Origin of the sequence: Pseudomonas sp. BN411 (assembly GCF_029871235.1) — a bacterium.
Classification (GTDB): Bacteria; Pseudomonadota; Gammaproteobacteria; order Pseudomonadales; family Pseudomonadaceae; genus Metapseudomonas.
On record NZ_SSOM01000085.1, the window covers coordinates 100,537 to 158,207 of the forward strand.

47 protein-coding genes (2 of these 47 only partly in view) are annotated in these 57,671 nt (G+C 65.6%); 22 read left to right on the plus strand and 25 right to left on the minus strand.

What is annotated here, in order from left to right:
- On the minus strand, positions 1-658 hold the 5' portion of the coding sequence (gene pfkB, locus E8F06_RS27515; protein WP_280372334.1) for a 1-phosphofructokinase. It extends 299 nt beyond the left edge of the window; 658 of the gene's 957 nt are visible here — the first part of the coding sequence; the start codon lies at positions 656-658; its stop codon lies beyond the left edge, outside the window.
- Positions 658-3,519: a phosphoenolpyruvate--protein phosphotransferase gene (gene ptsP / locus E8F06_RS27520; protein WP_280372335.1), complete on the minus strand. Its 2,862-nt coding sequence runs from the start codon at positions 3,517-3,519 to the stop codon at positions 658-660. The genes pfkB and ptsP overlap by 1 nt, the downstream gene beginning before the upstream one ends.
- A gap of 203 nt (positions 3,520-3,722) precedes the next feature.
- On the opposite strand from ptsP, the gene cra reads away from it, so the two are divergent.
- Entirely contained in the window at positions 3,723-4,703 is a 981-nt protein-coding gene (gene cra, locus E8F06_RS27525; RefSeq protein WP_280372336.1) for a catabolite repressor/activator, read from the plus strand.
- A 605-nt stretch (positions 4,704-5,308) separates the two neighbouring features.
- Here the strand turns inward: cra and E8F06_RS27530 are convergent.
- The 5 genes from E8F06_RS27530 to E8F06_RS27550 all read right to left on the minus strand — a co-directional run bounded on the left by E8F06_RS27530 (position 5,309) and on the right by E8F06_RS27550 (position 10,919).
- Positions 5,309-6,085, minus strand: a complete 777-nt coding sequence (locus E8F06_RS27530) for an SDR family oxidoreductase (RefSeq protein ID WP_280372337.1) — start codon at positions 6,083-6,085, stop codon at positions 5,309-5,311.
- Positions 6,086-6,155: 70 nt separating this feature from the next.
- Positions 6,156-7,106, minus strand: coding sequence for a transcriptional regulator FeaR (gene feaR / locus E8F06_RS27535; RefSeq protein WP_280372338.1), 951 nt, complete (start codon positions 7,104-7,106; stop codon positions 6,156-6,158).
- A 140-nt stretch (positions 7,107-7,246) separates the two neighbouring features.
- Positions 7,247-7,825, minus strand: a complete 579-nt coding sequence (locus tag E8F06_RS27540; RefSeq protein ID WP_280372339.1) for a DUF3156 family protein — start codon at positions 7,823-7,825, stop codon at positions 7,247-7,249.
- Complete coding sequence (locus E8F06_RS27545; RefSeq protein ID WP_280372340.1) at positions 7,806-9,305, minus strand: APC family permease; 1,500 nt, start codon at positions 9,303-9,305, stop codon at positions 7,806-7,808. Before E8F06_RS27545 ends, E8F06_RS27540 begins: the two co-directional genes overlap by 20 nt.
- Before the next feature lie 126 nt (positions 9,306-9,431).
- Positions 9,432-10,919: an aldehyde dehydrogenase family protein gene (locus E8F06_RS27550; RefSeq protein WP_280372341.1), complete on the minus strand. Its 1,488-nt coding sequence runs from the start codon at positions 10,917-10,919 to the stop codon at positions 9,432-9,434.
- Between the two features lie 239 nt (positions 10,920-11,158).
- Between E8F06_RS27550 and E8F06_RS27555 the strand changes: the two genes are divergently transcribed.
- From E8F06_RS27555 to E8F06_RS27595, 9 genes are all read left to right on the plus strand, one after another.
- Positions 11,159-12,502, plus strand: coding sequence for an aspartate aminotransferase family protein (locus tag E8F06_RS27555; protein ID WP_280372342.1), 1,344 nt, complete (start codon positions 11,159-11,161; stop codon positions 12,500-12,502).
- A gap of 51 nt (positions 12,503-12,553) precedes the next feature.
- Entirely contained in the window at positions 12,554-13,210 is a 657-nt protein-coding gene (locus E8F06_RS27560) for a helix-turn-helix transcriptional regulator (protein WP_280372343.1), read from the plus strand.
- A gap of 179 nt (positions 13,211-13,389) precedes the next feature.
- Positions 13,390-14,205 (plus strand): molybdenum cofactor biosynthesis F family protein, encoded by an 816-nt coding sequence (locus tag E8F06_RS27565; protein ID WP_280372344.1) that lies wholly within the window; start codon positions 13,390-13,392, stop codon positions 14,203-14,205.
- Entirely contained in the window at positions 14,202-14,984 is a 783-nt protein-coding gene (locus tag E8F06_RS27570) for an SDR family oxidoreductase (protein WP_280372345.1), read from the plus strand. Before E8F06_RS27565 ends, E8F06_RS27570 begins: the two co-directional genes overlap by 4 nt.
- A 198-nt stretch (positions 14,985-15,182) precedes the next feature.
- Positions 15,183-16,430, plus strand: a complete 1,248-nt coding sequence (locus E8F06_RS27575; RefSeq protein WP_280372346.1) for an MFS transporter — start codon at positions 15,183-15,185, stop codon at positions 16,428-16,430.
- Between the two features lie 139 nt (positions 16,431-16,569).
- Positions 16,570-17,553, plus strand: a complete 984-nt coding sequence (locus tag E8F06_RS27580) for a LuxR C-terminal-related transcriptional regulator (protein ID WP_280372347.1) — start codon at positions 16,570-16,572, stop codon at positions 17,551-17,553.
- A 105-nt stretch (positions 17,554-17,658) separates the two neighbouring features.
- On the plus strand, positions 17,659-18,531 hold the full coding sequence (locus tag E8F06_RS27585; protein WP_280372348.1) for a transporter: 873 nt from the start codon (positions 17,659-17,661) through the stop codon (positions 18,529-18,531).
- Positions 18,532-18,547: 16 nt separating this feature from the next.
- Positions 18,548-19,705: an MFS transporter gene (locus tag E8F06_RS27590; RefSeq protein ID WP_280372349.1), complete on the plus strand. Its 1,158-nt coding sequence runs from the start codon at positions 18,548-18,550 to the stop codon at positions 19,703-19,705.
- Between the two features lie 18 nt (positions 19,706-19,723).
- A complete protein-coding gene (locus E8F06_RS27595; RefSeq protein WP_280372350.1) occupies positions 19,724-20,842 on the plus strand; it encodes a class II histone deacetylase in 1,119 nt (372 codons plus the stop codon).
- Between the two features lie 671 nt (positions 20,843-21,513).
- Here E8F06_RS27595 and E8F06_RS27600 read toward each other — a convergent pair.
- From E8F06_RS27600 to E8F06_RS27615, 4 genes are read right to left on the minus strand one after another with little or no spacing between them, the layout of a single operon-like run.
- A complete protein-coding gene (locus tag E8F06_RS27600; protein WP_280372351.1) occupies positions 21,514-22,725 on the minus strand; it encodes a Bcr/CflA family multidrug efflux MFS transporter in 1,212 nt (403 codons plus the stop codon).
- 53 nt (positions 22,726-22,778) lie between these two features.
- Positions 22,779-24,101 (minus strand): TRAP transporter large permease, encoded by a 1,323-nt coding sequence (locus tag E8F06_RS27605; protein ID WP_280372352.1) that lies wholly within the window; start codon positions 24,099-24,101, stop codon positions 22,779-22,781.
- Positions 24,098-24,628, minus strand: coding sequence for a TRAP transporter small permease (locus E8F06_RS27610; RefSeq protein WP_280372353.1), 531 nt, complete (start codon positions 24,626-24,628; stop codon positions 24,098-24,100). Before E8F06_RS27610 ends, E8F06_RS27605 begins: the two co-directional genes overlap by 4 nt.
- A gap of 6 nt (positions 24,629-24,634) precedes the next feature.
- Positions 24,635-25,657, minus strand: a complete 1,023-nt coding sequence (locus E8F06_RS27615; RefSeq protein ID WP_280372354.1) for a TRAP transporter substrate-binding protein — start codon at positions 25,655-25,657, stop codon at positions 24,635-24,637.
- A gap of 367 nt (positions 25,658-26,024) precedes the next feature.
- Here E8F06_RS27615 and E8F06_RS27620 point away from each other — a divergent pair, with 367 nt between their 5' ends.
- Positions 26,025-27,272: an OprD family porin gene (locus E8F06_RS27620; RefSeq protein WP_280372355.1), complete on the plus strand. Its 1,248-nt coding sequence runs from the start codon at positions 26,025-26,027 to the stop codon at positions 27,270-27,272.
- Between the two features lie 274 nt (positions 27,273-27,546).
- Here E8F06_RS27620 and hpaA read toward each other — a convergent pair whose 3' ends face one another.
- Positions 27,547-28,464 carry a 4-hydroxyphenylacetate catabolism regulatory protein HpaA gene (gene hpaA / locus E8F06_RS27625; protein ID WP_280372356.1) on the minus strand — a complete coding sequence of 306 codons (918 nt, stop codon included), beginning with the start codon at positions 28,462-28,464 and terminating at the stop codon, positions 27,547-27,549.
- Positions 28,465-28,633: 169 nt separating this feature from the next.
- Here hpaA and E8F06_RS27630 point away from each other — a divergent pair, with 169 nt between their 5' ends.
- The 8 genes from E8F06_RS27630 (at position 28,634) to hpaI (ending at position 36,020) form a co-directional block, all read left to right on the plus strand.
- Entirely contained in the window at positions 28,634-29,293 is a 660-nt protein-coding gene (locus tag E8F06_RS27630) for a fumarylacetoacetate hydrolase family protein (RefSeq protein WP_280372357.1), read from the plus strand.
- A 10-nt stretch (positions 29,294-29,303) separates the two neighbouring features.
- Positions 29,304-30,074, plus strand: a complete 771-nt coding sequence (locus tag E8F06_RS27635; RefSeq protein WP_280372358.1) for a fumarylacetoacetate hydrolase family protein — start codon at positions 29,304-29,306, stop codon at positions 30,072-30,074.
- Positions 30,075-30,079: 5 nt separating this feature from the next.
- The gene (gene hpaE, locus E8F06_RS27640; protein ID WP_280372359.1) at positions 30,080-31,540 is read left to right on the plus strand and encodes a 5-carboxymethyl-2-hydroxymuconate semialdehyde dehydrogenase; all 1,461 of its coding nucleotides are present in this window, start codon (positions 30,080-30,082) and stop codon (positions 31,538-31,540) included.
- A gap of 89 nt (positions 31,541-31,629) precedes the next feature.
- A complete protein-coding gene (gene hpaD / locus E8F06_RS27645) occupies positions 31,630-32,553 on the plus strand; it encodes a 3,4-dihydroxyphenylacetate 2,3-dioxygenase (RefSeq protein WP_280372360.1) in 924 nt (307 codons plus the stop codon).
- A gap of 11 nt (positions 32,554-32,564) precedes the next feature.
- Positions 32,565-32,957: a 5-carboxymethyl-2-hydroxymuconate Delta-isomerase gene (locus E8F06_RS27650; protein ID WP_280372361.1), complete on the plus strand. Its 393-nt coding sequence runs from the start codon at positions 32,565-32,567 to the stop codon at positions 32,955-32,957.
- Between the two features lie 47 nt (positions 32,958-33,004).
- A complete protein-coding gene (locus E8F06_RS27655; protein WP_280372362.1) occupies positions 33,005-34,315 on the plus strand; it encodes an MFS transporter in 1,311 nt (436 codons plus the stop codon).
- Between the two features lie 11 nt (positions 34,316-34,326).
- Positions 34,327-35,130 (plus strand): 2-oxo-hept-4-ene-1,7-dioate hydratase, encoded by an 804-nt coding sequence (gene hpaH / locus E8F06_RS27660; RefSeq protein WP_280372363.1) that lies wholly within the window; start codon positions 34,327-34,329, stop codon positions 35,128-35,130.
- Positions 35,131-35,216: 86 nt separating this feature from the next.
- Positions 35,217-36,020, plus strand: a complete 804-nt coding sequence (hpaI, locus tag E8F06_RS27665; RefSeq protein WP_280372364.1) for a 4-hydroxy-2-oxoheptanedioate aldolase — start codon at positions 35,217-35,219, stop codon at positions 36,018-36,020.
- A 262-nt stretch (positions 36,021-36,282) separates the two neighbouring features.
- Here the strand turns inward: hpaI and E8F06_RS27670 are convergent, their stop codons facing one another.
- The 9 genes from E8F06_RS27670 to E8F06_RS27710 all read right to left on the minus strand — a co-directional run bounded on the left by E8F06_RS27670 (position 36,283) and on the right by E8F06_RS27710 (position 46,164).
- On the minus strand, positions 36,283-37,221 hold the full coding sequence (locus E8F06_RS27670; protein ID WP_280372365.1) for a p-hydroxyphenylacetate 3-hydroxylase reductase component: 939 nt from the start codon (positions 37,219-37,221) through the stop codon (positions 36,283-36,285).
- Between the two features lie 103 nt (positions 37,222-37,324).
- Positions 37,325-38,494 carry a p-hydroxyphenylacetate 3-hydroxylase oxygenase component gene (locus tag E8F06_RS27675; RefSeq protein WP_280372366.1) on the minus strand — a complete coding sequence of 390 codons (1,170 nt, stop codon included), beginning with the start codon at positions 38,492-38,494 and terminating at the stop codon, positions 37,325-37,327.
- 246 nt (positions 38,495-38,740) lie between these two features.
- Complete coding sequence (hpaR, locus tag E8F06_RS27680) at positions 38,741-39,163, minus strand: homoprotocatechuate degradation operon regulator HpaR (RefSeq protein WP_044870693.1); 423 nt, start codon at positions 39,161-39,163, stop codon at positions 38,741-38,743.
- A gap of 122 nt (positions 39,164-39,285) precedes the next feature.
- Positions 39,286-40,524 carry a tyrosine--tRNA ligase gene (gene tyrS, locus E8F06_RS27685; RefSeq protein WP_280372367.1) on the minus strand — a complete coding sequence of 413 codons (1,239 nt, stop codon included), beginning with the start codon at positions 40,522-40,524 and terminating at the stop codon, positions 39,286-39,288.
- A gap of 332 nt (positions 40,525-40,856) precedes the next feature.
- On the minus strand, positions 40,857-41,120 hold the full coding sequence (locus tag E8F06_RS27690; protein ID WP_280372368.1) for a DUF2790 domain-containing protein: 264 nt from the start codon (positions 41,118-41,120) through the stop codon (positions 40,857-40,859).
- A 179-nt stretch (positions 41,121-41,299) separates the two neighbouring features.
- Positions 41,300-42,211, minus strand: a complete 912-nt coding sequence (locus E8F06_RS27695; RefSeq protein WP_280372369.1) for an efflux RND transporter periplasmic adaptor subunit — start codon at positions 42,209-42,211, stop codon at positions 41,300-41,302.
- A 7-nt stretch (positions 42,212-42,218) separates the two neighbouring features.
- Positions 42,219-42,419 (minus strand): DUF1656 domain-containing protein, encoded by a 201-nt coding sequence (locus E8F06_RS27700; protein ID WP_280372370.1) that lies wholly within the window; start codon positions 42,417-42,419, stop codon positions 42,219-42,221.
- Positions 42,409-44,646: an FUSC family protein gene (locus E8F06_RS27705; RefSeq protein WP_280372371.1), complete on the minus strand. Its 2,238-nt coding sequence runs from the start codon at positions 44,644-44,646 to the stop codon at positions 42,409-42,411. Before E8F06_RS27705 ends, E8F06_RS27700 begins: the two co-directional genes overlap by 11 nt.
- 9 nt (positions 44,647-44,655) lie before the next feature.
- The gene (locus E8F06_RS27710) at positions 44,656-46,164 is read right to left on the minus strand and encodes an efflux transporter outer membrane subunit (protein WP_280372372.1); all 1,509 of its coding nucleotides are present in this window, start codon (positions 46,162-46,164) and stop codon (positions 44,656-44,658) included.
- Positions 46,165-46,342: 178 nt separating this feature from the next.
- On the opposite strand from E8F06_RS27710, the gene E8F06_RS27715 reads away from it, so the two are divergent.
- The gene (locus E8F06_RS27715; RefSeq protein WP_151135844.1) at positions 46,343-47,293 is read left to right on the plus strand and encodes a LysR family transcriptional regulator; all 951 of its coding nucleotides are present in this window, start codon (positions 46,343-46,345) and stop codon (positions 47,291-47,293) included.
- Between the two features lie 237 nt (positions 47,294-47,530).
- Here the strand turns inward: E8F06_RS27715 and E8F06_RS27720 are convergent, their stop codons facing one another.
- The 4 genes from E8F06_RS27720 to fadD2 form a co-directional block, all read right to left on the minus strand.
- A complete protein-coding gene (locus E8F06_RS27720; RefSeq protein WP_280372373.1) occupies positions 47,531-48,067 on the minus strand; it encodes a DUF3087 domain-containing protein in 537 nt (178 codons plus the stop codon).
- Positions 48,067-52,137 (minus strand): ATP-dependent RNA helicase HrpA, encoded by a 4,071-nt coding sequence (hrpA, locus tag E8F06_RS27725; RefSeq protein WP_280372374.1) that lies wholly within the window; start codon positions 52,135-52,137, stop codon positions 48,067-48,069. Before hrpA ends, E8F06_RS27720 begins: the two co-directional genes overlap by 1 nt.
- A gap of 268 nt (positions 52,138-52,405) precedes the next feature.
- Positions 52,406-54,112 carry a long-chain-fatty-acid--CoA ligase FadD1 gene (gene fadD1 / locus E8F06_RS27730; protein ID WP_280372375.1) on the minus strand — a complete coding sequence of 569 codons (1,707 nt, stop codon included), beginning with the start codon at positions 54,110-54,112 and terminating at the stop codon, positions 52,406-52,408.
- A gap of 356 nt (positions 54,113-54,468) precedes the next feature.
- Positions 54,469-56,157, minus strand: a complete 1,689-nt coding sequence (gene fadD2 / locus E8F06_RS27735) for a long-chain-fatty-acid--CoA ligase FadD2 (protein ID WP_280372376.1) — start codon at positions 56,155-56,157, stop codon at positions 54,469-54,471.
- Positions 56,158-56,342: 185 nt separating this feature from the next.
- On the opposite strand from fadD2, the gene E8F06_RS27740 reads away from it, so the two are divergent.
- The gene (locus E8F06_RS27740) at positions 56,343-57,080 is read left to right on the plus strand and encodes a transporter substrate-binding domain-containing protein (RefSeq protein ID WP_280372377.1); all 738 of its coding nucleotides are present in this window, start codon (positions 56,343-56,345) and stop codon (positions 57,078-57,080) included.
- Between the two features lie 64 nt (positions 57,081-57,144).
- A protein-coding gene (locus tag E8F06_RS27745; RefSeq protein WP_280372378.1) for an alpha/beta hydrolase crosses the window boundary here: on the plus strand, positions 57,145-57,671 show its 5' portion. 433 nt of this gene lie beyond the right edge of the window; only the first 527 of its 960 coding nucleotides appear in the window; its start codon is at positions 57,145-57,147; its stop codon lies off the right edge, out of view.

A 57,671-nucleotide genomic window follows, 5' to 3' on the forward strand; every position in this document is an offset into this window, starting at 1 on the left:
CGATCTGCTCGATCCCTTGCGCCTGGAGCCGGTGGGCCTCTTCGCGCTGGGAGGCAATGTCATGCACAGCCCGGCCACGGAGTTCGCCCAGCTCATCGGTGTTCGGCTTGATCAGCCAGGGCGCGGCGAGCAGGCCGGCGCGCAGCGCCTCGCCGCTGGTGTCCAGCGCCACCTTCAGGCCGAGGCGCTTGAGCCGGGTGATCAGTTCGGCGAGATAGCCCGGCGCAACGCCACGGGGCAGGCTGCCGGCCACCACCGCCAGGTCATGGCCCGGCGCAACGCTGTCCAGCCGAGCCATCAGCTCATTCTGGGCAGCGGTATCGATCACTGGGCCGGGGCCGTTGATATCGGTGATGCGCCCATCCGCTTCCGCCAGCTTGATATTGCTGCGGGTTTCGCCCGGCACACGGACGAAGGCATCGACGAAGCCGCGCCGGGCGAACAGCGTTTCGAAGGCTTCGGCGTTGTCCGCGCCCAGGAAGCCCGAGACGCTGAGGCTGTGGCCAAGGTCCGCCAGCACCTGGGCGACGTTCACGCCCTTGCCGGCGGCATGGCTGACCTGGGCCAGGCTGCGGTTGACCTGGCCTGGCTCCAGGCGGTCGAGGCGCAGAGTCAGGTCCAGGGCGGGGTTCAGGGTAAGGGTGAGAATGCGAGCCATCAGAAGCGCTCCGCCAGTTCGCGCACGGCAGCCGCGCTTTCCAGGGTCAGGGCGTCCTGGGCCAGCTCGCGGGCGGCGCTGAGGCTGAACTCACGCACCCGTGCCTTGACCTCGGCAATGCCACCGGCAGACAGGCTCAATTCGTCCACCCCCAGGCCCACCAGCAGCGGCACCGCCAGCGGGTCGCCGGCCAGTTCGCCGCAGACGCCCACCCATTTGCCCTGGGCATGGGCCGCGCGCACGGTGAGGTCGATCAGCTGCAGCACCGCCGGATGCAGGCCATCGGCCTGGGCGGACAGCGTCGGGTGGCCACGGTCGATGGCCATGCAGTACTGGGTCAGGTCGTTGGTGCCGATGCTGAAGAAGTCCACTTCGCGGGCCAGTACGGGGGCGATCAGCGCGGCGGACGGCACCTCGACCATGATCCCCAGCTGCAGGTCCGCCTGGGGAATTTCGCCTGCCACCTTCAATGCCATGTCGCGCGCCTGGCGCCACTCGTCGACCGTGCCGACCATGGGGAACATGATGCGCAGCGGCCGGCCCTGGCTGGCCTGCATCAGCGCGCGCAACTGGGTTTCCATCAGGTGTGGGCGCTGCAGGGTCAGGCGCACGCCGCGTACGCCGAGGAAGGGGTTTTCCTCTTCCGCGACCGGCCAGTAGGGCAAGGGTTTGTCGCCGCCGACGTCCAGGGTGCGGGCCACCAGTGGGCGGCCGTCCAGGGCGTCGAACACGCGCCGGTACTCGGTCTCCTGGGTGGCCAGGTCCGGCGCCTGCGGGAGAGACATGAAGATGAACTCGGTACGCAGCAGGCCCACGCCTTCAGCTCCCTGGGCCACCGCCTTGGCCGCACCCGCGCTGTCGCCCAGGTTGGCGCAGATCTCCACCCGATGACCGTCACGGGTCAGGGCCGGTTCCAGCTTGTGGGTATCGGCCAGTTGCAGCCGGCGCTGCCGGCTTTCCTGCTCCTGGTGGGCACGTTGCAGTTGCCCTTCATCCGGGCAGACGACCAGGCGACCACGCTGGCCGTCCAGCAGCAGCGGCGTGCGCGCTTCCAGCAGCAGCACGCCGGCCCCGGCCCCCACCAGCGCGGGAATGCCCAGGGCGCGGGCGACGATGGCGCTGTGGGAGGTAGCCCCGCCACGGGCGGTGAGGATGCCGGCGACGCGGTTGCGATCCAGGCGTGCTACGTCCGAGGGCGCCATTTCGTCCATCACCAGGATGTAGGGCTCGTCCGGTTCGGGAGCCTCTTCCACGCCGCAGAGCTGGGCCAGCACACGACGGCCGATATCCCGCAGGTCGGCGGCGCGCTCGGCCAGCAGGGCGTCGTGCAGGCCTTCCTGCTGGGTGGCGGCGCTCTCCACCACCGCCATCCAGGCGGCGGCCGCGCTTTCGCCCTGTTTCAGGCGGGCGTCCACTTCGTCGCCCAGTTCCGGGTCGGCGAGCATTTCCAGGTGGGTGATGAAGATGTCGCGAATGGCTTTTGCCTCGCTGCGCAGCACCAGGCCCTCGATGTCGACGCGCACATGGCCGATGGCCTGTTGCAGGCGCTCACGCTCGAAACCGGGGGACTCGCCACGCAGCGGATAGTCGAATTCCTTGCGCAGGTGGATATGCGCCGGCCCCACCGCGATGCCGGGTGCCGCGGGCACCGCCTGGAGCTGGCTGCCGGCGGCTGGCGCGGTGGGGGCCGGGGTTTCGCACAACTCTTGCGACACAGCCGCATCGGCAGTCGGCAAGGGTTCGACCTCCTCGCCCAACCCCTGCTCGATGGCGGCCTTGAGCGCCGGCAACGCGGCATCGGCGATGGCCGGCTCGGCGAGCAGTTCGATCACCTGGCCACGACGAACACCCAGGCCCAGCAGCTTGCTCAGGCTCTTGGCGGACACGGCAGCGACAGCGCTGTCCGCCACCCGCAGGCGGATCTCGCCGTCGAAGGTCTTGGCCAGTTGCACCAGTTCCTTGGCCGGACGCGCGTGCAGGCCATGGGCATTGGCCAGCACCAGGCGCAGGCTGGGCCAGTCGGGCTGGACCTCGCCGCCGAGGGCTTCGAGCACCGCGCGACGCTGCGTGGCGCGGGCCAGCTCACGGCCACGGCCCTCGATCAGCAAGGCGCACAGGCGCTCCAGCAGGGCCAGGTGGGCATCGCCCAGGCTGGCCAGGCAGAACAGGCCGTTGAGGGGCTGGTCGAGGTAGCGCAGGGGCTTTTCCGGGGTCAGGTAGGCAAGGCCGGGGCGTTGCACCGCCTGGTCGCTGTGCAGCCACCAGAGGCCATCGCCCAGCGGCAGCGGCTCGCCCTGCAGCAGGGCGGCGGCAAAGCTGCCCCCCACGCATTCGGCACGGCGCAGCAGGCGGCCGCCCTGCAGAACCAGCTCGTCGTAGTCCTCCACCGGTACACCGAGGCCGATCAACTGGTCGTCCAGCGCCAACTCCTGAGGGGCGCTCTGCAGCAGCTTGAGGATGTCATCCGGGGTTTCGGCGCGGCGCAGTTCGCTGCCGAGGTCTGCCTCACCCAGGGCACGGGTGAGGACCTGCAACAGGCGCAGGTGTTCGTCGGACCGGGCGGCGATACCGATGGCGAGGTAGACGATCTGCTCGCCGCCCCAGTCCACACCGTCTGGGAACTGCATCAGGCGCACGCCGGTGGTGATCACCAGGTCGCGGGTCTGCGGCGTGCCGTGGGGAATGGCAATGCCCTGGCCGAGGAAGGTGCTGCCCTGGGCTTCGCGTGCTTCAAGGCCGGCGAGGTAACCCGGCGTTACCAGGCCGTCACCCTCCAGCAGCTCCGCCAGCAGGCGCAACGCGGACGCCTTGTCCGCCGCCACCAGGCCCATGGAAATCTGCCCTGCGGTCAGTTCGAGCATCGCATCACCTCTCCGGGCCTTGCGCCCTTCTTATCGTTGTCACCTGCCATCAGCAGCGTTTCCAATCGTCGTCCCGATTGGCAAAAGCGTAGACAGAACGCTTGCTGAATCGTTTCACTAAACTGAGCAAGCACGTTACTCGATAATCTTCGATTCTTGAAGCCCGCCCGATGAAACACATACGCATAACAGGAGTCGTCAACTTGAAGCTCAGCGATATCGCCCGCCTGGCCGGTGTTTCGGTGACCACCGCCAGCTACGTGATCAACGGCAAGGCCGAGCAGAAACGCATCAGCCCGGCGACCGTGGAGCGCGTACAGGCGGTGGTCGACGAGCATGGTTTCAAGCCCAACCCGCAGGCCGCCGGCCTGCGCAGCCGGCAGACACGCACCCTGGGCTTCATCCTTCCGGACCTGGAAAACCCCAGCTATGCCCGTCTGGCCAAACTGCTGGAACAGGGCGCGCGGGCGCGGGGCTACCAGTTGCTGATCGCCAGCTCCGACGACGAGCCGGACAGCGAGCGGCAATTGCTCAAGCTGTTCCGTGCGCGCCGCTGCGACGCGTTGATCGTCGCCAGCTGCCTTCCGCCGGAGGACGACAGCCTGGAACAACTGCTGGACGAAGGCCTGCCGGTGATCGCCGTCGACCGGGTGCGCAATCCGCAACGCTTCTGCACGGTGGTCAGCGATGACCGCCAGGCCAGCCAGCAACTCACCCGCAGCCTGCTGGAACCCAGGCCGCGTCGCGTCGCCCTGCTCGGCGCGCGTCCAGACCTGCCCATCAGCGCCGAGCGCAGCGCGGGCTTTCACGACGCCCTGCAAGGACTCGGGTGCGAGGCGCTGGAACTCCAGGGCGAAGAGTTCAGCCGCGAGTGCGGCCGGCGCCTGATGGGCGACCTGCTGCAACGAGGTGAGCTGCCGGATGTGCTGATCACCACCGCCTACGTGCTGCTGGCCGGCGTGCTCGACGCCCTGCGCGAGCACGGCGACTGGCCTCTGCGGATGCGCGTGGGCACTTTCGGCGACACGCAGTTGCTGGACTTCCTGCCCCTGCCGGTGAATTCCATGTACCAGCAGCATGAGCTGATCGCCGAACAGGTGCTGGGGCTGGCCCTGGCAGCGGTGGAACAGGCGCGCTACGAACCCGGCGTGCGCGGTGTGGCGCGCCGGCTAAAGGAGCGCTGAAGGCTTTGGCTATTTCTGTGTGGAGTGTTGCAAGAAAGTCCTGAGCCAGGCTGCTTGCCGAGTTCTGCGGATGTTTCTGGTTTCGCCTTCCCAGGCGAGTCCCTTTCTCAAACGCCAGAAAGGAACCAAAGGGCTTGCCCCTGCATCCGGGTCCGGCTTCGCCGGACTTCCCTCCCTCCATCGTTGCGCCGGGGGCACGGCGAGAGGGGCCATCCATGGCCCCACACGCCTCTCGCGGCATCCATGCCGCTCGTCGCCCTCTGCAACGATTCCGCTCGGCCTCCTGAAGGGGCGGAGTCGCTGCCCCACCTCGGTTGCTCAGTTTCAGGCCGCAAGCTGCTTCAGGATTGTTTGGACCTCGCCGGCGCGAGTCACCCCTCTCCTCTTCAGGGGTGAAGAGGCACGCTTTCGGAAGCACCGCTTCCGGTGCCGATGAACGCCTGAGCGCGAAGCGATCAGGCCGGGGCGCAGAGCGGGGGCGGGGGTGAGGGCTATACCAGGCTGGCGCGGAGTCGGGGAAAACCCTCGCTAGAAAGATCGCTTCAACATTGCAACAGCCGACGCCAGAGGAGCCAATGCGTTGACACCACGCCCTGCCTCCATCCTCAAACCGACGAAAAACAGTTATCCACAAAGAGGTGCGCCCCGCTGACAAAGGACGCCTCGTCCGACGCCAGGAACAGCGCGGCACGCGCCACTTCCTCCGGCTCGCACAAGCGCCCCTGCTGCGCAGCAATGGCAGCCTCGCTGGCATCCACACCCATCGCCTGCAGTTCCTTCATCTCGCGAATGCCGTGGGCCGTGCGGATGAAGCCCGGCGCGACGGCGTTGCAACGGATGCCACGATCCCGGAACTCGACGGCGATGGCCCTGGCGAACATCTGGCAGGCGCCTTTGGTGGCGTTGTAGACCACCTCGCCGGGCGTGGCGTACTCCGCCGAGATGGACGAGGTGCAGATGATGCTGCCCTTACCCTTGGCCAGCATCTGCGGGAGTACGGCGCGGGTCATCAGGTACATGCTCTTGACGTTGACCGCCATCAGCCAGTCCCACTCGTCCTCCTCGACATCAAGAAAGGGTTTCACGATCAGCGTGCCGGCGTGATTGAACAGCACATCCGCGCCACCGAACGCGGCCTCCCCCGCCGCCACCGCCGACCGCACCTGGTCGGCACGGGAAACATCGGCCCCCACGCCAATCGCCTCTCCGCCATCTGCCTTGATCTGCCTGACCACTTCCATGGCGGCATCGGCATTACGGTCGACTATCACCACCCTGGCGCCCTCGGCGGCGAACAGCCGGCTGGCGGCTTCGCCACAACCACCCGCACCGCCGCTGATGATGGCGACCTTGTTGAGCAGGCGCTGACCTTGAGCGTGCATGGCGTACACCTCGCGACGATGGGGGCTGTCAAACCAGCCTAGCCCACAACCGCAGCGGTTACGGGCAGCGTCAGCCCGCGAACGCGCTGGCTCGGTAATCCCGCGGCGACTGCTCGAAATGCTTCTTGAAGGTGCGGCTGAAATGCGCCGAATCGGTAAAGCCCCAGCGGAAGGCGATGTCGGTGATGGACTCGTTGCGCAGGCGCGGGTTGGCCAGGTCGGCGGCGCTGCGCTTGAGGCGGGCGCGCTGGATGAAACGGCAGACGCTGTCGCCCTGGTCCTCGAACAGTCGGTAGAGCTGGCGTACGGAGATGTTCAGTTGCCTGGCCAAGGCCAACGGCGTCAGGCCGGGCTCCGAAAGCGACTGGTCGATCAGTTGCTGGGCCAGGCTGCGCATGCCGGCATTGTGGGAGCCGTCGAGTTCGCTGGTGGTCTGCCCGGCCCGTTGCCGCAGGGTCGGCGCCAGCAGGGCGATCAGCGCTTCCTGAAGGGCATCACCCTCCTCCAGGCCGGCGCAATGATCCAGCTCGCCGCCACAGATCTGTTCCACCAGGGTGCGCAGGACACGGCCGCTGGCGCAGTGCTGGGAGAGCTTGCCGAACGTCGGCCGCCCCTCCGGCATATGGCGGCAGACGTCTTCGCGGGACAGGTGGAAAGAGGCGTGCTCGATCAGGCCATGGGGGAGAATTTCGCAGGCGCGGGCCGAATCCATCAGGGCCATTTCGCCGGGGCCGAGCTCGACGCTTTCACCGTTCTGGCGCAATTCGGCACGGCCGCTGCGCTGGACGATGAGGAAGCAGTGACGGTCGTCATCCTGGTCGATGGACGTGCGCTGGCGGCTGATCGACCCCGCATTGGTGCGGATCTGCGCCACTTCCAGGCCAGAGAGGTCCTGGCGGGCAATCTCGCCGATGAACAGGCCGTGACCCAATGCAGGGCGCGACTCGAATCGGCCGCAGACGCCCCGCAATGAACGGAGCCAGGAATCGAAATCAGGGGAGCGGACAGCTTGTGCAACCATCGGAAACCTCCGGATCGGGCTGACGCCACATTGTTTTTATGGCGACATTATTAACATGTTATCTATTTGCCCGACAAGGAAGCTGCCAGGCCCGAATAGATCGTTAATGCCTTAGCCAGAGGTACGTCCAATCGACGCCTTCAGTGACTGCCGAGAATCGCCTTGAGCACGTGCAACGCCTGCAGCAGATGCTCGCGCTGCTCGGGATTCAGGCGTATGTAGCGGCGGAAGCCGGGCATCCGGTTCACCACTTCGCTGGCGCCCATGTGTTCCAGGCGAACCGTCCACCGCCCGCCTTCGCGCTCAATCGACAGTCGCTTGAAGTCCAGTGGCATCAGTGCCGCCAGAAGCGCCGCGTCTCCCTGCAGGCGGGTGGTCAGCCCGCCCAGGGCCTTGGCATCGCCAGCACGAATCCGGCAGGCGATGCCCTGGCGATGAATCGCCCCACGATGATTCAGATCGATACGTACATGGCCCGCGCCTACCGAGGGCACCTGCAGGACGAATTCGGTCAGCACCAGGTGCATGAGGAATTGCGCCTCGACCACCTCCCTGGCGTCGAACGCCAACTCGCCGTCTGCGCTGGTGAAACGCATCGACGTCGCTCCCTCCGGCTCGGCGCCCAGGAATGGCAGGTCGCGTGCCACCCGCGCCAGCGTTGCCCCCGGCCGGTAGCCGGAGGGCGGTCGCCGCCAGTATTCAGACAGCCTTGGAAACATGGCCGAAATGCTCCACGGAGTGAACGCCGGGTTCGCTGCTGAACTCCTTCTCCAGCACCTCTTCCACCGGCACCGGCCGGAACGGATTGACCTTCTGCACCACCAGCGTCCAGAACAGCGCATAGGCGGCGGTCATCGCCAGCATCACGCCGAAGGGAACGTACACATCGCGCGGGTTCATGCCCGGCGGGGTGATGAACCAGAGGCCGATGAGGATGCCGACGCTGGAGACGATCTGCGGCAACGGGAACCAGGGCGAGCGATAGGCGCGCGGCAGGTCCGGACGGCGAATGCGCAGGATCACCACCGACAGGGTCACCAGCAGGTATGCGGTGCTCCAGGCACAGACCGCAGCCAGCACCAGGTTGAAGATGCCGTCGGTGTTGCCGCCCAGCCACCAGGCGTGCAGGCAGGGAATCGCCACCGCCACGGCGATGCACAGCAGGGGTGTCTTGAAGCGCGGGTGCAGGTAGGTAAAGGCCTTCGGCAGTGCGCCATCCACCGCCATCCCGTACATGATGCGCGGCAGGCCGGCCATCAGGGTGTTGATGGTGGCGGCGCCGGCGAAGAGAAAACCGATACCCAACCAGATCGGGCCGATGTCGCCCATTACCGCCTGGGCGAACTGAGGAATCGCCATCGGGGTATCCAGCAGGTGCACGCCAGTGGCTTCGTCGAGCAGCACGTTCTCCACCTGGCGCTTCATCGCCGCGCCGTAGATGAACATGCAGGACGCCACGCCCAGCAGCCCCAGGGCCATGGCGCGCGGCAAGGTCCAGGCGGAGCGGCGCACCTCAGGAGCCAGCGGGGTGACGAACTCGCAACCGACGAACATGAACATCGCCATCCCCACCAGAGACAGGATGGTGGTCAGGTCGGCACCGATCAGCGAGGCGCCGAACCAGCCGTCCAGCTCCACCCCGGGCGCGGCGAACAGCCCCGCCAGGCCGAAGATCATCAGGGTGGTCCACATGCCGAAGGTGAGGATCACCTCGGCCTTGCTGAACACGCTGATGCCGAATGCATTGAGGATGCCGAAGGTGATCACGAAGCCGACGCCCAGCAACCAGGAGCCGCCAGCGGACTCGGCCAGCGTGTTGAGATGCTCGAAGTTCACCAGGGCCATGACGCCGGCGAGGATCGTCTCGGCGGTGCCGGCGAACACATGCACGATCAGGTAGGCCGAAATGGTGCCGGTAATGGCGAAGAAGCGCCCCATGCCGCAGGAGATGTAGTCGTACACCGAACCGCTGGTGGGCAGGATCGATGCCGCCTCGGCGAAGGTAGTGGATTGCGCCAGCATCATCACGGCGGCGATCAGCATGGCCACGGCGAAGGCGCCGCCGCCGATGCCGAAGCCCATGGTGGCGGTGAGGATCACCGGGCTGGCCATGATCAGGCCGATGGTGCTGGCCAGCGCGGTGGGAAACCCGACCGAGCCGCGCTCCAGGTGTGCTGCGAGTCTTGCGTTGATGGACATGGTGCGAACCTCGAAGTCGATGTTGTCGTTGTTGGGTTCAAGGCATGTGGAAAAGCCGGCCGCCACGACGGGCCGGCAAAGGTCATCGGAGGCGCCGCGCTGGCGGGCGCACTCCTGTTGCGGAACTCAGTAGGCGATGCACACCGACTTGTTCTCGGTGAAGGCTTCGATGGCCGCATGGCCCATCTCGCGGCCGATGCCGGACTGCTTGAAACCGCCGAAGGGCATGGACGGGTCCAGCAGGTTGTGGGCGTTGACCCAGACGGTGCCGGCCTTCAGGCGCGGGATCAGGCCCATCACCTGTTTCAGGTCGTTGGACCAGATGCTCGCCGCCAACCCGTAGGGGGTGTCGTTGGCCAATCGCACCACTTCGTCGATCTCGTCGAAGGCAGTGGCGACCAGCACCGGGCCGAAGATTTCTTCCCGCACCACCTGCATGTCCGGACGCACATTGGCGATCACCGTCGGCTTGACGAAGAAGCCCTGCTCACCGTGCGCCTCGCCACCGCAAATGACGCTGGCGCCCTGGGCCCGGCCGCTGTCGATCATGCCCAGCACCCGGCGCTGCTGCTTGGCGGAAATCAGCGGGTTGATCTGCGCGGATGGGTCCAGGCCCGGCCCGATGCTGAGTGAACCGGCGATGCCGTGGAGGCGCTCCAGCACCTGGTCGAAGGACTTGCGCTGCACGTAGAGACGCGAGCCGGCGGTGCACACCTGGCCCTGGTTGAAGAAGATGGCCCCGGCAGCACCGGCGGCGGCGTTGTCCAGAGCGGTGTCGTCGAGCACGATCACCGGCGACTTGCCACCCAGCTCCAGGGTGAAGCGGGTCATGTTCTCCACCGCCGCATGACCGATCAGCTTGCCCACCGGGGTGGAGCCGGTGAAGGCCAGCTTGTCGATGCCCGGATGCGCCGCCAGCGCCGCGCCGGCCTCGGCACCCACGCCCGTGACGATGTTCACCACACCCGGCGGAATGCCTGCTTCCAGGCACAGCTGACCCAGGCGCAGGGCGGTGAGCGGTGTCTCGTCCGCCGGCTTCAGCACCACGGTGCAGCCGCAGGCCAGGGCCGGTACGACCTTCCACAAGGCCATCATCAGCGGGAAGTTCCAGGGCACGATGGCGCCCACGACGCCCACCGGTTCCGGCACCGTGTAGGCGCGGTACTTGCCGCCGGGAATGGCGCCGATGGAGACATCCAGGCTCTTGCCTTCGATCTTGGTGGCCCAGCCGGCCATATAGCGGGTGTATTCCACGCCCGCCCCCACTTCGATGGCACGGGACAGGTTGATGGACTTGCCGTTGTTCAGGGTTTCCAGTTGCGCCAGCTCTTCGCCATGGACCTCCAGCAGGTCGGCCAACTTCAACAGCAGGCGCTCACGGTCCGCCGGGCGCTGGGCGGCCCAACTGCCCTCGAAGGCGCGGCGCGCAGCGGCGACCGCCTGGTCCACATCGGCCTTGGCGGCCACGGCGACTCGCGCCAGTTCCTCACCCGTGGCCGGGTTGTGCACCGCCATTTCGGCGCCGGACAGCGCGGGACGGGACTGCCCGTCGATCAACAGGCCGTGGCGGGCCTGGACAAAGGCCGCCACACGGGGGTCAAGGGCAATGCTCATCTCGGTTCCTCTTCTCGCACGGCCGCCGCAGCGACCGGGTATCTCGGATAGTCGAGAGGCACTGTGCGCCAAGCCCGGTGAACGATCTTGATCCTGGCTGCCGCCGGACTTGCCAATGGCTGCCAGTTCGCTGGCAGGAAAAGGCAAGCCCGCTGGCAGGCAGGTGCAAGTAATCGGCGGCGCCTTGAGGCACAAATGGAGCCACGCAGCTTGCACCGCTGCCCTAGAGGAGAATTCACATGACCACGACCACCCGCGACAACGCCTTCTGGCATCCCATGCTGCACCCCAACGAAATGAAGCAGCGCGAGCCCATCCGCATCCTCCGTGGCGAGGGTTGCTTCGTCTTCGATGACAAGGGCAACCGCCTGGTGGATGGCGTGGCGGGGTTGTGGAACGTCAACGTCGGCCACGGCCGCGCGGAGATCAAGGCAGCCATCACGACACAGCTGGACGAGCTGGAGTACTTCCAGCTGTTCGACGGCATCAGCCATCCCCGCGCCGAAGAACTGGCCGCCAAGGTGATCGGCATGCTGGAACCGGAAGGCATGCGCCGCGTGGCCTTCAGCTCCGGCGGTTCGGACTCGGTGGAAACCGCACTCAAGCTGGCCCGCCAGTACTGGAAGTTGCAGGGCCAGGCAGACCGCACCAAGTTCATTTCCCTGCGCCAGGGCTACCACGGCACCCACTTCGGCGGCGCCTCGGTGAACGGCAACACCGTCTTCCGTCGCAACTACGAGCCGCTGCTGCCGGGCTGTTTCCACGTCGACACACCCTGGCTCTACCGCAACCCCTACAGCCAGGACCCGGAAGAACTCGGCCAGATCTGCGCCGACCTGCTGGAGCGGGAAATCCAGTTCCAGAGCCCGGATACCGTGGCCGCCTTCATCGCCGAACCGATCCAGGGCGCCGGTGGCGTGATCGTGCCGCCGGAGAACTACTGGCCGCTGATCCGCAAGGTCTGCGACAAATACGGCGTACTGCTGATCGCCGATGAGATCGTCACCGGCTTCGGCCGCTCGGGCTCCATGTTCGGCAGCCGCCTGTGGGGCGTGAAGCCCGACATCATGTGCCTGGCCAAGGGCATCTCCTCGGGCTACATCCCCCTCGGCGCCACCGTGGTCAACGAACGCATCGAGCAGGCCTTCGCCAACAACGGCAACTTCACCGGCGCAATCATGCACGGCTACACCTACTCCGGGCATCCGGTGGCCTGCGCCGCGGCCCTGGCCAACCTGGACATCGTCGAGAAGGAAAACCTGCCGGCCAATGCGGCGAAACAGGGTGACTACCTGCTGAAAAGCCTGGCCTCGTTCTCCGAGCGTTTCGCTGCAGTGGGTGAGGTGCGCGGCAAGGGCCTGATGGTGGCCCTGGACCTGGTAAGCGACAAGGCCACCCGCGAACCGATCGACCCCATGGGTGGCTACGCCAACCGCGTCGCCGAAATCGCCCGCGCCAACGGCGTGATGGTGCGCCCGGTGGGCACCAAGATCATCCTCTCGCCACCGCTGGTGATCGAGCAGGAGGAGATCGATACCATCGTCAATGCCCTCGCGATAGGTTTCCAGGAAGCCCATCTGTAACCCTTCGGAGCGCGGCCCATGCCGCGCTCCTCCGTTTTCGGGAGCAGCGCCATGCACGACGACTTCGGCCTGCACTGCCTGCAGGCCTTCAGCCGGGTTGTCCCGGCCTCCTGCTTCGCCTTCTACCTGGTCGACCCACACCTGCGCGCCCGCGACTTCCAGCTCCTGCGTATGGACGCCCGGACCCACCGCGACTACCTCGACCACTACCGCGACTTCGACCCGCTGCAGCCCGCCCTTTGCCGCGACGAACGCCGCGCCGTGGTGTCACTGCGGGAAGCCATGGCACGCCAGGCCGACAATGCGCGGCGCATCTACCAAGGCTTCCTGGTCCGCCATGGCATCCGCGACGTGGTGGAGGTGATCGCCCATGTTCGCCAGCGACCGGTGGCGGGCGTCTCCCTGCTGCGCCTGAGCACCCAGCAGCCCTTCGATGCCGATGAACTGCAGCGCCTGGATGGCCTGCGCGGCCTGCTCGACCTCGCCGTGCGCCAACTGCCGGACGCTCCAGCGGAGAACGATGGGCTGACCGGCTTCACCCCTCGGGAACAGGAAATCGCCCTGCTCCTACGCGAAGGCCTGTCCAACAAGGACCTCGCCCGGCAGCTCGATATGGGGCTGGCCACGGTGAAGACCCACCTTATCCACCTGTTCCGCAAGACCGGTGCACGCAGCCGTACAGAATTGGTGAGAAAGCTCTTCCCGTAGGATGGGGCGGGCGGCGTTCCGCGAGCTGAGCGAAACCTATCAATCACCGTGTCAGACCGATGGGTATCGCAAGCTCCACCCATCCTACGATCTGAACGTGCCACCTCCACCTTCCGGTTGATACCGCCCCACCCCCATCCGACCGAGCATGGCGCCATCCCAACCCACGGAGATGAGCCATGACTACCCAACCCGAATGGATCACTGTCGGCGCCCTCGCCGACGGCTTCGCCCCGGAAGCCTTCATCCTGCCCAGCCTGGCGGACCTTGCCGACCGCACCTTCACCCTGCACTTCGCCAACGGCTGGCGGATCGAGCATCGCTTCGGCGCCGAGCAGCTCGCCTGGTCATTGCAAGACGGCAGCGGCGGCGAGGCTCCCTACCGCGCCACGTCGGTGCGCGAGGGTCTGTACCTGGTGGACTTCCTCAAGCAGGAGAACGGCCGCACGGTCTCGGTGAGCCTGGTGCTGGATATCACCAACGCCGCCTTCACCGCCGTGCTCGGGCGCATGCCCAGCGAGGCGGAATGCCGGGGCGACCTGTTCGGCAAGGCCCTCGCCGGTGGCGAGCTGACGTCGGTGAAGGCGGAATTCCTCCACGGCAGCCTCGATCGCCCCTGGCGCGAAGGCGCCTGCCCCCACGCGCCGAGTCTCGAGCTGGTAGGCCTGCGCAACCTCTACCGCTATAGCCCCAGCGAGGTCTACGAGCACCTCTACCTCAACGAGAACTTCTACAGTTGGCAGTGCCTGCAGGGCGTCGAACAAGGCCTGGCGGACACCGACCGCTGCCACACCCTGAAGATCGCCGAGTCGCTCTACCTCTTCGTCTGGCGGGAGAAGATCATCCCCACCCTCGGCGTGGTGCTGATCGACCTGCAGCACCATCGCAGCGACGGCAAGATCTGCGGCTATGCCGGCGGCGACTTCGGCCAGTTGTCGAACTTCCCGGTGAGTTCCCACTGCAGCGTGCTGAACCGCACGGAGTATCCGCTGTGAAGGGCCGCACCGTGCTCATCACCGGAGCCGGCAGTGGCATAGGCGCGGTCTGTGCGCAACGTCTCGCCCACGACGGCGCGCAACTGGTGCTGGTGGGAAGGCGTCGCGAACCGCTGGAGGACGTAGCCGCCGGGACCGGCGGCCTGGTGCTCTGCGGGGATGCCGCCAGCAGCGCCGACTGGGCCCGCTTCATCCCGGCCATCCGCGAGCGCTTCGGTGGCCTCGACGGGGTGATCGCCAACGCCGGCAGCCATGGCCTGGGCAGCGCCACCGAAACCTCGGACAAGGACTGGCAGGCGGCAATGCGCGCCAACCTGGACAGCGCCTTCTACACCGCCCGCGCCTGCCTGCCGCTGCTGGTACAGCGGCGCGGCGCCCTGGTGCTGATGGCCTCCCTCGCCGCCCTGGCGGCCGGCGAAGGCGTTTGCGGCTACACCACCGCCAAGCACGCCCTCCTCGGCCTCACCCGCTCCCTGGCACGGGACTACGGCCCGCAAGGCGTGCGGGTGAATGCCGTCTGCCCGGGCTGGGTGCGCACGCCCATGGCCGACGCCGAGATGCAGCCGTTGATGGAGCGCCATGACGAAGACCTGGAGGCGGCCTATGCGCGGGTTACCGCCGAGGTGCCACTGCGCCGCCCGGCCAAGCCGGAGGAAATCGCCAGCGTCTGCCGCTTCCTGCTCTCGGACGAAGCCTCCATCATCACTGGCGCCAGCCTGGTGGCCGATGGCGGGTCGAGCATCGTGGACGTGCCGACCTTGGCGTTCGGGCGCATTTGAGGCTCCATCCGTTCCCCTGCTCGGCGAAGCCACGTAGTGTGGATGGCGCTTTTCCATCCACCAACGGCTCTATGCCGGGCCTCGAACGGTGGACCGGTGAAGCGTGGTCCACCCTTGGTTATGGAAATAGGCGCCGGGGGCACGGGGAAGTACGTTAAGATATTAACATTCTACTTTCGCCTGCCCTTGGCTGCCCCAATGCCTGATTCCCGCCCTTGGCCCGCTGCCATCCGCGCCCTGCGCCACCGCAACTTTCGCCTGTACTTCGCCGGCCAGGCGGTATCCACCCTGGGTAGCTGGCTGCAACAGGTCGCCCTTGCCTGGCTGATCTATCGCCTCACCGGCTCGGCGGCCCTGCTCGGCATCACCACCTTCGCCTCGCTGTTGCCGCAATTGCTGGTGGGCCCTCTGGCCGGAGCCTGGATCGATCGCCACGACAAGCGCCGCCTGCTGATCGGCGTGCAGGGCCTGCTCGGCCTTCAGGCCATCGCCCTCGCGGCACTCACCGCCAGCGACCTGATCGGGCCGACGCTGATCGTCGCCATGGCCGCGCTGCTGGGCGTCCTCAACGCTTTCGATACCCCGCTGCGGCAGTCGCTGCTGAGCCAGTTCGTCAGCGGCAAAGAGGACCTGCCCAACGCCCTGGCGCTCAATGCCATGCTGTTCAACAGTTCGCGCTTCGTCGGTCCGCCCCTGGCCGGCCTGCTGCTGGGGTTCACCAGCGAGGCGGCCTGCTTCGCCCTCAATGCCCTCTCCTATCTGGGGCTGGCGGCGGGGCTGCTGGTGATCCGCATGGCGCCCACGCCGCGCGCCGCCGGCTCCACCGGGGATGTGTTTCGTGAAGGACTGGCCTATGTCGCCGGCAGGCCGACCATCCGCCTGATGATGCTCAGCGTGCTGGTGGTCAACCTCACCGCCTCCAGCTACGCCGTGCTGCTCCCGGTGTTCGCCAAGGACATCTTCAATGGTGACGCACGTACGCTCGGCTGGCTCTGGGGGGCGGCAGGCCTTGGCTCATTGCTGGGCACGCTATTCCTCGCCAATCGCCACGCCCTGCCGAGCCTGGTCAGGAGCATCATGGCCTGCGCCCTGGCCGGGGGTGCGGGACTGCTGGCCTTCGCCGCCAGCCAGCAGCTGGCCGTCTCGTTGTTGGCCATGGCCGTGCTCGGCTTCGCCATCACCAACTGCAACGTCGGTACCAATATCCTCTTGCAGAGCCTGGCCCCGGAGAGCCTGAGGGGGCGCGTTGTGTCCCTCTACACCTCGACGCGATTCGGCTTCGACGCCATCGGCGGACTGCTGGCGGGCGTACTCGCCGAACACTTCGGTGCACCTGCCGCCATGGCCTGCGCCGGCGTGCTGCTGCTCGGTTATTGCGCCTGGCTATTTCCGCGCCAGCGCCTGCTGGGCCGGGATATTGCCGCGAGCAGCGAGGGCCCGCGCTGACCCTATCCTGCATCTGTAGGATGGCGGCTCCTTCAGGCGAACCTGATACTCGCTCCAGGCCCTGCCCCGTCGCAAAGACGAAAGGCCATGACTCGAACCTGTGACAGAACAAAAACAACGTCGCACACGGGGATACCGCATGAGCAGGAACGACCAGGCTGATCGAACGATCACCACCGCATTGCTGGAGGCATTCAGCAACACCGTGCTGGAACTCCAGCGCCTGGCCAGGGACAGGTCCATCGAGCGCTTCCACGCCCTCGCACTGACGCAGCTCCAGCAGTTGCTGCCCTTCGACAAGGCCTGGTGGGGCCGTGCCGCGATGATCGACGGCCTGCCGGAAGAACACAGCTCGCATCTGTTCAACCTGCCGCCGCACTACCTGGAAGACTGGCAGTCGATCCGTCACGAGGACGTGACCGTCGGCCTGGTCAGCGCCGCGCCCGACAAGTCGGTGATCGTCGACAGCGCCAACAGCACACCAGGCCTGCAATGGCTGGGGGAGCGCCACGGCTTCCGTGAGTTCCTCTGCGTCATCCATTCCGATCCGCAGACCGGCCTGGTAGACCACCTGACCCTCTACCGCTCGCCGACGTCCGCCCCCTTCAACGACCAGGATCAACTGCTGATGGACCAGTTGATGCGGCACCTCGCCGCCGCCGTCTCGGCCAACCAGATCCGCACCCTGGTGGCCAAGCGGGAAAGCCTGTCCAACCCACGCAACCTCGCGCTGGCCGTATGCGACGCCCGCGGCACCCTGCATTGTGCCGAGCGCGGCTTCGTCGACCTGCTGCTCACCGAGTGGCCCGACTGGACCGGTCCGCAGTTGCCCGAGAGCATCAGCCCCGAGGGTTATCAGGGTGAGCGCCTGTTGCTGGAAGTCTCCGCGGTGGGCGACCTGCATCTCCTCGCCGCGCGCAGCCACAGCCCGCTGCAACAGCTCAGCGCGCGCGAGAACGATGTGGCCCTTCGCTTCGGGGAAGGCAAGACCTACAAGGAAATCGCCCGCGACCTGGGCCTGGCGCCCAATACCGTGCGCCACCACATACGCACCATCTATTCCAAGCTCGGCGTGAAGGACAAGGCGAGCATCGCCCACCTCCTCCACTCGCCACCCGACTGATTCCCGCTTTCCCAGCCGCCTGAACTCCGGCTGCCCCACATGGGCGGCAGGGCGGCGTCTTGCCCGAAGAAACCCACCGCACCCAGAAAAAGAGATGCAACGCCCATGACCCGCACCCGCTCCTTCCGTCACGCCCTACTCGGCAGCGTGCTGTTACCCCTCGCCGCGCAGGCCGCCGACATGAACGCCCGCGACTTCTTCTCCGCCCCCTCGGGCACCCAGCTCGGCGTGCTCTACCTGCCCACCAATCGCGCCAACGACTTCCACGGTCCGGCCGACCGAACCGGCAAGGCGGACCTGGAGGTCAACGCCCTGGCCTACCGCCATGTGCTCTTCACCGATGCCTGCGGCACCCTCTGCACGCCGCAGTTCATCGTGCCCTACGTCGACATCGATGCCCGCCTTCCCGGCGCCACCGGCCACACCAGCGAGCGCGGCATCGGCGACCCGCAGATGGGCGGCACGTTGTTCATCATCAACGACCCAGCCACCCGCACCTACAGTGGCCTGCTGACCCTGGTCACCGTTCCGGTGGGCGAGTACCACGGCAACAACCCGGATGTATCTCCCGGCGCCAACCGCTGGGGCCTGACCTTCAATTACAACTACACCCAGGGCGTCGGCGAGAAGTGGGTGCTGGAAGCCAACCTCGAAGCCCAGATCTACGGCAAGAACGACGACTACTACGGCATGGACCTGGAGCAGGACCCCCTCTATCGCCTGCAAGCCTTCGCCTCCTATGACATCTCCCCGTCTACCTACGGCGCCCTGCGCCTGGTGCATGCCGACGGCGGCGAACTCAGCCTGAACGACCGCACCCTCGACGACACCCACCAGCGTTACACCCAGCTGGGTGTGGAGCTCGGCCACTGGCTGGACCAGCAGAACCAACTGATGGTTGCCCTCTCCCACAACGTCGACACCGACAACGGCTACCACGGCGCCCAGGCCCTGCTTCGCCTGGCCCACGTGTTCTGATCCAGGAGACAACGCCATGACCTTCCAATCCAGGCAGCCGCTGGCGCTGCAGGCCGCCATCGTCGTGTTCGCCGCCATCACCTCGGCGGTACTGCTCACCGCCCCCGCCATTGCCACCCGCCTCGCCGTCGAGCTGGGCCTGAACCCGGAGCAGATCGGCAACCTGTTCTCCATCGAACTGGGCGCCATGAGCCTCGCCACCCTGCCCTCCTTCTGGTGGCTGAAGCGGGTCGACTGCCGTCGCGCGGCGCTGATCGCCGCCCTGCTGTTCATCGCCGGCAATCTCGCCTCTGCGGCGACGGCGAGCTACCTGCCTCTGGCTGCGCTGCGCTTCGTCACTGCCCTGGCCGGCGGCTCGCTGATGGTGCTCTGCCTGTCCTGCGCGGCGACACTGCCCAATCCGAGCCGCGCCTATGGCTTCTGGGTGTTGGGCCAGCTGGTGCTCGGCGCCATCGGTCTGAGCCTGCTGCCACGCCTGTTCGAGGCCTACGGCCTGGGCGTTGTTTACCTGCTGCTGGCCACCCTGACACTGCTCGGCCTGCCTCTGGTACGCGCCTTCCCTGCGGCCCATCGGGCGCCCGAACGTCCCGCGCGCAGCGGTTCGGCATCGCGCTGGAAAGTCGCGGCGGCGATCCTCGGTCTGCTGGGTTTCTACGTCGCCCTCAGCGCCGTCTGGACCTTCATCGGGGCCATCGGCGCCCAGGCCGGCCTGAACGCCCAGGCGAGCGGCGACATCCTCGCCATCGCCACCCTCATGGGCATTGCCGGAGCCGGCTGCGCGACCCTGATCGGCGAGCGCCTGCCGCGCACGCCACTGCTGTGCAGCGGCTTCGGCCTGATGGTGGCCGCCACCCTTCTGCTGCTCGACCAGCCCCTTCTGGCGCGCTTCGCCGTGGCCGTCCTGCTGTTCAAGTTCACCTGGACCTACGTGCTGCCCTTCATCCTCGCCAGCCTGGTGGAGCTTGATGAATCCGGCCGCCTGATGAGCCTGAGCAACCTGGTGATCGGCTCCGGTCTAGCCCTGGGCCCAGCCATGGCGGGCCACCTGCTCGGCGACAGCGGCGACTTCCGCTCCCTGCTTCTGGCCGCCGGCACCCTGACCACCCTGTCCCTGCTCGCCACCCTCGGCAGCCGCCTGCGCCCCGCTTCCCTCACCACCGCCCAATCCCTGTAAGCCAAGGAGTAACTCGCCATGAGCCGCCGTACTGCCTTCTTCTTCGACGAACTGTCCCTCTGGCACAGCGCCAGCCAGCACGCCCTGATCCTTCCGGTGGGAGGCTGGGTGCAGCCGCCCTCGGCTGCCGGCCACGCCGAATCCCCGGAAACCAAGCGCCGCCTGAAGAACCTGATGGATGTCTCCGGCCTCACCACCCGGCTCGATCTGCGCAGCGCCCCGGCCGCCAGCGAGGAGGACCTGCTGCGCGTGCATCCGGAGCACTACCTGAATCGCTTCAAGGCCCTGAGCGACGCCGGCGGCGGCAACCTCGGCGAGCACGCGCCCATCGGCCCGGGCAGCTACGAGATCGCCAAGCTCTCCGCTGGCCTCGCCATGGCGGCGGTGGATGCCGTGCTCAAGGGCGAAGCCGACAACGCCTATTCCCTGTCGCGCCCGCCGGGTCACCACTGCCTACCGGACCAGGCCATGGGTTTCTGCTTCCTGGCCAACATCCCGGTGGCCATCGAAGCGGCCAAGGCCCGTCACGGGCTGGGCAAGGTGGCGGTAATCGACTGGGACGTGCACCACGGCAATGGCACACAGGCGATCTACTACAACCGACCGGACGTGCTGACCATCTCCCTGCACCAGGACGGCTGCTTCCCGCCGGGCTACAGCGGCACGGACGATCGCGGCGAAGGTGCGGGGCTGGGCAGCAACATCAACATCCCACTGCTTGCCGGCAGTGGCCATGACGCCTACCTCGAAGCCATGGAACGGATCGTGATTCCAGCCCTGGAACGCTTCGAGCCGGAGCTGATCGTGGTCGCCTGCGGCTACGACGCCAACGCCGTGGACCCGCTGGCGCGCATGCTGCTGCACAGCGACAGCTTCCGCGCCATGACCCGCCTGGTCCGCGAAGCCGCCGAGCACCTGTGCCAGGGCCGCCTGGTACTGGTCCACGAAGGCGGTTATGCCGAAGCCTACGTGCCCTTCTGTGGCCTGGCGGTGATGGAGGAACTGTCCGGCATCCGCACCGAGGTACAGGACCCGCTCTGTGACTTCATCGGCCTGCAACAGCCCGGCAAAGCCCAGCGCCAGTTGCAGAGCCGATTGATCGGCGAGATGGCGGAGGCATTCGGCCGCGCACCGTAGGGGCACGATGGCAGCACATTCTCCTGTGGGGAAGATTTCAGCGTTAGTGTTGCTAGAAAGCCCTGAACCAGGCTGCTTGCCGAGTTCTGCGGATGTTTCTGGTTTCGCCTTCCCAGGCGCCTCCCTTTGGCAAACGCCCCAAAGGAAGCAAAAGGCTTGCCCCTGCATCCGGCCCCGGCTTCGCCGGGGTTCCCTCCCTCCATCGTTGCGCCGTGGGCACGGCGCGAGGGGCCATCCATGACCCCGCACGCCTCTCGCGGCATCCATGCCGCTCGTCCCCTCTGCAACGATTCCGCTCGGCCTCCTGAAGGGGCGGAATCCCCGCCCCACCTACTCCGCTCAGTTTCAAGCGGCGTATGGGTTTCAGGATTGCTTCGGCCTCACCGACGCGAGTCACCCCTCTCCGCTTCAGGGAGAGGGGCCGGGGGTGAGGGGGATGGCTGGCGCGAACGTTTAGGAGGCCAGCAGCCGAAAAGCTCCATTCAACGTCGCAACAGTTAATGCAGATAAAGCCGTTTCAATCGCCAAGCGGAACGCAGCCCCCAACCTCGCACCGCCGGGTAAATCGAATGCTCGCCAGGGGCCGCTTCGCGGCCCTTTTTCGAATGAATTCGAACCCACAGGAGCTGGACCTACCTTCGCCCGTTGGGTTTCGCTTCGCGCTTCCCAACCTACCGGTCGGCTATGCCTGCTGGGCTCGCACCGGTGCGTACGGCCAGGCGCGAGGACACAAAAGCGCCAACACCGCAGAGGGCGACCACCAGGCTCATGGGCATTGGTGAGCCGTCATGCAGCACGCCCACCAGGAGGCTGGCCAGGGCGCCGAGGCCGAACTGCCCGGCCACCGCCAGGGCGGCGGCGGCACCGGCGCGTTGCGGGAAGAGCGCCATCAGGCTGGCGATGGCGTTGGCGCCGAGCATCCCGGTGACGCTGACAAACAGCAGCAGCGCCAGTGCAATGGCCGGCCAGCCGGACGCCGGCAGGCCGGCCGCCAGCAACAGCCCCAGTCCGGCCAGAGCCGACACTTGGGAACCCCGACGCAGCATGGCTTCCGGACCTAGACGCCCCACCAGGCGGGCATTGAGGAACGTGGCGACTATCACACCGGCGATGTTGGCGCCGAACAACAGCGCGTATTGCTGCGGGCTGAAGCCGAAATGCTCGATGAAGACGAAGGGCGAGCCGGTGATGTAGGCGAACATGCCGGCGAAGGACAGCTCCATGCACAGCATCAGCCCCACCGCGCGCGGATTGCCGAGAATCGAGAGATAGGCAGCGAACGCGCTGCCCAGGGAGTGCCCACGGGCTTCTCCTTGATGGGTCTCCGGTACCCGTAGCCAGACCGCCAGGCCACAGAGCGTGGCGAAGCCGAGCAGGCCGATGAAGATCGAGCGCCAGCCGGCCACTTCCATCAGGTAACTGCCAAGCAGGGGCGCCACCAGCGTGGCGAGCATGGTCACCAGGTGCATCAGCGACAGCACCCGGGCTGCCTGCTGCAAGGGAAAGAGATCCCGCACGATGGCCCGCGCCAGCACCGAAGCCGCAGCGCCACCGAGGGCCTGCAGGCCACGCCATATGAGCAACTGGTCGGCAGTGGCTACCCATGAACAGCCGACGCTGGCGACCACGTACAGGACGATGCCGCCGAGCAGCAAGGGGCGACGACCGAAGCGGTCCGACAGCGGGCCGTAGAACAGCATGCCGATGCACAAGCCCACCAGGAACACGCTGATGCTGTGCTGAATCTGGGCTTGGGTAGCCACAAGCTCCCGCGCCAGGGTCGGCAGGCTGGGCAGGTACATGTCGATGGACAGGGGAGCGAACGCCACCAGGGCGGCCAGCAGAACGATCCGGCCTCGGCCGACCGGGGTGGACTGGGTCATCGGGGACTCCGCAACGGCAGGGAAGGCGCGGGCCGCAGGGCGGCCCGCGAAGATCACAGGCTCAGCAGCCAGAGGCACACTCCGGGGAAGGCGACCAGCAGGACGATGCGCAGCAGGTCGGAGGCGAGGAACGGCAGCACGCCCTTGGCGGTTTCCAGGTAAGGCACGTCGCGCGCCACCTTGTTGACGATGAACAGGTTCATGCCCAACGGCGGGTGGATCAGGCCGATCTCCACCACCATCAGCGCAAGGATGCCGAACCAGATCGACTTCTGGACTTCAGTGAGGCCGTAGAAGTCCAGGCCCATGATCACCGGGTAGAAGATCGGGATGGTCAGCAGGATCATCGCCAGGGAGTCCATCACGCAGCCCAGCAACAGGTACAGCAGCAGGATGGCGCAGAGCACCAGTATGGGGGCGAGCCCGCTCTGCTTGACCCACTCGGCCAGCTCGGTGGGCATCTGGGTCAGCGCCAGGCCGGAGTTCAGCAGGTCGGCGCCCAGCAGCACGAGGAAGATCATTGCCGTGGTTTCGGCAGTGCCCAGCAGGCTCTGGCGCAAGCCGGCGCCCCGCATGCCGCCCTGGAAGAATGCCAGCAGGCCGCAGGCCGCGGCGCCGATGGAAGCCGCTTCGGTGGGGTTCGCCCAACCGCCGTAGATGCCGACGATCACCACCAGGAATACGCCCAGTACAGGCAGCACCTGGAGGAACGCCTTGAATCGTTCGGCGGCACTGGCCGGTTCGCTACGGCTATGACCCTCCGGCTCCCGCGCCACCATCAGGCGTACCACGACCAAGTAGCCGACTGCTGCCAGCAGGCCCGGCACCACGGCGGCGACGAACAGCTTGGCGATGGATTCCTGGGTCAGCACCGCGTAGATGATCAGCGGCACCGAAGGCGGGATGAGGATACCCAGGGTGCCGCCCGCCGCCACGGTGGCAGTGGCCAGGCGCCCGGAATAGTTGTGCCGGCGCAGTTCCGGTAGCGCCACCTGGCTCATGGTGGCCGACGTGGCCAGCGACGAGCCGCAGATGGCACCGAATCCGGCGCAGGCGCCGATGGCGGACATGCCGATACCACCACGCAGATGACCGACGAAGGCCGCGGCGCAGCGGAATATCGCCTTGGACAGACCGCCATGGGTGGCGAACTGGCCCATCAGCACGAACAGCGGGATCACCGCCAGGTCGTAGTTGGAGAGACGCGACCAGGCCAGGTTGTTGAGGCTGAACAGCAGCGCCGAGAGGTCGCCATCGTTCACCGCGAGAAAGCACAAGGCGCCGCCGACCATCATGGTCAGGCCGATGTGTATCCGCAGCACCAGCAGCGTGAAGGTGGCGGCCAATGCCAACAGGCCGAGACTGAGACCGCTCATGGACGTTGCTCCCGGGTGAGGCATTGACGGGTTCGGGCGCCAGCGGTGACCGCCAGCAGCAGGAGGCTCGGGACGATGCCCAGCAGCGGTATCCACAGCGGCACCGAGAGCAGCGTGGAGACTTCGCCGTATTCACGGCTTTCCAGCACCTGCAGGCTGGTGCGCCAGGCCAGCAACAGCGCAACCAGCAGGCACAGGAAGTGGGCACTGGCGTCCAGCCAGGCCTGGACCCGAACCGGCAGCTTCAGGGTGAAGGCGTCCACCTTGATGTGCTGGCCACGCAGTTCGCAGAGCGGCAGGAACGCGGCAATGGCGACCGCCGCGCCAATCTCCATCAGCTCGATATCACCCTGAATGGGTGTGGCGAACAGCTTGCGGCCTATGATCGAGACCAGCGACATGGCCACCAGGGCCAGCAGGATGCAGCCGCCCCCCAGGGCGAACCCCTGGGCGGTACGCTGCAGTGCCCGGCTGGCCAGACCAACCCCCTCGACGGGGGAAGACTCGAAGGACAGGGACTCGTTCATGATCGATCACCGGGCGTTGCTGGAGAGCGACCGGGCGCCTTCAAGCAGCGCCTTGCCGTCGAGGCCCTTCTCGGTGGCGGCGCTGGCCCAGTCGTCGGCTACCGGAGCAGTGGCCTGGCGCATCACGCCGTAGGCAGTTGCGTCGATGGCGACCATCTGGTCGGAAGGTGTGCGGGTACGGGCTTCGTCCAGGGCCTTGTCCCAGGCGATGGCAAAGCGTTCGTTCAGGGCCGGGCCGCTGTTGCGCTCGATGATTGCGCGCAGGTCCTCGGGCAGGCTGTTGAACTTGCGCTCGTTCATCAGCATTGCCAGCACGGTGTAGGAGAACGCCGGCTGGCCAGCAGGAATGGCCGAGTGGTGATCGGTCACCTCGTCCAGCTTGGTCGGCGGCACCACTTCCCAGGAGGCCAGCGCACCGTCGACGACACCCTTGGAGATGGATTCGGTCATCTGTGCCGGCGGCATGCTCACCGGAGTGGCGCCCAGGGCTTCGACCAGCCTCGCGGCCGTGCGGCTGGAGGCGCGCAGCTTGAGGTTCTTCAGGTCTTCCAGGGTGGCGACACCCTTGCCGCGGGTGTGGATGTCCATGCCGCCGTCACCGTGCACGGACAGCACCTTGTAGCCCTTGAAGTCATCGCGGGCGAACTGTTCGTAGTACTGCCAGATGATCGGATTGCTCGCCCTGGCACCGGGAGGAAGCATGAACGGCAGCTCCATGGCTTCGATGCGCGGGAACTTGCCCGCCGAATAGGCCGGCGCGGTCCAGACGACATCGGCGACACCATTGCGGGCCATGTCGGCCAGCTTGGCCGGCGTTCCGCCCAACTGCATCGATGGATAGAACTGGCACTTGATGCGTCCGGCGGATTCCTCGCCGAGCTGCTGGCACCAGGGTTCGATGATGTTGCGCTGGGCATTGGAGTTGGCGGGAAGGAAGTGAGCGACCTTGAGGGTGTAGGTGGTTTCCGCGAGGGCCGCAGCGGAAGTGCAGGCGGCAGCGAAGAGGACGGCGAGCTTGGACATCTTCATGGGTGGGTGAGCCTCGTTGTTCTTGTTCTCATGTGCGCCTGCCAACCCGCGATGCAGCATCGGCGGCGGCGATCTTGTTAACACATTCAAGATCTCGTTAACACATTAATCTTTAAAACGCCCCTGTCAACCACAGACAACTCGACATGTCTGTCACAGGCTCACCGCCATCTCAATATAAATTTATTAATATCAATAACTTATAAATAGAAAACAAAATCCACGGATCAGCATCGAGAAAGTTCGCGTGGCAGGGATAAGCAAAAACAATATTGTTAAAATGTTAATCAAATGCTAACAATCCGCTCCGCCATTGGCCGCTGAAGCGGCCTGGAGCCCACACAACGGCCAAAAGGAGATAAGAACAATGACCCGGCCCCATCCGTCCCGCGCCCTTCCCCGCCACGCGATCACCGTGCTGGCGCTCGCATGCAGCGCTCACGCCTCGGCCGATTTCGCCGGCGACAGCAAGGCCAGCCTCGAGCTGCGCAACGTCTACATAAACCGCGACTTCCGCCAGGATGGAGCGCCCCAGTCCAAGGCTGCCGAATGGGGACAGGGCTTCATCGCCCGCTTCGAGTCCGGATTCACCGACGGCACCATCGGCGTCGGCCTGGACGCCCTGGGGGAACTGGGAGTGAAGCTGGATTCCAGTCGCGACCGCCGCGGCACCGGTCTGCTGCCCTTCGGCCCCAGCAGCAAGGAGCCGGTGGACGATTACAGCGAGCTGGGCCTGACCGCCAAGCTGCGCGCCTCGAAGAGCACCCTGCGCCTGGGCACCCTGATGCCCACCTTGCCGATAGCCATGTACAACGACACCCGCCTGCTGCCCTCCACCTTCTCCGGCGGCATGCTCACCAGCCAGGAATTCGACGGCCTGACCCTGAACGCCGGGCGCCTCACCGAAACCAACCTGCGGGACTCATCCAGCCGTGACGACATCGGTTTCGCCGGCCAGACCAGCGACCACTTTGACTTCGCCGGCGGCACTTGGGCGCTGGACCAGAGCCTTGCCCTGACCGCCTACACCTCGGAACTGGAAGACATCTACCGCCAGCACTTCGCCGGCCTGGTGCATACCCTGCCCCTGGGCGAGGGCATGAGCCTGAAGAGCGACCTGCGTTATTTCGACAGCCGGGACAGCGGCGCCGGTAAGGCAGGACGTGTGGATAACCGCAATTTCAACGGCATGCTCAGCCTCACCGCCGGCGCCCAGCGCTTCTCGGTGGCCTGGCAGCAACTGTCCGGCGACAGCGCCTTCCCCTTCCTGACCGGCGGCGATCCCTACGTGGTCAACCTCGTGACGTTCAACACCTTCACCAAGCCCGAGGAAGACTCCTGGCAGGTGCGCTACGACTACGACTTCGCCAGCCTGGGGATTCCGGGGCTGAGCTTCATGACCCGCTACATCAGCGGCGATGGCGTGGAACAGGGTGCCGTGCGCGACGGCCGCGAATGGGAGCGCGACACTGACTTGGCCTACGTCATACAGAGCGGAAGCCTGCGCGGCTTCAACATCCGCCTGCGCAACGTCACCTTCCGTTCCGGGGATGGGCTGACCCAGGATCTCGACGAGAACCGCATCATCCTGGGGTACACGCTGGCGTTGTGGTAGCAAGCAGATCGGCTTTCGGGGGCCGCTTCGCGGCCCTTTTTCGAATGAACTCGAACCCACATCCATGCGGCGACCTGGGTCGCTCCTGTAGGGGCGAATTCATTGGCTTTGTCCGCATTAAGTGTTGCAACTGGCTGGATTGCCCGTAGGAGCTGGCTTGCCAGCGAATGGCCCCGTTTCGCTAGCAAGCTAGCTCCTACAAGGCCCCTGGACCGATGACCGATCTCTGGCAACAGCTAACGCAGACATAGCCAACTCGAACCCACAATGCCCCTCAACGCCAGGCCTCTTCCTTGTCTTCAGCCTTGCGCTGGCGATAGTCGCTCGGGGTCATGCCAGCATTGCGGGCGAAGAAGCGGCTGAAGTAAGCCGGGTCCTTGAAACCCAGCAGGTAGCAGATCTCGTTGGCCGAGCTGCCGGTGAACAGCAGCAGGCGCTTGGCCTCCTGCATCACCCGGTCATGGATCAGGCGCTTGGAAGGCAGGTCGGCAATGCGCCGGCAGATGTCGTTGAGCCGCGCCTCGGTCACCCCCATCTGTCCGGCGTACTGCGCCAGCGACCAGTGCTCGCGGTAATGCCCCTCGATCAGGCCATTGAAGCGATGGAACACCTGCAGGTCCTCGTGGCGCGCCGGTTGGGCCTTGAGCGAACGCGCCGACAGGCGCAGCAGGCTGATGAAGATCAGGCGGGTCAGCGCCGACAGCGCCTCCTCGCGCCCCGGTCGGTTGGCGGCGAATTCGCTGCGCAGCTGATCGAACAACAGGTCCAGGCGCTGCACCTCTTCGCGCAATTCCTCTCCCAGTTCAGCGAATGCCACACACACGGGCGAAATCTGCTGCCCATCGGCCAGGCCCTGCCCCGCTTCCAGCAATGACCAGACCAGCTGCTGACGCACGGTCAGCACATGGCCGTCGGCATCCTGTTCGGTGACGAAGGCATGGGGAATGGTGGGCGGGGTGAGGAAGAACAACGGCCCTTCCTGACGGTATTGCTGCTCGTCGAGGTAGACCCGCACCGCCCCGCTCTTCACGTAATGCACCTGGAAGAAGCGGTCGTGGCGGTGAACCGGCATGTTGCGACCGAAGAAATCCGCGAGCTTGCCGAGGGCCTCGTAGTGCACCTCGGCGTCGGCGTACCGCTGGTCGTAGACCTGGCCGATATTGATGTTGGGAATGGGCTGGCGCTCTGCCATGGCGACCTTTCTCCGTTGCCTTCGCACACCTTCGATGACGGAAGGTGAAGACGCAAGGCTTGACGATCATTAACATGTTAAATATAACGTTAACACATTAACGAAATCCTCGTTACGGGTGGCGCTCCTGTCACGGCCCACCCGCTTTTTTCTGCTACAGGAGACGACCATGCGCCCCGCACTCGACCAAGTCGCCACCGGCACCCTGTTCGGCGTCGCGCTGAACTACCGGGGCCTGCTGGAAAGCCGCCTGGAGGAATTCCAGCAACCGCCCTACCAGAAGCCGCCGGTCAAGCCGGTGCTGTTCATCAAGACCCCGAACACCCGCAACGGCCACGGCCAGCCGGTGGTCTACCCGCAAGGCGTCGAGCGCCTGCAGCCGGGCCCGGCGCTCGGCGTAGTGATTGGCAAGAGCGCCAGCCGCGTAAACGCCGCCGACGCCCTGGCACATGTGGCCGGCTATGTGATCGTCAACGAATTCAGCCTGCCGGAAGAGAGCTACTACCGCCCGGCGGTCAAGGCCAAGTGCCGCGACGGCTTCTGCCCCATCGGTCCGGAACTCGTACCCGCTGCCGACGTGCAGGACCCGCACGCCCTGACCCTCAAGCTCTTCGTCAACGGCGAACTGCGCCAGGAGAACAGCACCGCCAACCTGGTGCGCGACATCCCCCGGCTGATCGAGGAAATCAGCGAGTTCATGACCCTGCACGAGGGCGACGTGCTGATCACCGGCACCCCGGAAGGCCGCGTCGACGTGCAGCCGGGCGATGTCGTGGAAGTGGAAATCACCGGCCTCGGCCGCCTCGCCAACACCGTGGTTGCGGAATAAGGAGCCCGAGATGAAACACGCACGCATCCGTTACCAGGGCGACGTCCACGCCGTGACCGTGGAAGAAGGCAACGCCGTCCGCCTCGCCGATGGCCGCCTGCTGGCCGAGGACCAGGTCCAGTGGTTGCCGCCAGCCACCGGCAGCATGTTCGCCCTGGGACTGAACTACGCCGACCACGCCGCCGAACTGGCCTTCAAGGCACCCACCGAGCCGCTGGCCTTCATCAAGTCGCCGGGCACCTACACCGGCCACAACCAGGTCACCTGGCGCCCGGACAACGTCGCCTACATGCACTACGAGTGCGAGCTGGTGGCGGTGATCGGCAAGCCGGCGCGCAATGTGAAACGCGAAGACGCCCTCGCCTACCTGGCCGGCTACACGGTCTGCAATGACTACGCCATCCGCGACTATCTGGAGAATTACTACCGCCCCAACCTGCGGGTGAAGAACCGCGACGCCACCACCCCGGTCGGCCCGTGGATCGTCGACGCTGCCGATGTGGCCGACCCGATGAAGCTGAAGCTGCGCACCTGGGTGAACGGCGAGCTGAAGCAGGAAGGCACCACCGCGGACATGATTTTCGACATCCCCTACCTGATCGAACACTTCTCCAGCTTCATGACCCTGCAACCGGGCGACATGATCGCCACCGGCACGCCGGAGGGCCTGGCCGACGTGGTGCCGGGCGATGAAGTGGTAGTGGAAGTGGAAGGCGTGGGCCGCCTGGTCAACCGAATCATCAGCGAAGGCGAGTTCTTCGCCCGCAAGCAAGAGGCGTGAACAGCATGATCAAGCACTGGATCAACGGCCAGGAAGTCGAAAGCAAAGAGACTTTCGTCAACTACAACCCGGCCACCATGGACGCCATCGGTGAAGTCGCCAGCGGTGGTGCCGAAGAAATCGCCGCCGCCGTGGCCGCCGCCAAGGAAGCCTTCCCCAAGTGGGCCAATACCCCGGCCAAGGAACGCGCGAAGCTGATGCGCAAGCTGGGTGAACTGATCGACCAGAACGTGCCGCACCTGGCCGAGCTGGAAACCCTGGACACCGGCCTGCCGATCCACCAGACCAAGAACGTGCTGATCCCCCGTGCCTCGCACAACTTCGAGTTCTTCGCCGAGGTCTGCACCCGCATGGACGGCCACAGCTACCCGGTGGACGACCAGATGCTCAACTACACCCTGTACCAGCCGGTGGGTGTGTGTGGCCTGGTCTCCCCGTGGAACGTGCCGTTCATGACCGCCACCTGGAAGACCGCACCCTGCCTGGCCCTGGGCAACACCGCGGTACTGAAGATGAGCGAGCTGTCGCCGCTGACCGCCAACGAACTGGGCCGTCTAGCCCTGGAAGCCGGCATCCCGAAAGGCGTGCTGAACGTGGTGCAGGGCTACGGCGCCACCGCCGGCGATGCCCTGGTCCGTCACCCTGACGTGCGCGCCATTTCGTTCACCGGCGGCACCGCCACCGGGCGCAAGATCATGCAGACCGCCGGTCTGAAGAAGTACTCCATGGAGCTGGGCGGCAAGTCACCGGTGCTGATCTTCGACGACGCCGACCTCGACCGCGCCCTGGACGCCGCGCTGTTCACCATCTTCTCGCTGAACGGCGAGCGCTGCACCGCAGGCAGCCGGATCTTCATCCAGGAGAGCGTCTACGACCAGTTCGTCGCCGAGTTCGCCGCCCGTGCCAAGCGCCTGATCGTCGGTGATCCGCAGGACCCGAAAACCCAGGTCGGCTCGATGATCACCCAAGCGCACTACGACAAGGTCACCGGCTACATCCGCATCGGCATCGAGGAAGGCGCCACCCTGCTGGCCGGCGGCCTGGAGCGCCCGGCGAACCTTCCGGCGCACCTGTCCAAGGGGCAGTTCATCCAGCCCACGGTGTTCGCCGATGTGGATAACCGCATGCGCATCGCCCAGGAAGAAATCTTCGGCCCGGTGGTCTGCCTGATGAAGTTCAAGGACGAAGCCGAAGCGCTGCGACTCGCCAACGACACCGAGTACGGCCTGGCCTCCTACATCTGGACCCAGGACATCGGCAAGGCCCACCGCCTGGCCCGTGGCATCGAAGCCGGCATGGTCTTCATCAACAGCCAGAACGTGCGCGACCTGCGCCAGCCGTTCGGCGGCGTGAAGGGCTCGGGCACCGGCCGCGAAGGTGGTCAGTACAGCTTCGAAGTCTTCGCCGAGATCAAGAACGTGTGCATTTCCATGGGGAGCCACCACATCCCGCGCTGGGGTGTGTGAGATAACTGCTAATCCATAAAGAGGGGAGTCCGACTCCCCTCCCCGTGCCGGCGTGCAACCGACCGACAACAAGACCAGGAGTTACCGTCATGGGCAAACTTGCTCTGGCTGCCAAGATCACCCACGTTCCGTCCATGTACCTGTCCGAGCTGCCGGGCCCGCGCCAGGGCTTCCGTCAGGCCGCTATCGACGGACACATTGAAATCGGCCGCCGCTGCCGCGAGCTGAACGTTGACACCATCGTCGTGTTCGACACCCACTGGCTGGTCAACGCCAACTACCACATCAATTGCGGCGCCCAATTCCAGGGCCTGTACACCAGCAACGAGCTGCCGCACTTCATCAGCAACATGGAATACGGGTTCCCCGGCAACCCCGAACTGGGTCGCCTGCTGGCCGAGGAATGCAACCGCTACGGCGTGGAGACCATGGCCCACGACGCGACCACCCTGGCCCCGGAATACGGCACCCTGGTGCCCATGCGCTACATGAACGCAGACCAGCACTTCAAGGTGATCTCGGTCTCGGCGCTGTGCACCTCCCACTACCTGAACGACAGCGCCCGCCTTGGCTGGGCCATGCGCAAGGCCGTGGAAGAACACTACGACGGCACGGTGGCCTTCCTTGCCAGCGGGTCGCTGTCCCACCGTTTCGCCCAGAACGGCCAGGCACCCGAGTTCGCCACGAAAGTGTGGAGCCCCTTCCTGGAAACCCTCGATCACCGTGTGGTGCAGATGTGGGAAGACGGCAACTGGGAAGACTTCTGCGCCATGCTCCCGGAGTACGCGGTCAAGGGCCACGGCGAAGGCTTCATGCACGACACCGCCATGCTGCTGGGCGCCCTGGGCTGGTCGAAGTACGACGGCAAGGCCGAAGTCGTCACCCCCTACTTCGGTTCCTCCGGCACTGGCCAGATCAACGCCGTGTTCCCGGTCACCCCGCAGGACGGTTCCGCCATTCCCGCCGCCCAGGCGTCGAACCCGGCCGGCATCGCCTCCACCAGCCGTCTCTGAGGGGCAGCGCCATGCCGCACTTCATCGTCGAATACACCCACAACATCGAGGCCGAGGCTGACCTGCCGGGCCTCTTCGAGAAGGTCCACGCCTGCCTGGGCGCCTCGGGGGTCTTTCCCCTCGGGGGCATCCGCAGCCGCGCCATGCGCCTGGATACCTGGCGCATGGCGGACGGCAAGCACGACTACGCGTTCGTCCACATGACCCTGAAGGTCGGTGCCGGCCGTGACTTGGAGACCCGTCGCCAGGTGGCCGACGAGCTGTTCGAGACGATCTCCCAGCACTTCGCCGGACTCCAGGCGCGCCGTTTGCTGGCCCTCTCCTTCGAGATGACCGAGCTGGATGCCGAGCTCAATTACAAGCTCAACAACGTGCATGCATTCCTGAGGGGCCAGGGCGGCTGAAGCCGCCCCACCTTCCGCCCGCTCTCATTCAGAAAAAGTACAAGACCATGAGCACAATCGATTCCGTTTGCCCTGCCGGCGCCGAACACGCCACCCGCGACGCGACCCATCGCGCCGTCACCTGGCGGCTGATGCCGCTGCTGCTGGTGTGCTACCTGTTTGCCCACCTCGACCGTATCAATATCGGCTTCGCCAAGATGCAGCTGAGCGCTGACCTGCAGTTCAGCGACACCGTCTACGGCCTCGGCGCCGGTCTGTTCTTCATTGCCTACGCCCTGTTTGGCGTGCCCAGCAACCTGGCCCTGGAACGGGTCGGCCCACGCCGCTGGATAGCGTTCCTGATGGTGGTGTGGGGCTTCCTGTCCAGCGGCATGTTCCTGATCCAGGACGCCACCGGCTTCTACGTGCTGCGCTTCCTTCTTGGCGTGGCCGAAGCCGGCTTCTTCCCCGGCATTCTGGTGTACCTCAACCGCTGGTACCCGGCGCGTCGGCGCGCCCAGATCACCGCCCTGTTCGCCATCGCCGTGCCCATGGCTGGGGTGATAGGCGGGCCGCTGTCTGGCGCCATACTCGAAGGTTTCCACGACCACCTTGGCCTGCGCGGTTGGCAGTGGATGTTCCTGCTGGAAGGTTCCCCCGTGGTCCTCCTTGGCCTGGTTGTGTGGTTCAACCTGCCGGAGCGCTTTGATGCGGTTGCATGGTTGAGCGATGAGCAGAAGCGCTGCTTGCGGGAGGACATGGCGATCGAGGAGCAGCGCAAGCCCATCACCTCCTTCGCCGGGATCTTGCGCGATCGCTGGGTGTGGCTCCTGGTGGCGATCTACTTCGCGGTCATGCTGGCGGTGAATACCCTGGCCTTCTGGATGCCCACCCTGATCCACGGCACCGGCATCGCCCGGGACAGCCAGGTTGGACTGCTCAGCGCCATCCCTTATGTGGCTGGTGTTTGCTTCATGCTGGCCTGCGGCCGTTCCTCGGACCGTCACCGCGAACGTCGCTGGCACCTGTGCGTTCCGCTGTTGATGTGCGCCGCCGGCATTGCCATCAGCGGGCTGTTACCCGGCAGCACCGTCCCCGTCCTGGCCGGACTGATCATCGCCGGCATGGGCGCCAGCGCTGCCCTGCCGATGTTCTGGCAGTTACCACCCGCCTTCCTCTCTTTCCGCACCCAGGCTGCCGGGATCGGTCTGATCAGCTCCTTCGGCAGCGTTGCCGCTTTTCTCGCGCCCTACCTGATCGGCTGGATGCGCGACACCACTCAGAGCGCCAGCCTCGCGCTGTTCGTCCTGGCCGTATTCATCGCCCTCGGCGCCGCGCTGGTGCTTCGCACGCCCGCCGAACTCGTCAATCCTCGTTAGAGAACCCCGTCATGCTCGACCCTACTCTGATCCAACAGGCCGCCGCCCGTCTCGACGCCGCCGAGCGTTCCCGCGAACAGGTGCGTCAGTTCTCCCTCGATTACCCGTCCATCAGCATCGACGACGCCTATGCCATCCAGCGCGCCTGGGTGGCCCAGAAGATCCGTGACGGCCGCAAGCTGGTCGGCCACAAGATCGGCCTGACCTCCCGCGCCATGCAGGTGTCGTCCAATATCACCGAGCCGGATTACGGCGCGCTGCTGGACGACATGCTGTTCGAGGAAGGCAGCGACATCCCGTTCGAGCGCTTCATCGTCCCGCGCGTGGAAGTGGAACTGGCCTTCATCCTCGGCAAGCCCCTGCGCGGCCCGAACTGCACGGTTTTCGACGTGCTCGATGCCACCGAGTGGGTGATTCCCGCGCTGGAGATCATCGACGCCCGCATCCAGCAGGTGGACCCCGATACCAAAGTGACACGCAAGGTGTTCGACACCATCTCCGACAACGCCGCGAACGCCGGCGTGGTGATGGGCGGCCGCGCCGTGCGCCCCACCGAGATCGACCTGCGCCGCGTGCCGGCCATCCTCTACCGCAATGGCGTGATCGAGGAATCCGGTGTGTCTGCTGCCGTGCTCAACCATCCGGCCAAGGGTGTGGCGTGGCTGGCCAACAAGCTGGCGCCCTACGACGTCACCCTGGAAGCCGGCCAGATCATCCTCGGCGGCTCCTTCACTCGTCCTGTGGCGGCAAACCCCGGCGACACCTTCCACGTCGACTACGACCAGTTGGGCTCCATCGCCTGCCGCTTCGTCTGACGCGCCCCTGTAGGAGCGAGCTTGCTCGCGAAGTGCTTCGCCAGCAGAGCTGGCTCCTACATTCAATGCCTGCCAAGGAGTCCTCCATGGACCTGCCGATCAACACGTTCAAACAGCGCCTGCAATCCGGCCAACCCCAGATCGGCCTCTGGCTCGGCCTTGCCGATGCCTATTGCGCGGAGCTGGCAGCCAACGCCGGCTTCGACTGGCTGCTGCTCGACGGCGAGCACGCGCCCAACGACCTGCGCACCCTGCTGGCCCAATTGCAGGCCATTGCGCCCTACCCGTCCCAGCCGATCATCCGCCCGCCCATTGGTGACGCGGTGCTGATCAAGCAACTGCTGGACATCGGCGCCCAGACCCTGCTCGTGCCCATGGTGGAGTCGGCCGAACAGGCCGCCGAGCTGGTCCGTGCCATGCGCTACCCGCCCTTCGGCATCCGCGGCGTCGGCAGCGCCCTGGCCCGTGCCTCGCGCTGGAACAGCATCCCCGGCTACCTCGACCAGGCTGACGAGCAGATGTGCCTGTTGGTGCAGATCGAGAACCTCGAAGGCCTGGCCAACCTGGACGTGATCGCTGCCGTTGAGGGCGTTGATGGCGTGTTCATCGGACCTGCCGATCTCTCCGCCGCCATGGGCCATCGCGGCAACCCCGGCCACCCGGAAGTCCAGGCCGCCATCGAAGATGCCATCGCCCGCATCCGCGCTGCCGGCAAGGCCGCCGGCATTCTCTCCGCCGACCAGACCCTGGCGCGCCGCTACATCGAACTGGGCGCCGCCTTCGTCGCCGTTGGTGTGGATACCACAGTGCTGATGCGTGGGTTGCAGAGCCTGGCAGGTGCGTTCAAGGGAACGGCCACTCCGGTGAGTGGGGGTGGCGGGGTGTATTGATTGCCCCTGGCAATGGAAGAAGCCGGCTCCTTGAGCCGGCTTTTTTGTATCCTCCGCTCAAACACCTGCCGCCTGGCAAATCCCTGTAGGGGCGAATTCATTCGCCAAGCAGGACGCAGTCCTGCCATAGGTTGGTGCTGAGGAACGAAGCCCAACGTCCCAGACTCGCCCCTGAATCGTTGGGCTTCGCAAAGCTCAGCCACAACCTACAAAAAAAAATGGCGCCCACTTGGGGCGCCATTCTCATCGCAACGCAAGCCATTCAGCCCAACGCAATCACCGCCTTGAGCACCTGTTTGAAGGTTTCCACCTGCTCCTCGCCGAACTGAGCGAACACCTTCTCCTGTTGTTCTCGAGCAATGCGCCAGAGCGCGTCAGCCTGCTCGACACCAGCGGGGGTCAGCACGTAGCGATCCTCCGCGTCGGCCACCATGCCCTTGCGTTTGAGGATGGCCACGGCCTCCTCGATTTCGCGCATGGGCATCGCCACCTCACGCTGCAGATCGCACAAGCCGAGGCCTGCATCGTTCTCCAGCACCATGAGCATGCGCGCTTCACTGGTGCGCAGGCCGGTGGACAGCTGTTTGGGCTGGTAATCGGCCTGGTAGCCACGTACCGCCTGGGTCATCAGGTAGTAGAGGTTGTGGGACAGGCGCCCCTGAAAGGCGCTCGAAGCCGGCTGGCCATCGGCCTTCTGCGTCATGCGGGTATGTGGCAGGACCATGGAGTAGGCGCCCTGGTGGTAGAGCAGCGGCGAACGGCCGAAGTCGTCGAAGCGCACCACCTTGCCGATGAGAATCCAGTGATCGCCACCTTCCACGCGCTGGTGCATTTCACATTCGAAGCGTGCCGCACAGTCGGGCAGCAGCGGTACGCCACCGATGCCGGACTCCGCCGCCACGCCTTCGAACTTGTCGTCACGGGGACGAGCGAACTGATTGGACAGGTCGATCTGGTCGGCCGCGAGGATGTTCACCGCGAAGTGGCTGGCCCGCTCGAACACCGCCAGGCTGCTGGAGCGCTTGTCGATACTCCAGAGGATCAGCGGCGGCTCCAGCGACACCGAGTTGAAGCTGTTGGCGGTGACGCCCACACGGGTGCCATCGGGCGCGGTGGCGGTCATCACCGTCACCCCGGTGGCGAAATTGCCCAGGGCACGGCGGAAGGCACGGGAATCGAAGAGGGTTTCTTGAGAGGACATGGCGCAGCTCCTGGCGGCCGCCTCCGAAGGACGGCCGCGCGATTGTTCTGATTGGGCGGCACAGGGCCGCCCGGCACGCAGGTGAGCGATGAAGAGCGAAGGATCAAACCATCGAGGGATCAGGCTCCAGGCCCATCAGCTCGCGGCCGAGGATCTGCGCGCAGACGTCATAGTCGGTGTAGGCGTGGGCGCCGGTCATGTGGGAGTCGCGGAACAGACGCTGCATCTCGTTGTTCTCGAACCAGCTGGTGCCACCGGCCGCCTCGAACAAACGGTCCACGGACTGGATGCACATCTTCACGGCGTAGGCCTGATTGGTGCGCCAGAAGGCCAGGGTTTCGCGGCTGGGGTACTGGTGGCGCTCGCCATGCTCGGCGTGCTCCTGCCAGGTCTTCTCCAGGAAGGCGCGGGCTGCGGCAACCTGATGGGTGGACTCGGCCAGGCGCATCAGCGCCGGGGTGGCGGTGCCGACACTGACGCCGGTGTAGGCGCGCACGCGGTTCTTCGTCTTCTCCTTGTAGGCCTCCAGCATGCGCTCGGCGATACCGAGGCTGATGGCGGCGAAGCCGCTGGCGAAGTACGGGCGGTAGGGCGAGTAGAAGATCTTGCTGTCCGGATACAGACCGAAGCCATCGGACCGGCCTTCCATCATGTCCTTGGCGGCCTGGATGCGGTAATTCGGGACGAAGGCGTCCTTGATGATCAGCGTCTTGGTGCCGCTGCCCTTCATGCCCGCGGCGTACCAGTCATCACGAATCTCGTAGTCGCTGCGAGGCAGCACCGCGAAGCAGTAGACCAGTTCGCCGTCGGCATTCTTGCGCCGGCATCCGACGATGGCCCATTCGGCATGGTCGCTACCACTGCTCCAGCCCATCTCGCCGCTGAACAGAACCCCACCCTCGACTTCCTCGACTTTGCCGAACGGTGCGATAGAACTGCTGGCGGTGGCATTGGAATCCTCGCCCCAGATCTCCTCCTGCAGGCGTGCAGAGAACATCGCCAGCTGATGACTGTGGGTGCACAACAGAGTGAAAGCCCAGGCGGTGCTGGCGCAGGCGCCGGCCAGGGCGACCACGCAATCGGCGAACTCGGGCAGGGAGATTTCCATGCCGCCGTATTTCTTGGGCTGTAGCGCGCGATGCAGGCCAATGCCCTTGAGCATGGCGATGTTCTCCTCCGGCACCTGGCGCAATTGCTCGGCTTTCGAGGCATTGGCAGCGATGGCCGGGAGGATGGCCTTGAGGTCGTCGAGAAGGGAGTTTGGCTTTTTCATGTCGAGGCCCTGCTTATTGTTAGTACTTGGAAAAGGCCAGGCGGGTAGCTCGCCGCGCCGGATAAAGCCGCGGGAAACCAGAACCTGAAACGGATACCCCAAGTGGGTGCAGGGCGATTATGGGACGGGGCATCAACCCCAAGAATGGACGTTACGGAGTCTCGATTGCACTTTTCATGGAGGGCATGAAGCGCGCGCAGGATGGGTCGAACAGGGCGATTCCCATCCTGCAGAAAGCTGAACCGATCAGGGCTTGATCTGTTTCAGTTCGTTGAGCAGTTCGATCAGTTGCTTGAGCTTGTCCTCGCCGAACTGCTCCTGGATCTTCTGGTAGTTGGCTTCCATGCCCTCGCTCATGGAGAGAAAGCACTGGTGGCCTTTTTCAGTCAGGTTCACCAGCACGCGGCGCTGGTCCTGCGGCGCCTTGCGGCGCACCACTACTCCATCGCGCTCAAGGCGTGCCAGCACGCCGGTCATGCTCGGCTTGAGGATGCAGGCGAGGTCCGCCAACTGGTAGCTCTCCAGCTCGCCGTGCTGGCGCAGCAGCCGAATCACCCGCCATTGCTGCTCGGTCAGGTCGTGCTGGTTGAGCAACGGGCGGAAGAAGCTCATGGCCGCTTCGCGGGCCTGGAGCAGGGTCAGGGTCAGGGAAGGTCTTGGGCTGGGCATGATCGGGTGGGCCAGGAGTTCATTCATGAAGAGTTTAACGAAAAACCCGTGACCCGCCCAAGGTCCTGTGAGCGAACGTGTCGACCGGCCCACACCGGATCGGCGACACGTTTGCAGGCCGGTCAATCCACGCAGCGCAGCTCGAAGTGCCGCTTCTTGCCCAGGCTCAGCCGACGTGACGAATCCGCCGGTTGCAGCGGCGCGTCCACATCGCTCACCGCGACGCCATCCAGACGCACCCCACCGCCGGCTGCCAGGCGCCGCGCTGCACCCCGCGACGGTTGCAGGCCTTCGCGCAGCAGCAGGTCAGCCAGGGAAAAACCACCGGCCAGTTCGGTGGCGCTGATCTCCAGCGACACCAGCCCGGCGCCTGCCGCACCCTCCTCGAACACGCCGCGCGCAGCTTCTTGCGCCGTGCGCGCGGCCTCCTCGCCGTGGGCCAGGGCAGTGGCCGCGTTGGCCAGGATCACCTTGGCCTGGTTCAGTTCGGCGCCCTCCACCGTCGCCAGGCGGCGCACCTCGTCCATCGGCAACTCGGTGAACAGGGCGAGAAAGCGCCCCACGTCGCGGTCGTCGCAATTGCGCCAGAACTGCCAGAAGTCGAAGGGCGTGAGGCGATCGGCGTTGAGCCAGACCGCCCCGTTGGCCGACTTGCCCATCTTGCGGCCGTCGCTGGTGGTGAGCAGCGGCATGGTCAGGCCGAACAGGCGAGCCCCACCCTGCCGTCGCGACAGTTCCACGCCATTGATGATGTTGGCCCATTGGTCGGCGCCGCCCAGTTGCAGGGTGCAACCGTGACGCTGCGCCAGTTCAGTGAAGTCATGGGCCTGCAACAAGGTGTAGCCGAACTCCTGGAAGGACAGCGAATGCTCGCGGTCCAGACGCTGGCGCACGGCATCGAACGTCAACAGGCGATTGACCGAGAAGTGCCGCCCGACCTGGTTGAGGAACTGCAGGTAGCCGATACCGTCGAGCCACTCGGCGTTATCCACCACCAGACCCCCACCCTCCCCCAGCGCCACGTAGCGCGAGAAGCAGCCGGTGATGCCGGCGATGTTTCGCTGGATCTGCTCTTCAGTGAGCATGGGCCGGCTTTCATCACGGAAGCTGGGGTCGCCGATGCGCGTGGTGGCGCCACCAATCAGCAGGATCGGTCGATGCCCGGCCTTTTGCAGCCAACGCATCAGCATCAGGCCTTGCAGGTGGCCGACGTGCAGACTGTCGGCGGTGGCGTCGAAGCCCAGATAAACGGTAACCGGCCCCTGCACCAGGTGTTCGCGCAGGCCGTCGAGGTCCGTGCACTGGTGCACGAAGCCACGTTCCTGGAGCAGGTCAATCAGGTCGGTTCGGGGGTCTTGCATGGTGGTCTCCTTGAGGGTCGTTTCCCGAGGAGACCGGGGTTTTGAGTTGCACCGAGCCGCCTCAGGCGGTTTCGGGCATGCGCGCAGCAGCTACCGCCTCGTGATGAAGGGCAGATAGCGGTAATACGCGCGGAGGGAGTTCGTTAACTTATTCATGAAATGGGAATTTACCGAAATTCCGGAGGGAGTCAAGGACTCTGGGATACGCCACCAGGAAGCGCATCGGCCCCGACCGGCAGCTATCCGAATCGCCCCGAAACTCTTTGCTTCAGGCCTGAAACGACAACGCCCGACTCTTCAGGCCGGGCGTCGGAAACAACTTCAGGTATATATCAACCGTTACTGCAACCCTGACCGAATACCACGTACTCCAGGCGATGAACTTTGCCCTGGTGATCCTCATACGTCATATAAGCCGGAACTACGCCACAGACATCGGGGATTTCACTGCGGGAAATGACCCGGGCGATGTCAAGTTCCATTCCGTAGTGGTACTGCTCGACAACGGGTTCCCCGGTAACAGCGGCTTCCACCGGTTCTTCGGCCAAGGCGAAGGCAGACATGCCGGCGAGCGCCAGCAAGGCGAGAGCTTTCATTGGATAGTTTTCCGAGTGCTTGGAAGTTGGAACTTCGACCAGCTCTCCACGAACTGGTCGAAGGTACAGCGCAACACCTTTCGGTGATGTTTACGGCAGCAAGCGCCTCGTCGTGGGAGGCGGGATAATTTTATTGCCGGAGCAACTTTCCAAACAGCGCCATATACAACAAGGACTATTTACTGCGCGAACAACAATCGGTTGAGCAGGCCGGAAGTTTCCGGCGCCCTGCCCTCCTCGCCAATCACCACGGTGCAGGTCATGCCGGCGGCCAGCAGCACGCCCTCCGGCACCTCGTCGAGGTGGATGCGCACTGGCACGCGCTGGGCCAGGCGCACCCAGTTGAAGGTGGGGTTCACATCGGCGATCAACTCGCGGCTTTCCGGGTTGTCGCGGTCGTAGATGCCACGGGCGATGCTGTCCACATGGCCAGTGAGGCGCTCGCCGCTCATCAGGCGCAGCTCGGCACGGTCGCCCACCTTGATGTGTGGCAGGCGCGTCTCTTCGAAGTAGCCGTTGACGTAGAAGGAGCTGTCATCCACCAGCGCCATGCTCGCTTCACCGCGTTCTGCGAAGTCGCCCTTGTAGACGTTGAGGTTGGTGATGTGGCCGGACACCGGCGCGCGCACTTCGGTGCGTGCCAGGTTGAGCTTCGCGGCATCCAGGGCGGCGACCGCCTCCTGGTATTCGGCCAGGGCGGAGGCGGCCAGGTGACCGGCATCCTCACGGCTCTCACGGGAGACCACCAGGTCGTCCATGTCGGCGCGGCGGTCGGCATTCACCTTGCGCATGTCCAGCGCGGCCTTGCGCGCCGCCACCAGGGCTTCGGCCTGTTTCACCGCCACCTGGTAATGGGCGGGGTCGATGCGCAGCAGCAGGTCCCCGGCCTTCACGTTCTGGTTGTCCCGAACCTGCACGTCGGCCACCAGCCCGGCCACGTCCGGGGCGATGTTGATCACGTCGGCGCGCACGCGGCCGTCGCGGGTCCAGGGGGAATCCATGTAGTGCAGCCAAAGGGTGCGCACCAGCACGACCGCCACGGTGAGGATGAGCAGGGTCGCGCCGACACTGATGATGCGTTTCAGGGACATGGGGGCCTCAACGGTAGATGGTCAGCGCCAGGGCGCAGTACAGGCAGGTGAACAGGCCGACGCGCAGCAGCGCCGGGTGCCAGGCGTGGCGGTACAGGCCGCACCAGGCGAACAGGCGGTCCAGCCCCCAACTGAGCAGGAAGGCCACCAGGAACAGCAGGGTCAGGCTCGGCATATAGACGCCGTGCAGGACGATCTCACGCGGCATGGGCGGCTCCTTGCAGGCGTGCCGGCACGGCGTCGCCGGCCAGTGGGGTCTGCGGGTCCAGCAGGGACGTGCGGATGAAGTGCAGGTAGCTCTGCAACCTGCGCAGGGGGGATGTGTCGAACTGCGGTGCGCAGGGCTCGGCGGTGCTGCGCACGCTGTCGATAGCCTGTTCCACGGCAGACAGGGCACGCTGGCGGTTGGCTTCCGAGGGTTGGATGAACAGCCGCACCAGCGCACGCCCCATGGCACGGATGGCGTTGCGCCAGGGCATGGACTCGGCGTAGCAGGACAGCGCCGGCAAGCGCGCCTGTTCCAGGCGCAGCTCGATCACCGCATGCCCCACTTCCTGCACCAGGAACATCCAGCGCAGCAGCTGGCGCTGCACATCCGGGCGGCCGGCGGAATACAGGTAGGCCTGGTTCAGCAGATCGCGGGTGCCGCTTTCGAAGCCGGACACCAGCCCCTTCATCCGACCACTCACGGCGCGTACCACGCACATGCGCAGGTCGTGTTCCAGGCGACGCCAGAGCCAGGGCCGGTTGGGTGGCAGCAGCACGGCAGCCGCCGCAGTGGCCAACGCCATGGACAGCACCGAGGCGAGGTACTCGTTGAGCACCCGATGGGGATCGAACAGGGTCTGGTTGGCCGGCATGGAGGTCATGGCAAACCACACCAGCAGGCCCAGGCCGGCACCGGCCACTTGCGGCCGCGCGAGCATCCAGGCGCCCAGGGCGACCACAGGTGCCAATGCACAGCAGAGCAGCGCGAAGCCGTCGATTTCGGGCAACACCCGGAAGGTCATGAAGATGCCGAGGCAGGCGCCAGCGGAAGCGCCCAGGGTGAGCTGCAACGACAGGCGTCGGGGATTGGACGAGGACGACGCCAGGGCCGAAACCATGCCGATGGTCATGGCGAAAGTTCCGCCACTGGGCCAGGCGGTGGCCATCCAGAACACACTGAGCACCAGGATCAGCAGGCTGCTGCGCAACCCCGCCACGGCGGCGGCCACGGCGTTGGCGCGAGGCCGGAAGTTCTCCTTCCACTGCTCGCGCGCGTGGTGGTCGTCCAGTAGCGAGGCGTGGGTCTGGGCGTAGTTGTGCAGGTCGTCGGCGAAGCGATAGAGCAGTTCGGCGGCGGTGTCGTAGTCCAGGCTCTGGGCTTCGCTGGGTTGCTGCATGGCGAGCTGCGCCCGACCGCTGCGGATCAGCTGCATCAGCTCTTGCTTGCAGGCCTCCAGTCGGATGGCGAGCTGCGCCGCATCGGCTTCGCTGCTGAGGCGATCGCGCAGAGGTGCGAGCAGGCCGGCGATTTCGGCCAGGCACGGCTGCAATGAAGCGAGCACGATCCCACCGTAGGAGCCAGCTCTGCTGGCGAACGCTTCCAGCTCCGAACCTTCGCGAGCAGAGCCCGCTCCTACATCAGGTGCAGGCGCGCTGGCCAGGCGCCGAAGCAACTGGTGCAGGCCGTGGAAACGGGTGGAGAGCACCATGAACTCATTGTTCAGCCGCGCCAGTCGTCCGCTGCGCATGCGCATGTGCGGGTCTTCGAAGGCGGTGGCGCTGCGCATGTTCTCCAGGCTCACGGCGGCGGCGGCAAAGCGCGCGGTGCTGGCGTCGAAGCGCGCGGTATCCAGACCGCCGGCCAGCCCTTCGCAGGCAAAGGCGGCGAAATCGCGGAAGCGTCCATGCAAGGTGTTTCGCAGGTCGGTACTGGTGCTCTGCGGCAGGATCAGGCCGTTGACCAGGCCGGTGCAGAGAATGCCCAGGCTGATTTCCAGCACCCGCCAGAGCGCGAGCATGAAAGCGTCGTCGGGATGGGTAGTGGCCGGCAGGCCGATCATCACCGCCGTGTAGCCGGCAAGCACGCAGGCGTAGCCGCGGAAGTCGCGATAGCGCGCGGCGCCGGCTGTGCACAGGCCGATCCAGATCGCCAGGCAGAGCATGAAGAGCACCCGTTCCTGGTTGAACAGGGCGATCAGCGCCACCATCACCGTCAGCCCCAGCAAGGTGCCGATGATGCGGTAGAAGCTCTTGGCCAGGACCTGCCCGCTCTGCGGCTGCATGACGATGAACACGGTCACCAGCACTGTTCCCGGCTGCGGCAGTTCCAGGCGATAGGCCAGCCACAGCGCCAGGAAGGCAGTGAGCAGCGCCTTGAAGATGAAGGCCCAGGTCAGGCCGTCACTGCGCGCCCAGTCGGCCAGCGCGCGGTTGAAGGTTTGAACCATGAAGGGACCTCAGGACTTGGGAAGAAAACGCAGGCGCGGTTCCTGCGGCGCCAGGCCGGCGTCGGACGGACCGCCTGGCTCGGGCAACACGCCGCCGCCAAGGGCCAGCAGCAGGTCGGCCTGGGCGCCGAGCAGCGCCGCGCGGACTTGCTGTTGCTGGAGTTGGCGCTGGAACAATTCGGGCTGGGTTTCCAGCACCGTATCGAAGTCGGTCAGGCCGCGTTGCTGGGCCAACAGGGCGAGGTCGCAGGTCTTCTGCGCGGCGGCCACCGCTTCGGCGGCCAGTGCCTGCTGCTGACTCAGCGACTTGATGCGCACCAGGGCATCGGCCACCTGTTGCAGCGCGGCGACCAGTGTCTGGTTGTACTGCTCCACGGCCAGGTCGTATTCGGCAGCAGCGGCGCCGAGTTCACCACGGCGCAGGCCGCCGTCGAACACCGGCAGACTGAGGGCCGGGCCGAGGTTGTAGGTGAGCTTGTCGTAGCGCAGGAAATCCAGCACGCCGCCCTGGGTGGCGTTGGAGCCGATGCCGCCCAGCAGGTTGACGTTGGGATAGAAGCCGGCCTTGGCGACTTCGATGCCACGCGCCTGCGCCGCCACCTGCCAGCGGCTGGCCACCAGATCCGGCCGGCGCCCGAGCAGTTCCAGCGGCAGCTGCGCCGGCAGGCCGGGCAGGTTCTGCAGATCGAGTGCGGGACGCTGCAAGCGTTCGCCCTCCCCCGGTCCCTTGCCGGCCAGGGCGGCGAGCTGGTTGCGGGTCAGGGCGATGGATTCGTCCAGCGCGTCGATCTGCCGATGGCTTTCCGGCAGGGGTGCCTCGGCGCGGCTGACGTCCAGGCGCGTGCCGATACCATCGCGCAAGCGACGCTCGGCCAGATGCAGGACTTGTTCCTGCTGGGAAAGATTGGCCCGGGCGACATCCATCTCCGCGTGCAACAGTGCCAGCCGGATATAGCTGCGCACCAGGTTGCCCTGCAGTTCCAGCGCAGCCAGGCGCGCCTCGGCCACCGCTACGCGGGTCTGGTCCAGGGCCTGGTGGCTGCGGCTGCGCTCACGGCCCCACAGGTCGAGGTCGTAAGAGAAGCCCAGCAGGCTGGTGTTGTTCCAACTGGTGGTGCGGGCGAGTTCGCCGGGGCCGTAGAAATAATCGTCGGGCCAACGCTTGCGCTGCAGGTTGGCATCGAAGTTGACCTGGGGCTGCTCGGCCGACTCCACCACCCCGGCCAGGGCGCGGGCCTGACGTACGCGGGCAGCGGCCATGGCCAGGCTGGGGCTGTCGGCCAGTGCCTGCTCCATCCAGGCGTCCAGCTGCGGGTCGCCATAGGCGCGCCACCACTGGGTGCTTGGCCAGGCAGCATCTCGCTCGGCGCGGCGAATGGCCGAACCGGGGTCCAATTGGGTGGCGTCCAAGCGCTCGGCCTGGGGGGCTATGCCCTGACTATCGATACAAGCGGAGATGAGCGAAACGACGGCGAACAGACTGGCGCGGGCGACGCCGGGCCAAGGATTGCGGTGCACTGCGGCATATCCTGAATGCTGGGTAACCAGGGCTGATGCCTGGAACGGCGGCGATTCTAGAACTGGGCACTCTCGGCGATAAGGCGACGGATAGATAAAGGATTGTGTACTGAATCAGCCATAATCCACCGACATACTTCGTGACAAAATTCGGCTCCCCTCCGGGCCAGGACCCTACATGGACATCCTCTTCAACATGCGCGCCTTCGTCTGCGTGGCGGAGACCGGCAGCTTTACCGCCGCTGCCCAGCGCATGGACCTCACGACCTCGTACATTTCCCGCGCCGTCGCCACCCTCGAAACCCATCTGCGCACCCGCCTGCTGCACCGCACCACCCGCCGCATCGCCCTGACCGAAGCCGGCCAGCGCTACCTGCTGCGCTGCGAGCAGATCCTTGGCTATATCGAAGAAGCCGAGGCCGAGGCCAGCGAGGCCCATGCGCGGCCGGTGGGCAACCTCAAGGTGCATGCCATGACCGGCATCGGCCAGCACTACCTGATCAAGGCCATCGCCGGGTACAGCGAGAAGTACCCGGATGTGAGCTTCGACCTGACCCTGGCCAACCGCACCACCGACATCCTCGACGAGGGTTACGACATCTCGGTGGTGATCGCCCAGGAACTGCCGGACTCGGGGTTCATTTCCAAGCAGCTCGGCACCACCTACAGCGTGCTCTGCGCATCGCCCGGCTACATCGAGAAACACGGCGCCCCCCGCCTGCCCGCCGAGCTGGCGAAGCACCGCTGCCTGCGCCTGGTGAACAACGTGATGTCCCTGGACAAGTGGCTGTTCGAGGGCCCGGACGGCCAGGAGATGGTCAGCGTCAACCAGACGCCCTTCCAGGTGAATACGGCCGATGCGATGACCGAAGCCATCAAGGCCGGAATAGGGGTTGGCGTGGTGCCGGTGTACTCAGCCATCAGCGGCCTGAGGGACGGCAGCCTGGTGCGCGTGCTGCCCAATCACAGCCTCTTTCCCCTCGGCATCTACGCCCTCTACCCGTCGCGGCAATTCCTCGACGCGAAGATCCGCACCTGGGTGGAGTTCCTTCGGGAATTCCTGCCGGAGCGGGTCGCGGCGGATGAAAAGGCGGTGGCGGAGTACAGCTTGAGGTTGGGGGGGCGGTAGCGGCTTGGCTTTCGCGCTAGCCTGAAGGCACCCTCACCCCCGGCCCCTCTCCCTGAAGAGGAGAGGGGTGACTCGCGCCGGCCGGTCCCTGCCTCAGCACATTCCCTGTGGGGGCGAATTCATTCGCCAAGCAGAACACAGTTCTGCCGTAGGTTGGTGCTGAGGAACGAAGCCCAACATTTCCCTGCCCTGCTCCGAGCCATCAGCCGCTCTCCCGGAGGTAGGAAGGTGGCGGAACTACTTGCCGTACCCCTTCACCGCCTCCAGCCAGTCCAGGTCCAGACGGTTCTGCTCCACTTCCAGCCCTTGTGCCTCCATCGCCCCGCGGTGCTGGTTGATCTCATGCACGTGGTGGCTGAGGTCGGCGCTGTTGCCGTCTAGCTGGTGCATCTGGGTCAGGCCCAGGTGGTAGAAGCGCAGCAGCTTCATCGCCGCCGGATCTCCCGCTGCCACTCCCGCCTTGACCTTGTGCATGACGTTGGTGACGCGCATCAGGCTGCGCTTGAGCTGCCAGCCATAAACGGCCGGGGCCATCCAGGGGCGCGGCCAGAGCTGGATGCGCACCACCGCGACGGTAATCGCCAGCCCGGCGAGGACGCCGATCAGGTTCCAGCGGAAGTTATCGCCGCCGGACGTGCCGAACACCTGCACGCAGAAGGTGGACAACAGCAGCGCCAGGGCGATGAAGATCGCCGCGACCACCAGGGTGATGCGGCGGGTCTGCTTGCGGTAGAGCTCGGGGCTCATGGGACGGATTTCGAAGGGCTCACTCATCAGGCTTCTACCTGGCTCCACTGTTTGTTCAGGCGCTTATCGGACACCGCCATCTTCGTGCCCAGCTGCTGGGCGAACAGCGAGACGCGGTATTCCTCCAGCATCCAGCGATAGAGCACCAGCTCCGGGTCGCGCTTGCCTTCCTGGGCGTGCTTGGCCAGGCGGGCCTTGTACTGCTCCCAGTAGCCGGCCAGCTCGCCGGACCAGACGCGGTCGCGTTGCAACTGTGCGGCGATCTTGTCGAAACGCTGCTCGATGGCCTTGAGGTAACGCGGCAGTTCCTTCAGCCACTCCGCCGGAGTCTCGCGGACAAAGCCCGGATAGACGAGGTTGCCCAGCTGCGCCTTGATGTCGTTCAGCGCCACCGCCTGGGCCAGGTCGATGCGGCCCTTGAAGCGTTTCTGCAGGGCATGCCAGAGCTTGAGGATTTCCAGCGTCAGGCGCGCCAGGCGCTCAGCGTGCTCGGCCCAGGCGCCGCGCTTCTTCTCCGCGAGCGAGGCCAGGGCCGCGCCGTCGCGGGGCAGACTGGCTTCGCCGTCGAGGATGCAGCTGTCCAGGCTGGCCAGGAGAATATCCTCCACCAGCGCATCGACGCGGCCCATGTCGCGGTACAGCAGGCCAAGCTCAGTGAGGCCCGGCAGCTTGCCACGGAGGAACTTGGCGGGCTCACCAAGCTGTTGCAGCAGCAGGCGCTGCAGGGCACGGCGGTGTTGCCATTCGGCTTCGGCCTGGGTCGGGAAGCGGCTTTCCTTGACGCTGCCACCCTCCTCCACCAGCGCCGGGTACACGGTCATGGAGAGACCGGCGACCTTTTGCTGGGTCTTTTCCGCGACCTGGGCGAAGCCCTTGGCCTCCACCGGCTTCTGTTCCTTCTGCGCCTGCGGAATGGCCAGGGCGGCCTGGCTGGCTTCGGCAAAGCGCGCGGTGATCTCGGCCAGGTCGCGGCCTTCGCCGAGGAACTTGCCGCGGGCATCCACCACTTCCAGGTTCATCTTCAGGTGGCCTTCCAGCTGGGCGGCCGCCTCGACCCAGGCTTCTTCCGGCACGCGGGCGCCAGTCATGCGCTGCAGCTCACGGCCGAGCGCTTCCGGCAACGAGCCCTGGGCGAACACCAGCTTCGCCAGGGCCGCCTTGACGAAGTCCGGCACCGGCACGAAGTTTTTGCGGATGGCCTTGGGCAGGTTGCGCACCAGGGCCACACATTTGGTTTCCAGCAGGCCCGGCACCAGCCATTCAAGGCGCTCCGGCGGCAGCTGCGGCAGCAACGGCGCGGGTACGCGCAGGGTCACGCCGTCGCGGACGTGACCGGGCTCGAAGTGGTAGGACAGCGGCAGCTCCAGCTCGCCCAAGCGCAGCTTGTCCGGGTACTGCGCGGCGGTGACCTCGCTGGCTTCGCGGGCCAGCACGTCTTCCTCGCGCATGATCAGTAGGTTCGGGTTCTTCGCCCGCTCCCGCTCGTACCAGTTTTCGAAGCTGGCAGTCTGGTAGATGTCCGCCGGCAGGCGCGCCGCGTAGTAGGCGAAGAGGGTTTCCTCGTCGGCCAGGATGTCGCGCCGGCGGGCCTTGGCTTCCAGTTCGTCGAGCTTCTCCAGCAACTGGCGGTTGGCGGTGAGGCACTTCGCCTTGCTGTGGATTTCGCCGCGTACCAGGCCTTCGCGGATGAACAGCTCACGGGAAACTTCCGGGTCCACCGGGCCGAAATGCACGGCGCGTCGGCCGACGATGATCAGGCCGTAGAGGGTGATCTGCTCGAAGGCCACGACCTGGCCACGACGCTTCTCCCAGTGGGGCTCCAGGTGGTTCTTCTTCACCAGGTGACCGGCCAGGGGCTCCAGCCAGTCCGGCTCGATCTTCGCCACCATCCGCGCGAACAGCTTGGTGGTTTCCACCAGTTCGGCGGTCATCACCCACTGCGGGCGCTTCCGGGCGATGGCGGTGCCGGGGTGAATCCAGAAGCGCCGCTGACGCGCGCCGAGGTAATCGCCTTCCTCGGTCTTCTGGCCAATCTGGCTCAGCAGGCCGCAGAGGATCGCCTTGTGCACCTTGGCGTAGTCGATGCTGCGCTGTTGCTGTTCGGCCTTGGCGGCGGCATCACGCGGACCTTCGGCAGGACTGCTTTTCGTAGGATGGCGCTGAGCGGAGCGATGCCCATCGTTTCGACCAGCATGGGTATCGCTACGCTCCACCCATCCTACGGGGGCTTCGGCGCGCTGGGTTTTACTCCGTTCGGGGAAGAGCTTCAGCTCGCGGCAGATCAGCACCAGTTGGCGGTGGGCGTCGCGCCATTCGCGCAGGCGCAAGTAGTTGAGGAAGTTCTTCCGGCACCAGTTGCGCAGGGGGTTGGAGCCCAGCGCCTGGCGCTGTTCCTCGAAGCCGCGCCAGAGGTTGATCAGTGCGGCGAAATCAGAGTCCACATCCTTCCATTGCGCGTGCGCCTGGTCGGCAGCCTGCTGGCGTTCGATCGGCCGCTCACGCGGGTCCTGCACCGACAGCGCGGCGGTGATCACCAGCACTTCGTCGAGGCTGCCTTGGCGGGCGCCTTCCAGCACCATGCGCCCCAGGCGCGGGTCGATGGGCAGGCGCGCCAGTTGGCGGCCAATGGGGGTGAGCTGGCTCTCGCGGTTCACCGCCGAGAGCTCCTGCAACAGGGTGAAGCCGTCCTTGATCGCCTTGCCGTCCGGCGGCTCGATGAAGGGGAAGGCTCCGATATCGCCCAGGCGCAGGTGGAGCATCTGCAGGATCACCGCCGCGAGGTTGGTGCGCAGGATCTCCGGATCGGTGAAGGTCGGGCGGGAAAGGAAATCTTCCTCGCTGTAGAGGCGCACGCAGATGCCCGGCTCGACCCGGCCGCAACGGCCCTTGCGCTGGTTGGCGCTGGCCTGGGACACCGCTTCCACCGGCAGGCGCTGGACCTTGGCGCGGTAGCTGTAGCGGCTGATGCGCGCGGTGCCGCTGTCGATCACGTAGCGGATGCCCGGCACTGTCAGCGAGGTTTCCGCGACGTTGGTGGACAGGACGATCTTGCGGCCCGGCATGGGCTGGAAGATTTTCTGCTGCTCGGCCGGCGTCAGGCGCGCGTACAGCGGCAGCACTTCGGTGTGTTTGAGTTGAGCCTTGCGCAGTACTTCGGCGCAGTCGCGGATTTCCCGCTCGCCGGGGAGGAACACCAGCACGTCGCCGGGGCGCTTGCCCACTTCGCGCTCGTGCGCGGCGATCTCGTCCAGGGCGCGGAGGATGCCCTGGTCCACGGACAGGTCGTCGAACAGCGCCTCGCCATCCTCGTCCACCTCGGCGGCCAGCGGCCGGTACCAGGTGTCTACCGGGTAGGTGCGGCCCGAGACTTCGATGATCGGCGCATCTCCAAAATGCTTCGAGAAGCGCTCCAGGTCGATGGTGGCCGAGGTGATGATCAACTTGAGGTCGGGGCGGCGCGGCAGCAGGGTTTTCAGGTAGCCGAGGAGGAAGTCGATGTTCAGGCTGCGCTCGTGGGCCTCGTCGACGATGATGGTGTCGTAGCGTTCGAGGAAGCGGTCGTGCTGGGTTTCGGCCAGCAGGATGCCGTCGGTCATCAGCTTGATCAGGCTGCGCTCGTTGGACTGGTCCTCGAAGCGCACCTGGTAGCCCACCAGCTCGCCCAGGGGGCTGCCGATCTCTTCCGCAACTCGCGTGGCCACGCTGCGTGCCGCCAGTCGGCGCGGCTGGGTATGGCCGATCAGGCCGTGGGTGCCTCGACCGATCTCCAGGCAGATCTTCGGCAACTGGGTGGTCTTGCCCGAACCGGTTTCACCGGCGATCACCAGCACCTGGTGCTTTTCCAGGGCCGCCTTGATTTCGTCGCGCTTGGCGGCGATGGGCAGGGCATCGTCATAGCGCATCACCGGCACGCTGGCCCGCCGCGCCTCCGCCCGCGCCACCGAGGCCTGGAAGCGCTCGGCCCATTGCGCCAGCTTGGTGGCATCCGGCTGCTTGCGCAGCTCATGGAGCTGCCGGCGCAGGCGATGCCGGTCGGCGCCCATGGCCTGGTCGAGGCGTTGCAGGAGTTGTTCGGGGCTGGGGGATTGCTCGCTCATCGGTTCCGCTGATTCTGCTGTCGTTTTCGGCAAGGGCGGAATTGTCGCAGATTTCCCCCGGCGCGGGCTTGGACCTGTAGGGGCGAATTCATTCGCCAAGCCCGTAGGATGGGTTGAGGTACGAAACCCATGCGGGCCGCGCTGGATGGGTTTCGCAAGCTCTACCCATCCTACGAATCCGAATCCCCCTCACTGTAGAGCGATGCTTCGCAGCCCGGAAACGACAAGGCCCCGCGAGTGCGGGGCCTTGTCGGGTGGTTCGGCGGGATCAGGCCTGGGCCTTTTCCTGCTTCGCCTTGAGCTTCTTCAGCTCTTCGTCACGCAGTTCGCGGCGCAGGATCTTGCCGACGTTGGTGGTCGGCAGCGCATCGCGGAACTCGATGGCGCGCGGCACCTTGTAACCGGTGACGTTGCTGCGCATGTGCTCCATCACCTGCTCCTTGGTGAGGCTGACGCCGGGCTTGGCCACCACGAACATCTTGATCGCCTCGCCGGATTTCTCGTCCGGCACGCCAATGGCGGCGCACTGCAGCACGCCCGGCAGGGTCGCCAGCACGTCTTCCAGTTCGTTCGGGTACACGTTGAAGCCGGACACCAGAATCATGTCCTTCTTGCGGTCGACGATGCGCATGAAGCCGTCGTCCTGGATCACCGCGACGTCGCCGGTCTTCAGCCAGCCGTCGGCATCGAGGATTTCGTCGGTGGCTTCCTGGCGCTGCCAGTAGCCTTTCATCACCTGCGGGCCTTTCACGCACAGCTCGCCGGGTGCGCCCAGGCCGACGTCCTTGCCCTCTTCGTCCACCACCTTGCACTGGGTGGACGGGACCGGGATGCCGATGGTGCCGATCTGGATGCTCTGGAAGGGGTTCACCGATACCACCGGGCTGGTCTCGGTCATGCCGTAGCCTTCGCTGATGGCGCAACCGGTGACCTGCTTCCAGCGCTCGGCAGTGGCCAGTTGCAGGGCCATACCGCCGGACAGGGTCAGCTTCAGCGCGGAGAAGTCCAGCTTGCGGAAGCCCTCGTTGTTGCACAGGGCAACGAACAGGGTGTTCAGGCCGACGAAACCGGTGAACTTGTACTTCGACAGTTCCTTGGTCATGGCCGGCAGGTCGCGCGGGTTGGAAATGAGGATGTTGTGGTTGCCGGTCAGCATCATCGCCATGCAATGGAAGGTGAAGGCGTAGATGTGATAGAGCGGCAGCGGGGTGATGAGGATCTCGCAGCCTTCGTTCAGGTTGGCGCCCATCAGTGCCTTGCACTGCAGCATGTTGGCGATCAGGTTGCGGTGGGTCAGCATCGCGCCCTTGGCCACACCGGTGGTGCCGCCGGTGTATTGCAGCACGGCGATGTCGCCGCTCTGCGGGCTGACTTCGCGGACGGCGCGGCCACGGCCCTTGGCCAGGGCATCGTTGAGCTTGACCGCTTTCGGCAGGCTGAACGGCGGCACCATCTTCTTCACGTGCTTGATCACGGCGTTGACCAGCAGGCGCTTGAAGGTCGGCAGCAGGTCGCCGACTTCGGTGACGATGACGTGCTTCACGCCGGTGCGGGGCAGCACTTCCTCGGCCAGGTGGGCCATGTTGGCCAGGCAGACCAGCGCCTTGGCGCCCGCGTCGTTGAACTGGTGCTCCATTTCCCGCGCGGTGTACAGCGGGTTGGTGTTGACCACGATCAGGCCGGCACGCATGGCGCCGAAGACCACTACCGGGTACTGCAGGATGTTCGGCAGTTGCACGGCGATGCGGTCGCCGGGCTTGAGGTCGGTGTGGTTCTGCAGGTAGGCGGCGAAGGCACCGGAAAGCTCGTAGAGCTCACTGTAGGTGAGGGTCTTGCCCAGGTTGCTGAATGCGGGCTTGTCGGCAAAGCGTTGGCAGGACTCCTTCAATACCGCCTGGACGTTGGGGTATTGGTCGGCGTTGATCTCGGCAGGAACGCCCGCTGGATATTTGTCCTTCCAGAAGTTTTCGGTCATGGAGGCCCACTCCTAAGCAACAGCTGATTTCACTGTCCTCCAAGGGACAGTTGTTTGTTGTGTTCTGTGCGATTGTGCGCCCGAACGGGCAAAAAAACGCGCCGAGAGTATCAGCTTTAAAAGAGGCTCACCAGCACCAAACCAGCCCTTACCAGTCATAAAAGTGACCCAAAGCAGTGCAATTGGTCATATTTGGAGTCTGAACTCTAATTCGCCGACAAACGGCGTATTCCGCGGCTTTCACGGGTTCTCAAGGAAGAGATCGGACTGTCGGACAAGCCGTCCGTGCAAAAAGCGGGGGGAAGATGGGGCGGGCGGAGCGAGGGCAGGACGGAGGACCCGCCCTGCCCTTTCGGTCAGGCGATATCGCGCAGTTCGCGACGCAGGATCTTGCCTACCGGGGTCATCGGCAGGGCGTCCTTCAGCACGATGTGTTTGGGCACCTTGTAGCCGGTGAAGTTTTCCTTGCAGTAGGCCTTCAGCTCCTCGACGCTGACGCCGCCTTCGCGCGGCACCACGAAGAGCTTCACCGCCTCGCCGGATTTCTCGTCCGGCACACCAATGGCCGCGCAGTTGGCGACCTTCGGGTGGGCCATGACCACGTCTTCGATCTCGTTCGGGTAGACGTTGAAGCCGGAGACGATGATCAGGTCCTTCTTGCGGTCGACGATGCGCACGAAGCCGTCCGGGTCGATCACCGCGATGTCGCCGGTCTTCAGCCAGCCGTCAGCGTCCAGCACCTCGGCGGTCGCTTCAGGTCGCTGCCAGTAGCCCTTCATCACCTGCGGGCCCTTGATGCACAGCTCGCCGCGCTCGCCCAGGGGCAGTTCGTTGCCCGCGTCATCAATGGTCTTGAAAGCGGTGCCCGGCACCGGGATGCCCACGGTGCCCAGGCGCGCCTGGTTGCCGTAGGGGTTGGTGCTGGCCACGGGCGAGGTTTCGGTCAGTCCGTAGCCTTCCACCACCGAGCAACCGGTGAGGGACTGCCAGCGTTCGGCGGTGGCCTTGACCAGCGCGGTACCGCCGGAGTTGGTGACCTTGAGGTTGGAGAAGTCGAGGCTCTTGAACTCGGGGTGATCCATCAGCGCCACGAACAGGGTGTTCAGACCCAGCAGCGCGGAGAAGCGCCACTTCTTGAGCTCCTTGATGAAGCCGCCGATGTCGCGCGGGTTGGTGATGAGAATGTTGTGGTGGCCGTTGACCATCATGCACATGCAGTTCGCGGTGAAGGCATAGATGTGGTACAGCGGCAGCGGCGCAATCATGATCTCCTGGCCCTGCTTCATCAGCGGCGAACCATCCGGGCCGAGCTGCGACAGGCAGGCGTCCACCTGCTGCATGTTGGACACCAGGTTGCCGTGGGTCAGCATCGCACCCTTGGCCACGCCGGTGGTGCCGCCGGTGTACTGCAGCACGGCGATGTCTTCCAGGCTCACCCGCACCGGTTTCAGCGCATGGCCCTGGCCCTGCCTCAGCACGTCCTTGAAGTGGACCGCCTGGGGCAAGTGGTAGTCCGGGACCATCTTCTTCAGCGACTTCACCACGGTATTGACCAGCCATCCCTTCAGGCTCGGCAGCAGGTCACCCATGCGCGCTTCGATCAGGTATTCGATCTCGGTATCGGGCAGCACCTCTTCGACCAGCTTGCCGAACAGGTTGATGTAGACCAGCGCACGCACCCCGGCGTCCTTGAACTGGTGACGCATCTCGCGCGCGGTGTACAGCGGGTTGGTGTTGACCACGATGAGCCCGGCGCGCAGGGCGCCGAACACGGCGATGGGGTATTGCAGGACGTTGGGCATCTGCACGGCGATGCGGTCGCCGGGCTTGAGGTCGGTGTTCTTCTGCAGGTAGGCGGCGAAGGAGGCGGACAGGCGGTCCAGCTCGGCATAGGTCAGGGTCACGCCCAGGTTGCTGAAGGCGGGACGGTCGGCGAATTTCTTGCAGGATCGCTCGAACACCTCGATCACTGACTTGTAGGCGGCCAGATCGATTTGGTTGGGCACGCCGGCCGGGCGTTTGTCGCTCCAGAAATCAGGTTGCATTGTTCTTATCCTCATAGCCCTGAAATTGTCTGGCCCGCACTGCGGGACTGCCCGGAACTTAGCAGCTCCCGGGCGCAGCGCAAATATGCGACCGGGTGTCATTGACCACGTGAATCTTGCCGATAGTCCAGTTAGATTCGCCTAGCATTCGAACAAGAACATGACATCTGGATTACCTATCACCCATGCGTCTCCCTCTGCCCCTGTGGGCACTGCTGTCCTGCCTGCTCCTCAGCTGCGGCGTCCGCGCCGATCTGCGCCTGGCGACCCTGGAATATCCGCCCTATTGCTCGCAGTCCCTGCCACAGGGCGGCAGCATCATCGAACTCACCACCCGCGCCTTTGCCACCCAGGGCTACAAGATCCAGGTGGACTTCATGCCCTGGGCGCGTGTTCGCGCCGCCCTGCACAGCGGCCACTACCAGGGCGCCTTGGCGCTCTGGCCGCGGGAAGTGGTGGAGGAAAAGCTCCATGCATCGCGCCCGCTGTTCTATAGCGAGCTGGGATTCTTCGTGCGCAAGGACACGCCGATCGAATTCAAGGACCTGGCCGAACTCAAGGGACGCAAGGTAGGCGTGGTCAGGGGCTACGGCTATCCGACCGGTGTGCTGCACTCGGGATTCAGCCCCGAAGAGGCGGTGGACGACATCTCCAACCTGCGCAAGCTGGATGCCCGGCGTTTCGACCTGGTGCTGCTGGAGCGCGCGGTGGGCCAGTACCTGATCGCCACGGACGAGCACCTGCGCGGCAAGCTCCAATGGCAGCCGCCGGCGCTGGAACGCGTTCCCCTGCTGGCGGGTTTCACCACGCCGCGCCTCGGACAACCGGACTGGGCGCAAGTCTACGAGCGTGGCCTCCGAGACCTGTTGGCCAGCGGCGAGTACAGGCGCATCCTCGAACGCCATAACGTCGCCCCCAACTGAGCAGGCTTTGCGCCACCCCCGCGCCCGTGCACAATGCGCCGATTCCCCGGCAAAAGGATCGGCCATGCGCCACGATGCCTTCTGGCTCGACGCCAGCGATGCAGTGCCCCTGTACGTCAACCACTGGTCCGGCGAAGCCCCGCCAAGGGCGGTGGTCATGCTCTCCCACGGCATGGCCGAACATGGCGGCCGCTATGCGCGGCTGGGCGAGGCGCTGGTGGCCGCCGGCTTCGAGCTTTACGCACTGGACCAGCGCGGCCACGGCCGCAGCGCCGAGCATGGCGTCCTCGGCCAGTACGCCGCGGATGATGGCTGGAACAAGGTCATCGGCGACCTGGCCAGCCTCAACCACCACATCCGCCAGCAGCACCCGCAAGCGCCGATCTTCCTGCTGGGCCACAGCATGGGCAGCTACATCGGCCAGGCCTACCTGATGCAGCACAGCTCCAGCCTGCAGGGCGCCATCCTGTCCGGCTCCAACTACCAGCCGGCGGCGCTGTACAAGGTGGCCGCCCTGGTGGCCCGCTTCGAGCGCTGGCGCCGAGGCAAGGAAGGCCGCAGCGCGCTGATCGAGTTCCTCTCGTTCGGCTC

What these genes read in the sequence shown, in the direction of transcription:
- ptsP (WP_280372335.1), bottom strand. Translation starts at nt 3,519, where the DNA reads ATGCTCGAACTGACCGCAGGGCAGATTTCCATGGGCCTGGTGGCGGCG.
- E8F06_RS27530 (WP_280372337.1), bottom strand. Translation starts at nt 6,085, where the DNA reads ATGCACGCTCAAGGTCAGCGCCTGCTCAACAAGGTCGCCATCATCAGC.
- feaR (WP_280372338.1), bottom strand. Translation starts at nt 7,106, where the DNA reads ATGGTTGCACAAGCTGTCCGCTCCCCTGATTTCGATTCCTGGCTCCGT.
- E8F06_RS27540 (WP_280372339.1), bottom strand. Translation starts at nt 7,825, where the DNA reads ATGTTTCCAAGGCTGTCTGAATACTGGCGGCGACCGCCCTCCGGCTAC.
- E8F06_RS27545 (WP_280372340.1), bottom strand. Translation starts at nt 9,305, where the DNA reads ATGTCCATCAACGCAAGACTCGCAGCACACCTGGAGCGCGGCTCGGTC.
- E8F06_RS27550 (WP_280372341.1), bottom strand. Translation starts at nt 10,919, where the DNA reads ATGAGCATTGCCCTTGACCCCCGTGTGGCGGCCTTTGTCCAGGCCCGC.
- E8F06_RS27555 (WP_280372342.1), top strand. Translation starts at nt 11,159, where the DNA reads ATGACCACGACCACCCGCGACAACGCCTTCTGGCATCCCATGCTGCAC.
- E8F06_RS27560 (WP_280372343.1), top strand. Translation starts at nt 12,554, where the DNA reads ATGCACGACGACTTCGGCCTGCACTGCCTGCAGGCCTTCAGCCGGGTT.
- E8F06_RS27565 (WP_280372344.1), top strand. Translation starts at nt 13,390, where the DNA reads ATGACTACCCAACCCGAATGGATCACTGTCGGCGCCCTCGCCGACGGC.
- E8F06_RS27575 (WP_280372346.1), top strand. Translation starts at nt 15,183, where the DNA reads ATGCCTGATTCCCGCCCTTGGCCCGCTGCCATCCGCGCCCTGCGCCAC.
- E8F06_RS27580 (WP_280372347.1), top strand. Translation starts at nt 16,570, where the DNA reads ATGAGCAGGAACGACCAGGCTGATCGAACGATCACCACCGCATTGCTG.
- E8F06_RS27585 (WP_280372348.1), top strand. Translation starts at nt 17,659, where the DNA reads ATGACCCGCACCCGCTCCTTCCGTCACGCCCTACTCGGCAGCGTGCTG.
- E8F06_RS27590 (WP_280372349.1), top strand. Translation starts at nt 18,548, where the DNA reads ATGACCTTCCAATCCAGGCAGCCGCTGGCGCTGCAGGCCGCCATCGTC.
- E8F06_RS27595 (WP_280372350.1), top strand. Translation starts at nt 19,724, where the DNA reads ATGAGCCGCCGTACTGCCTTCTTCTTCGACGAACTGTCCCTCTGGCAC.
- E8F06_RS27600 (WP_280372351.1), bottom strand. Translation starts at nt 22,725, where the DNA reads ATGACCCAGTCCACCCCGGTCGGCCGAGGCCGGATCGTTCTGCTGGCC.
- E8F06_RS27605 (WP_280372352.1), bottom strand. Translation starts at nt 24,101, where the DNA reads ATGAGCGGTCTCAGTCTCGGCCTGTTGGCATTGGCCGCCACCTTCACG.
- E8F06_RS27610 (WP_280372353.1), bottom strand. Translation starts at nt 24,628, where the DNA reads ATGAACGAGTCCCTGTCCTTCGAGTCTTCCCCCGTCGAGGGGGTTGGT.
- E8F06_RS27615 (WP_280372354.1), bottom strand. Translation starts at nt 25,657, where the DNA reads ATGAAGATGTCCAAGCTCGCCGTCCTCTTCGCTGCCGCCTGCACTTCC.
- E8F06_RS27620 (WP_280372355.1), top strand. Translation starts at nt 26,025, where the DNA reads ATGACCCGGCCCCATCCGTCCCGCGCCCTTCCCCGCCACGCGATCACC.
- hpaA (WP_280372356.1), bottom strand. Translation starts at nt 28,464, where the DNA reads ATGGCAGAGCGCCAGCCCATTCCCAACATCAATATCGGCCAGGTCTAC.
- E8F06_RS27630 (WP_280372357.1), top strand. Translation starts at nt 28,634, where the DNA reads ATGCGCCCCGCACTCGACCAAGTCGCCACCGGCACCCTGTTCGGCGTC.
- E8F06_RS27635 (WP_280372358.1), top strand. Translation starts at nt 29,304, where the DNA reads ATGAAACACGCACGCATCCGTTACCAGGGCGACGTCCACGCCGTGACC.
- hpaE (WP_280372359.1), top strand. Translation starts at nt 30,080, where the DNA reads ATGATCAAGCACTGGATCAACGGCCAGGAAGTCGAAAGCAAAGAGACT.
- hpaD (WP_280372360.1), top strand. Translation starts at nt 31,630, where the DNA reads ATGGGCAAACTTGCTCTGGCTGCCAAGATCACCCACGTTCCGTCCATG.
- E8F06_RS27650 (WP_280372361.1), top strand. Translation starts at nt 32,565, where the DNA reads ATGCCGCACTTCATCGTCGAATACACCCACAACATCGAGGCCGAGGCT.
- E8F06_RS27655 (WP_280372362.1), top strand. Translation starts at nt 33,005, where the DNA reads ATGAGCACAATCGATTCCGTTTGCCCTGCCGGCGCCGAACACGCCACC.
- hpaH (WP_280372363.1), top strand. Translation starts at nt 34,327, where the DNA reads ATGCTCGACCCTACTCTGATCCAACAGGCCGCCGCCCGTCTCGACGCC.
- hpaI (WP_280372364.1), top strand. Translation starts at nt 35,217, where the DNA reads ATGGACCTGCCGATCAACACGTTCAAACAGCGCCTGCAATCCGGCCAA.
- E8F06_RS27670 (WP_280372365.1), bottom strand. Translation starts at nt 37,221, where the DNA reads ATGTCCTCTCAAGAAACCCTCTTCGATTCCCGTGCCTTCCGCCGTGCC.
- E8F06_RS27675 (WP_280372366.1), bottom strand. Translation starts at nt 38,494, where the DNA reads ATGAAAAAGCCAAACTCCCTTCTCGACGACCTCAAGGCCATCCTCCCG.
- hpaR (WP_044870693.1), bottom strand. Translation starts at nt 39,163, where the DNA reads ATGCCCAGCCCAAGACCTTCCCTGACCCTGACCCTGCTCCAGGCCCGC.
- tyrS (WP_280372367.1), bottom strand. Translation starts at nt 40,524, where the DNA reads ATGCAAGACCCCCGAACCGACCTGATTGACCTGCTCCAGGAACGTGGC.
- E8F06_RS27690 (WP_280372368.1), bottom strand. Translation starts at nt 41,120, where the DNA reads ATGAAAGCTCTCGCCTTGCTGGCGCTCGCCGGCATGTCTGCCTTCGCC.
- E8F06_RS27695 (WP_280372369.1), bottom strand. Translation starts at nt 42,211, where the DNA reads ATGTCCCTGAAACGCATCATCAGTGTCGGCGCGACCCTGCTCATCCTC.
- E8F06_RS27700 (WP_280372370.1), bottom strand. Translation starts at nt 42,419, where the DNA reads ATGCCGCGTGAGATCGTCCTGCACGGCGTCTATATGCCGAGCCTGACC.
- E8F06_RS27705 (WP_280372371.1), bottom strand. Translation starts at nt 44,646, where the DNA reads ATGGTTCAAACCTTCAACCGCGCGCTGGCCGACTGGGCGCGCAGTGAC.
- E8F06_RS27715 (WP_151135844.1), top strand. Translation starts at nt 46,343, where the DNA reads ATGGACATCCTCTTCAACATGCGCGCCTTCGTCTGCGTGGCGGAGACC.
- E8F06_RS27720 (WP_280372373.1), bottom strand. Translation starts at nt 48,067, where the DNA reads ATGAGTGAGCCCTTCGAAATCCGTCCCATGAGCCCCGAGCTCTACCGC.
- hrpA (WP_280372374.1), bottom strand. Translation starts at nt 52,137, where the DNA reads ATGAGCGAGCAATCCCCCAGCCCCGAACAACTCCTGCAACGCCTCGAC.
- fadD1 (WP_280372375.1), bottom strand. Translation starts at nt 54,112, where the DNA reads ATGACCGAAAACTTCTGGAAGGACAAATATCCAGCGGGCGTTCCTGCC.
- fadD2 (WP_280372376.1), bottom strand. Translation starts at nt 56,157, where the DNA reads ATGCAACCTGATTTCTGGAGCGACAAACGCCCGGCCGGCGTGCCCAAC.
- E8F06_RS27740 (WP_280372377.1), top strand. Translation starts at nt 56,343, where the DNA reads ATGCGTCTCCCTCTGCCCCTGTGGGCACTGCTGTCCTGCCTGCTCCTC.